Below are 55326 nucleotides of genomic sequence, written 5' to 3' on the forward strand. Positions count from 1 at the left end.
TGGGGATCGGCCAGGCGATCATGAAGAGCTATGTCGACGCCTCGCGCCTGGACGACGCCGACCTGACCGGCCGCATCGTCGACATGACCCAGCGCCTGGGCCGCGAGGTGTTCCTGCGCCAGAACAGCCTGGAGCGCGAGGACGGCGAGGCGGCGCTGAGGGCCCTGCGCGTGCCGCTGGTGGTCATCGTCGGCGAACACGACCAGATCACCCCGGCCGAGGGCCACCGCGCCATGGCCGCGGCGATCGGCTGTTCGCACCTGCTGGTCATTCCCAACGCCGGCCACATGACGCCGATGGAAGCCCCCGGACCGGTGAACGGGGCGCTGCGCCATTGGCTGCAGCGCCCCGCCGGCAAGCGCTAAGGACACCGTCCTCGTCCTTCGACAAGCTCAGGATGAGGACGACTGGAAGACCGGTTCGCGCAAAATCCTCATCCTGAGCCTGTCGAAGGACGAGGATTTCCCGGCCATTGAACCTAAACAAAAAACCTCCCCGGACGGACCGGGGAGGTTCTTGCAGGTCGGACCTAAATCCAGACCTTAGAAGTTGAAGCGCACCCCGCCGACATAGCGGCGGCCGAACCGCTCGAACTCGATCGGGTAGCGCGACTGGTCGCCGTAGCGGCGCGCGCCCTGGTTGGTCAGGTTGCTGGCGTCGAAGAACACTTCGAGGTGCTTGTTGACCTGATAGCGGGCCGAGAAGTCCATCTCCTCGTCGCTGTCCCAGAAGATGTCGCCGTTGTCGGTGGGATAGGTCCCGCCGTTGACGACGCGATAGGCGCCGACCGACTGGCCCCACGGCGTGCGGTACTGGTAGGCCAGACGCAGGGTCATGCCGTACTTCTCGTAGATGGCCTGGACGTTGTAGACGGCGTCCGAGGTGCCCAGCACCGAGATGGTGCGGGCCGGCACGCCGCCGACCGACGGCAGGGTGACCTTGGACGAGGTCCACGTGCCCGACAGGCGCGTGCCGAAGCCGCCCAGCCAGTCGGGCAGGCTGTGCTGCTCGACGAAGGTCTTGGCGGTGCCGCTGAAGAACAGCTCGACGCCCTGCAGGTGACCTTCGCCGGCGTTGGCGATGCTGCTGTAGGCATAGCCCGAGCGGTCGACGCCGTTGCTGTTCAGCGAGGTGTCGCCGAACGTGCGCGAGGTCTGGACCAGGACGTCCTTCAGGTCCTTGTAGAAGAAGCCCGCCGACACGAAGGTCTCCTGGCCGGCGTACCATTCCAGATAGGTGTCGAGGCCGACCTGGCGCTCGGGCTTGGCGTTGGGATTGCCGCCCGAGACCGTCTGGTTGCTGTCGCTGAAGGTGAAGTTCGGGCGCAGGTCGTCGAAGTCGGCGCGCGAGGCCGAGGTGGTGACGCCGACCCGCAGCTTCAGGTCTTCCTGCAGGTTCCAGTTCAGGTGGGCGCTGGGGTAGTACAGCGTGTCGTCGCTCTTGACCTTGACCAGGCGCACGCCGGCCGGAGTCGCGCCCGCGGCCGGGAAGCTGACATAGGCCTGGCCCTCGTTTTCGATGTGCTCGACACGGACGCCGTAGACGACGTTGCCCCAGTCGAAGCGGGTCGTGCCCATGGCGTAGCCGGCGGTGATCGTCTCGCCCACGCGCCAGTAGTTGGCCGTGGTGTCGGTCTTGGTCGCGGTGCCGGCGGTGACCAGGCCCTTCACGAAGTTGGTCGTGTAGTCCTTGTCGGTGTAGCGGAAGGTGTAGTTCAGGTTCTGGCTGCCCAGATAGCCGATATTGGTGGCGAACTGCGCCCAGGCCGGGGCGGTGGCGCCCGAGAAGGCCTGGCTGAAGGCGCTTTCACGCGACTTCTTGGTGCGGTCGGTCCACAGGCCGCCGAACTCGAACTTGGTCTCATGGCCGCCCAGCTCGGCCTCATAGTCGAAGTCGGCCTTGGCGGTCAGGGCGTTGGTGAAGTCGCCGCCCTTGAGGTTGCCGGCGCTGGTCAGCGGGAACTGGAAGTCCTCGATGTTGGTCACCTGGGCGCCGCGGGTGCGGGCGCCGGTCACACCGCCGGTCTGGAACAGCTTGACGGTGTTCACGTCGCCGTTGCGGAAGTCGTACTCGACGGTCGGACGAGCCAAGAAGCTGGACGGGCTCTGGAACGCCATGGTCACCGGGGTGTCGCGGCCGTCCTGGGTGTAGGTGTAGTTCAGCCGCCACGAGGCGCTGAGCTTGTTCCACCTGTGCTCGCCGCCCACCGTGTTGGTGGACATGGCTTCCTTGGTGTTGCGGTAGTCGATGCGGCCGTTGATGCGCGCGCCGTAGCTCGTGCCGAAGGTCGGGTTGTTGGCGTTGATATAGGCGGCGCTGGTGTAGCCGGCGCCCGCCGCGTCCGTGCCCTGGTCCAGGCGGAAGATGAAGTTATCGCGCAGTTCGTCGTCGTGATAATAGGTGTTGATCGTGCTGGCGAAGATCGAGTTGTTCTCGTCGAACTTGTAGTCCAGCCGGATCGAGGCCGACAGGTTCTTGCGGGTCAGGCGATAGTGCTTGTTCTCGTGCTCGCGGGCGAAGTGCTTTTCAGGCGCGACGGTGTTGCTGAGATACGGGTCGGTTTCCCAGTTGTCGGTCGCCATCTCGCGCGAATAGTACGAGCCTTGGGCCACGACGCCGAACTTGTCGCCGAAGACGTTCGAATAGACGAGGTTGCTGTCGACCTCGTCGCCGCCGCCCAGCTTGACGCGGCCCCAGCCCAGCTTGCCCGTGATCCGCTGGCCCTTGTAGTCGAAGGCGCGACGGGTGCGAATGTCGACATTGCCCGCGACGGTGTCGCCCGGCATCGACGGTACGATGGCCTTCTCGACCGTGATCTGGCTGGCGATGGCCGAGGGAATGTTGTCGAAGCGCGTGGCGCGGCCTTCGGGGCTGACCACGGACAGACCGTCGAACGACAGGGTCGTCCAGTAGACCGGCGCGCCGCGCAGGTTGATATAGCGGGCCTGGCCCTGGTCGCGCTCGACGCCCACGCCCGGCAGGCGGCCGACGGCGAAGGCGATGTTCTGGTCGGGCAGGGCGCCGACCGCGTCGGCCGACAGCACGCTGACCAGCGAGTCCGAGTTCTTCTGGATCTGCAAAGCCACGGCCTGGCTCTCCGCCAGCGGGCGGCGGCCGGTGATGATGATGTCGCTGACCGTGGTGTCGGCCTCATTGGCCTTGGCGACTTCGTCGGCGCGCGCCACGCCGGCCACGGCGACCAGCATGAGCGAAAGGATGCTTGCGCGGCGCAGCAGCGCCGCTCGGATGCGGATGGTCATGAGTACCCCCAGGGCCGCCGCGACTTCGCGCGACTTTCGAGCTTCTGTGGGGGGAGGCCTTAGCGGCCGGGCGTCTCGTCTCCGCGACGAAACAATGACGCCTTTATGACGACACAATTTGACAGGGTTCCGCCACAATCTGGAAAGCAACAAAGGCGGCGCCCGTCGGACGCCACCCTTGAATTGGAGGCTTACCCTGTCGAAGGGAAAAGGCCTCAGGCCGCTCGGACGGCGCTTTCGGCGGTCATGAAGCCCAGCAGGGCGTCGATACGCTTGACCAGTTCGCCGCGAGCCGCGCCGCGGGACAGATCCGCGCCCATGCAGGTCTCGAGCGCCGCGGCGGCCTCGATCAGGCGGCTATCCTTGATGAACTCGCCGACCTTTCGCAGTTCGACCGCCTGGGCGATCAGAGCGCGGCGGGCTTGGGCCGGATCGCTGTCCAGCGCGGTGGCGGCGGACTTGACGATGCGCAGGGCCTGGGACAGGCGCGCGGCGGGCGTGCCGGCCCCATCGGCCTTGCGCTTGCGCGGACCCTTGTAGTCGGCCGAGTTGAAGCGGCGGCGGTCGGGGCCGACATAGGCCACGGCCTCGATCCAGTCGCGCGGCTTCAAGGTCACCGCTTCGAGACGACGCTCAAGGTCGCCCAGATTGAACGGCTTGCGCATGAACTCGTGCACGCCGGCGTCGCGCGCGCCGAAGATCGCTTCGGCGGTGGCTTCGGCCGTGCAGATGATCACCGGGGCCTGGCGGCACATCAGGTCGCTGCGGCGGATCTTGCGGGTGAAGGCAAGGCCGTCGACGCCGGCCTGATTGTGCTCGACGAAGATCAGCTGGGGGTCGGTGGCGCGGGCCATGGCGTAGCCCTTCTCCGCCGACGGGGCGGCGAAGATCTGCACCCCGCCCAGGGGACGCAGATGTTCGGCCAGCAAGCGCGCCGTCGCCGGGTTCGGGTCGACGACCATCACGCGCTGCACCTTGGCCGCGACACGCTGGATTGTGCGGACGTTACCGTCGAACACGGACGACAGCCTCCTCGAAACTAGACATCGACGGTTAGACCCAGAATGTAAAAATCCGCTTAGGATTGATCACGATCAATCGCATCGGTTCGCCACGCCCCGCCGGCGGGCGCCCCTAGATGGCCAGCGGCACCGACAGGCCAGCCTCGAAGTCCACCAGGATATCGATGGCCTCCTCGACGTCGATCGTCAGCGGCTCACTCTGCGGGAAGCGGTAACGCCAGTAGCTCGAGATGTGGGAGATCACCCCCACCCGCTCGCCCAGCGACAGGAACATTTCCGGCGCCCGCAGCAGGAAGTCGCGGAAGGCGGTGGGCCGGCCATTCTCGATCAGGTCCTCGAACGCGTCGTCATAGACCTTCAGCGTGCGCATGATCGCCGAACGCTCGATCAGCACCGCGCCCTGCAGGCGGCGGCGGGAATCGTCGAGGAACTTGGCGGTCTCGGCGTCCCGGTTGCCGGTGACGATCAGGCGGCCGATCTCCTGGCCCACCGTGGTCAGCTGCGGCCACAGCTTGGTCAGCATCCACTTGTAGTAGAGAAAGCCCTTCCAGCTGAAGACGCCTTCCTTGAAGCTCTCGCCCTCCATGACGAGGGTGTCGCGCAGCGGCTCGAGGCGCTCGTCGACGTCGGTCGACAGCAGGGCCTCGACCAGGCGCGCGGCGTGGGCGCGACCGACGCCGGCGCCGCCGGATCCGCGATAGGCCAGCTCGATCAGCCGCGAGATTTCCATGGTCACGAAACCCTGCATGTTCTCGTAGTCGGCCATCGACAGGGCGAAATAGCAGTTGGCGACCAGCACGCCGTGGCGGCGCAGATGCTCGCGCAACAGGAACGGATCCAGCGACGGCAGCATGTCGATCAGGCGCAGGGTGGCCAGATCGCGGCTCATGTCGCCCGAGGCGTTGCAGGCCTCGACCACCAGGTCGGCCCAGCCGCGCTGACCCACGAACACCGACTGGCCGCCCAGGCCCAGGTCCTTGCGGTCGAACGGGATGATGATCTTGGTCGCCGTCGGCCGGGCTTCGTCGAACAGGTAGATGTCGTCGTTGCGCAGGCGGTGCTTCAGCACCATGGCGGTGTTCAGGGTCCGGTTCCGGAACAGCGGCGCCTGGGCGTATTCGGGCCGATGCGCGCTCTCGGCTTCGACGGCCAGCAGGTTCAGGACGCGGCTGGTCGAGGCCGTGCGCTCCAGGGCGCGCAGGCTGCGCATCATCCGATCGGACTTGTGGATCGGCTTCAGCTGGCGGCGACGCGCGAGTGCGGACACGGAAACCCCTTGTGTAGACAATCCGTCATAAGCCCGGGGTGGCTAACAAACGCTAACCAAACGTCGTTCGATCAACCGCACGCAACCGGAAGTGGGGACGAGGTTCCAGACCTCGCCCCACGTTCCACGCCCCCAATGTCGCGTCTAGAGGTCAGGTCGTGGCGGCGATACGAGCCGCGAAGTCACGATAGGCGTGCAGCGGGCGACCCAGGATGCGGGTCAGACGCTCGACGTCGCCAGTCTCGGGAATCATGCCGTCGCTGACAAAGCGTTCGGCCATCAGGCGCATCTCATAGGCCATCCACTTGGGCATGAAGGCCGACGCGGTCTGCTCGAACCCGCTGGGGTCATCGCCGCCATACACGACCGGGCGGCCCAGAACATCGGACCAGATCGCCGCCACGTCCGTCCCCGTCAGCGTGTCGGGGCCGACCAGGTTGAGGGTCTCGACCGGCAGCTTCTCCGGCGCCTGGTCGTGGCGGATGAGCTCGATCGCGGCGACCTCGGCGATGTCGCGCGCGTCGATCATGGCGACGCCCTTGCCGCCGACCGGCATCGGATAGACACCGTGGTTCAGGACCACGTCCTTGATCGTCAGGTCGTTGTCGATGAAGTAGGCCGGCCGCAGGATCGTGGCGGAAAAGCCCATCTGCTCGATCATCCGCTCCGCGCCGAACTTCACGGCGAAATGCGGCACGTTCACGAAGCGATCGGCGTGCAGCACCGACAGGTAGACGACCCGTTCGACGCCGCGCTCCCGGGCGATGTTCAGGGTGATCAGCGCCTGGGTGAATTCGTCGCCCGCGACGGCGTTGAGCAGGAACACCGTACGCACGCCCTTGAAGGCCGCGCGCAGGGAGTCGATGTCGAGCAGGTCCCCCTTGGCGATCTCGACCCCGTTCGGGACGTCGGCCTTGGCCGGATCGCGAACCAGGACGCGGACCTTGGCGCCGCGCTGGATCAGTTGCTGGACGACGTGGCGACCGACGCGGCCGGTGGCGCCGGTGACGAGGATGGTCATGGGAAAATCTCCAGGGTTGAAGTCGTTTGACGCCCACAGAAATGATCGATCCACAGGCGGACCAATAGTCGCTATATCTGAACATCCCGTCTCACTGGTGGAACAGATGGACCTGCTGGCCCTCGCCGATTTCAACCTGGTCGCTCGCCATGGCGGCTTCGGCCGCGCCGCCCGCGAGACCGGTCGGCCCAAGGCCACGCTGTCGCGGCGCGTGTCCGACCTGGAAGCCGGCCTCGACCTGCGCCTGTTCGAACGCGGCGGGCGCACGCTGAAGCTCACCGAGGAGGGGCGGGCCCTGTTCGCCCGCACGGGCGCCCTGCTCGCCGAACTGGACGAGGCCGCCGCCGCGATCGCCTCGGGCGGCGGGACGCCGCGCGGCCGCCTTCGGATCAGCGCGCCGCTGCTGTTTTCCCAGACCGCCATGGGCCGGCTGGCAGCCGAATTCGCAGGCGCCTTCCCCGATGTGCGGCTGGAGGTGACGACCGACGATCGTCCGGTCGACATGGTCGAGGAGGGCTATGACCTGGTCATCCGGGTGAACCCAAACCCCGACGCGGGGCTCATCGGCCGCATCATCCTGCGCGATCGGCTGGTGGTCGTGGCCCATCCCGACCTCGCTCGTCCCCAGAACGCCGCGCCGGTTCGCGCCGTCGTGCGCGGCGGCGGGGACGACGCCGAGACCTGGGACACGGCGACCTCGCAAGGCCCGCTCCGGATCGCGGTCGAGCCCGTCCTGCGGCTGTCGTCGCTGATCATGGTCCGCGACGCGGTCCGGGCGGGCGTGGGGATCGCGCGCCTGCCCATTTCCCTGGTCGGTCACGACCTTGACACCGGCCGGCTCACGACTTGGGGTGACGTCGCCGGACCGGAGATCGCGCTCTGGGCGCTGTACCCGTCCCGGCGGCTGCTCAGCGCCCGCGTCGCCGCCTTCCTGGAGCACCTGAAGACGGCCTTCCCCACCGGCGCGCCGGAAGAATTGGCCCGCTATGTCGGGGAATAGAGGCTAGAGCATTTTCCGATCCACCTGGATCGGTGAAATGCTCTAGCTCTTTGTTTTGACGCATTTTCTGACGACGAACCGGTATCCACTTCGTCGGAAAATGCTCTAGCTCGCGGCTTTCAGCGCTTCGTGCGCCGATGCCGCGCCGCGCAGCCTGGCCACCATCATCAGCAGGCCGGCGGGCTGGATGGGCTTGGGATGGGCGTCGTCGAAGCCTTGGGCCAGCAGGCGCTCGGCGTCGCCGACCATGGCGTCGGCGGTCAGAGCCACGACCGGCACGTCGACACGGCCGCCCTCGCCCCCCCGGATGCGGCGCACGGCCTCGACACCATCCATCAATGGCATGTGAACATCCATCAGCACGACGTCGAAGTCCTCGACCCGCAGGCGGGCCAGGGCCGTGTGGCCGTCGGCGGCGGTCGCCACCAGGGCCCCGGCGGCTTCCAGGATGGCGCGGGCCACGGTCCGGTTGACGGCGTTGTCGTCTACGACCAGCACACGCGCGCCGGTCAGGTCGGCGGCGGCGTCATTCGAGGCGTCCCCCGGCGCCGCGGCGGCGGGCAGCGGCAGGCGGGCGGTGAAGGTCGACCCCTCGCCCAGCGTGCTCTCCACGTCGATCTCGCCCCCCATCTGCTCGGCCAGACGTCGACAGATCGCCAGGCCCAGGCCGGTGCCGGCGAACCGGCGGGCGGTCGTGCGGTCGCCCTGGACGAACGGGGTGAAGAGCTTGGCGACCTGCTCGGCGTCCATGCCCACGCCGGTGTCGGACACGGACACGGCGATCCCGTCGCCCGCGCCATTCGGCGCGACGCGGATGACGACCCGGCCGGCGTCGGTGAACTTCAGGGCGTTGGAAATCAGATTGCGCAGGATCTGGCGTACGCGGATGTCGTCACCCGCCAACCAGGCCGGCGTCGCCGGATTGATCTCGACGGCCAGCTCGACGCCCTTCAACAGCGCGGTCTCGCGCCAGACCAGACGGATCTGGGAAACCGACTTGCGGATGTCGAAAGGCGCGACGACGAGGGTCAGCTTGCCGGCCTCGACCTTCGACAGATCGAGGATGTCGTTGAGAATGGTCATCAGGCCGTGGCTCGACTGCTCGATCGCGTCAAGATACTCCGCCTGGCGAGCGTCGAGGTCGGTGCCGCGCAAGGCGTGGGCCAGACCCAGCACCCCGTTCATCGGCGTGCGCAGCTCGTGACTCATCATGGCCAGGAAGGCCGACTTGGCGCGACTAGCGTCCAGCGCCTGGGCCTCGGCCCGTTCCCGAGCCTTGGCCGAGCTTCGCATGACGCGCACGGCGTCGAAGGCGTAGCCCAGCAGACCCGCGACGGTCGCCAGGGCCACGACCTTGTCCCAGACCGTGAATCGTGGGGCCAGCAACGGCGCCAGGATCAGGGCGAGGATCGGGGCCGGCAGAAAGGTCAGCATGGCGGACCAGCTGACCGTGGCGTACTTCAGGCCTTCGACGATGATCCCGAACAGAATGATCAGGGCCGCGAAGCGCATCGACATCGGTCCGTGGAGCGCGCTCCAGCAGGCCATGATCGACCAGACCGCGGTGAAGGCGGCTGGCGGTCCCACCCGCCTCAGCAAGGCGGTCCGACCGCGCTCACGCGGCTTGAACGTCCGCTGGATGTAGATCAGCCAGCTTTCCAGGAGAAGATGCGCCCCACCCCATAGAAGGACGGGGGTCAGGCCAAAATTGAACGCGAGCAGGCCGCCGACCAAGGCGACGACGGACAGGCGCGCGACCCGGCTGCGCTGGCTCATGACGAGCGTCGCGCCTTCCTGTCCGTCCTCAAGAAACTCGCGCAGCCCCACAGCCACCCTTTCGCGGTGATTCTCCGGGGGACTTTCGACGAACAAGGTTCACAAGCATTTACTGAGCGACGGGGCGCTACACCATTTCGGGCGCCGCGTTCCGGGTATGGAGCGGCGCCCTTGGGGTCGGCCCGGGAGAGCGATCAACCCAGGAAGGGGTCTCGCATCAGGATGGTGTCGTCGCGCTCGGGGCTAGTCGACAGCAGGGCCACGGGCGCGCCGATCAGTTCCTCGACGCGGCGCACATACTTGATGGCGTTGGCGTTGAGGTCCTTGAACGAGCGGGCGCCGGCGGTGCTTTCCGTCCAGCCGGCGATCTCCTCGTACACCGGCGTGGCGGCGGCCTGATCGCGCAGGCCGGCGGGCAGGTAGTCGAGAACCTTGTCGCCGATCCTGTAGCCGACGCAGATCTTCAGGGTCTCCAGGCCGTCCAGCACGTCCAGCTTGGTCAGGGCCACGCCGTGGATGCCGTTGATGGCCACCGACTGGCGCACCAGAACCGAGTCGAACCAGCCGCAGCGGCGGGCGCGGCCGGTGTTGACCCCGACCTCGCGGCCGACGGTCGACAGGTGCTTGCCAACGTCGTCGAACAGCTCGGCCGGGAACGGCCCTTCGCCCACGCGGGTGGTGTAGGCCTTGACGATGCCCAGCACGAAACCGGTCGCCGACGGACCCATGCCCGAGCCGGCCGAGGCCTGGCCGGCGGCGGTGTTGGACGAGGTGACGAACGGATAGGTGCCGTGGTCGACGTCCAGCAGCGAGCCTTGCGCGCCCTCGAACAGGATGCGGCGGCCGGCCTTGTGGGCCTGGTCCAGCACCCGCCACGCCGGCTGGGCGTAGGGCAGGATGCGCGGGGCCAGTTCCATCAGGGCGTCGAACAGCTCCTGGGCGGAGGCTTCGGGCAGGTTCAGCCCGCGACGCAGGGCGCCGTGGTGGCTGAGCAGACGCTCGATCTTCGGCTTCAGGGCTTCCGGATCGGCCAGGTCGGCGACACGGATGGCGCGGCGGCCGACCTTGTCCTCATAGGCGGGGCCGATGCCGCGGCCGGTGGTGCCGATCTTCTGGGTCGAGGCGGCCTCGCGGGCCTGGTCCAGGTCCCGGTGCAGCGGCAGGATCAGGCAAGCGTTGTCGGCCAGGATCAGCAGCTCGGGCGTGATGTTGACGCCCTGGTCGGCGATCTTGTCGATCTCGCCCAGCAGGTGCCAGGGATCGACGACGACGCCATTGCCGATCACCGACAGCTTGCCCTGCACGACGCCCGACGGCAGCAGGGCCAGCTTGTAGACCTTGCCGTCCACCACCAGCGTGTGGCCGGCGTTGTGGCCGCCCTGGAAGCGCACGACGACATCGGCCCGGTTGCTGAGCCAGTCGACGATCTTGCCCTTGCCTTCATCGCCCCACTGGGCGCCGACGACGGTCACATTGGCCATGATAGAGATATGCCTTGTCACCTGCCCGGTGACGTCACGCGGCCCTTCGACAGGACTCGGCCGCTGACGTTTATTCAATTCTGGGCGGCGCTAGCGGCGCCATCGCGCGAACCGTCAAATCGGCTCGGCGCGACGTCAGAAGGCGTAAACCAGCCGGACCCCCGCGTCGTCAAGCCCCTGGTTCTTGCCCTGGTGGAAGATCTGGCCGTTCGACAGGTGGGTGTAGGAAAGCTCCACCGACACCTTGTCGCTGACCTGGTAGCCCAGGGCCAGCTCCGGCTCGAACAGCACGTGCGAGCCGAAATCGATGCGGTGGTAGTAAAGATAGGTCCGGCGATCGCGCTCGGCCTGGGTCAGGCCTGGCGCGTTGGCGGGCGGCAGGCCAGCCTTGCCGTCGGTATAGGCCAGGCCGATCCCGGGCCGGAAATAGAAGCCCCCGGGTTGGCCCAGCTCGATCTTCCAGTCGAAGCCGGCGGCCACGAAGTTCGAGGTGTTCTTGGTGTTGATCGACACCATGGCGTGGACCTGAGGCTTGCCCAGCCAATGCAGGTTTTCCAGCTTGTCGGTGCGGTAGCCCAGATGGATGTCGGCGCCATCCTCGCGCCCGGCCGCGCCCAGGCCGACGACGTTGCCGATGAAGGTCACGTCGTGCTTGTAGACCCCGACGAAAGCCTCTTCGGCCATGGCGGGGGCGGCGCACCCCAGCGCGACAGCAGCCGCGGCGGCGAACATGGCGGTCTTCATCGAGTCGTCCTGAACAGTCAGCCCATCCCTATATGGATTGAACGGCGAAGGTCGCAAACTGTTTCAGCCCCCTCCTTGAACGGTTTTGCCCCCATGCGGCGGCGGTGCTTCAAAAGCGCCGCCGCAACCCCTAAACCTGGGGGCATGACCATCTCCCTCGCCGACATCCAAGCCGCCGCCCGACGCCTGAAGGGCCTGGCCGTCGAAACGCCGCTGATCGAGAGCCCCGCGCTGAACGCGCGCCTGGGCGGGCGGATCTTCCTGAAGCCCGAGACCCTGCAGCGGGCCGGGGCCTTCAAGTTCCGGGGCGCCTATAACCGACTCAGCCAGCTGAACGACGCCGAGAAGGCGCGGGGCGTCGTGGCCTTCTCGTCCGGCAACCACGCCCAGGGCGTCGCCCTGGCGGCCCAGCTGCTGGAGATCCCGGCCCTGATCGTCATGCCGTCGGACTCGCCGGCCGTGAAGATCGAGGGGACCCGGGGCTTCGGGGCCGAGATCCGCTTCTACGACCGCTTCACCGAGGACCGGGTCGCCATCGCCGACCAGATCGCCGCCGAACGCGGCTGCACGGTCGTGCCGTCCTACGACGATCCGCACATCATCGCCGGCCAGGGCACGCTGGGGCTCGAGATCGTCGAGCAGGCCGCCGCGCTGGGCGCCCGGCTCGATACGTTGGTCTGCTGCGTGGGCGGCGGCGGCCTGATCGCCGGAACCTCGACGGCGGTGAAGGCCCTCTCCCCCGCCACCGAGGTCTGGGGCGTCGAACCCGCCGGCTTCGACGAGACCCGCCGCTCGCTGGAAAGCGGCCGGCGCGAGACGATCGACAAGGACGCCCGCTCGATCTGCGACGCCCTGCTGACCCCGATCCCCGGCGAGCTGACCTGGCCGATCAACCAGCGAAACCTCTCCGGCATCGTCGCGGTCACCGACGCCGAGGTCGCCGAGGCGATGCGATATGCGTTCTCGACCCTGAAGCTGGTGGTCGAGCCGGGCGGCTGCGTGGCGCTGACGGCGGCCCTGACCGGCAAGGTGGACCTGAAGGGTCGGACAGCCGCGATCGTGCTGTCCGGCGGAAACGTCGATCCGGGGTTGTTCGCGAGCATCCTGCGGGGTGAGATTTAGCTCACAAAATCCTTGTCATCCCGGAAGCCTCGTAGAGGCTGTCCGGGACCCAGGGGGTGAAGGAGCGCTGTGCGCACCGCCCCTGGGTCCCGGCTCTCCGCTTCGCTCCGGCCGGGATGACAAGCCATGAAGTATGGGGGAAATGACATGAACCTGCCGGCCGCGACCGCCCTCCCCCAGACGCCCCTTCTCGTCGTCGACCGCGCGGCCCTGACCCGCAACCTCTCCCGCATGCAGGCCCTGTGCGACGCCGCCGGCGTGCGCCTGCGCGCCCACGGCAAGACCCACAAGTGCTCGACGCTCGGCCGACTGATCGTTGACGGCGGCGCCGTCGGCCTGTGCTGCCAGACGGTCGGCGAGGCCGAGGCCTATGTGGCCGGCGGGATCACCGACGTCCTCGTCACCGCCCCGGTCCCGCCCTGGGGCCCGGCGCGCCTGGCCGCCCTCGCCAAGACCGGCGCGACCGTCGGCGCGGTCGCCGATGACGAAGGCCAGATCGACCGGCTGTCCGACGCGGCCGTCGCGGCCGGCGTGACCCTCGACCTCGTCGTCGACCTCGACCTCGGCACCCACCGCGCCGGCGCCTATCCGAAGGACGCCCTGCATCTCGCCCGCGCCGCCGACGCCGCGCCCGGCCTGCGGTTCGCGGGCGTCCAGGCCTATCTCGGCCACCTGCAGCATATGGACGACCTGGCGCTGCGCCGCACCGCCGACGAAGCCGCCTTCGCCACGCTGAAGGCCCTGGTCGCCGAGCTGACCGCCGCCGGCCTGCCGCCGCCGGTGGTGACAGGCGGCGGCACCGGCACCCACGCCTTCGACCTAGCCTCGGGGGTCTATACCGAGTTGCAGGCCGGCTCCTACGCGGTGATGGACGTCGAGTACGACGCCTGCGGCGGACCGGACGGCCCGTGGGCGTTCGAACCGGCCTTGTTCATCGCCTCCACCGTCGTCTCGGCCAACCACAAGAGCCACGTCACCGTCGACGCCGGCTTCAAGGCCGTGTCGATGGACGGCCCGCCGGCCCGCGTGGTCGCCGGCGCGGCGCCGGGCTCGCTGTGGCGGCCGATGGGCGACGAGCACGGCATGATCGCCCATCCGGCCCTGATCGACGTGCTGAAGGCCGGCGGTCGCGATCCGCTGGGCTTCGACCGCGCCGTGGCCAGCGCCGACGCCGATCCCGACCGGGTCGCGCCGTTCGACGCGCCCAAGGTCGGCGCCCTCGTCTGGCTGCAGCCCGGCCACTGCGATCCGACCATCAATCTCTATGACGCCCTGCACGTCTGGGACGGCGAAAAGCTGGAACGCTGGCCGGTGGACGGCCGCCGGGTCTCCCTCTAGGGTCCGCGCCCAACGACAAGATTTGCTCCCGGAGGGGCTTGAGATGAAACGCCTGCTGCTCGCCACCGCCCTGATCGCCGCGCCCATGCTGGCGCACGCGGCCGACGCGCCGAAGATCGACCCCGCCAGGCTGTCGGCCCACATCAAGGTGCTGTCGTCGGACGAATTCGAGGGGCGCGGCCCCGCCACCGCCGGTGAGAAGAAGGCCGTCGGCTACATCGTCGACCAGATGAAGGCCATCGGCCTCTCCCCCGCCGGCGACCTCCAAAAAGACGGCAAGCGCGCCTGGACCCAGAACGTGCCGCTGGGCATGTTCGAGATCACCGGCCCGGTCGCGGCCAGCGTCTCGGTCGGCGGCGCCAAGCAGGCTCTGACCCAAGGCGAGCAAGTGGCCATCCGCGCGGCCATGACCAATGTCGACAGCGTCTCGATCAAGGACGCCCCGCTGGTCTTCGTCGGCTATGGCGTCAAGGCGCCGGAGCGCAATTGGGACGACTTCAAGGGGATGGACCTGAAGGGCAAGATCCTGGTCGTGCTGATCAACGATCCGGACTTCGAGACCGGTTCCGGTGACTTCGGCGGCAAGGCCATGACCTACTACGGCCGCTGGACCTACAAGTACGAAGAGGCCGCTCGCCAGGGCGCGGCCGGCATCCTCATCGTCCACGAGACGGCTCCCGCCTCGTACGGCTGGAACACGGTCAAGAACTCCAACACCAACACGATGTTCGACATCGTCCGCAAGGAGCCGGGCAAGTCGCACCCGTCGATGGAGGCCTGGATCCAGCGCGACACGGCCGTCGACCTGTTCAAGAAGTCCGGCCTCGACTTCGACGCCCTGAAGAAGCTGGCCCAGACCCGCGACTTCAAGCCGGTCGAACTGAAGGACGCGACCTTCTCGGCCGACTACAAGGTCAAGCACGAGGTGATCGTCTCCAAGAACGTCGCCGGCCGCATCGTCGGGACCAAGTTCCCGAACGAGACCGTCATCTACAGCGGCCACTGGGACCACCTGGGCGTCGGCGCTCCGGATGCGCGCGGCGACAAGATCTATAACGGCGCCATCGACAACGCCGACGGCATCGCCGCCCTGCTGGAGCTGGCCCGCGCCTTCAAGAGCCAGCCCGCCCCGCAACGCTCCATCCTGTTCCTGGCCGTGACCGCCGAGGAGAAGGGCCTGCTGGGCTCGGAATACTATAGCGCCAACCCGCTGTTCCCGCTGGCGACCACGGTCGGCGACATCAATATCGACGCCCTGTCGGCCGCTGGTCCGGCCAAGGACATCGGCACCTCCGGCGACGGCAAGGTCGACTTGCAGGACATGCTGGTCGCCAAGGCCAAGCTGCACGGCCGCTACTTCACGCCGGATCCCGTCCCGCAGGCTGGCCACTTCTACCGCTCGGACCACTTCCCCTTCGCCAAGCGCGGCGTGCCGGCCATCTCGATCGGCTCGGGCAACGACCTCTATAAGGGCGGCAAGGAAGCCGGCGAGAAGGCCGAGGCCGACTATACCGACAAGCGCTACCACCAGCCGGCGGACGAATGGTCGGCCGACTGGGACCTGTCGGGCCAGGCCATGGACCTGGGCCTGGTCTACGAAATGGGCCACGACTTGGCCAACAGCCGCGTCTGGCCGCAATGGCAGGCGGGCTCGGAGTTCAAGGCCCTGCGCGACAAGACCGCCGCGCAGCGGAAGTAACACCAGCGCTACGAGATCCTCGTCCTTCGACAAGCTCAGGATGAGGATCTCGACCGCACCGCGCCTAGTACCCCAAGAGCTTTCCAGTAGCCCTCATCCTGAGCTTGTCGAAGGAGGAGGGCGGACACACGATCATGACCGCCTCCGTCTTCGACCTCTTCAAACTCGGCGTCGGCCCGTCGAGCAGCCACACCATGGGGCCGATGACGGCCGCCGTACGGTTCGTCCAGCGCCTCCGCGAGGCGGGCAGGCTGCCGGACGTGGTGCGCGTCGAGACCAAGCTCTACGCCTCCCTGGCCCTGACCGGCCGAGGCCACGCCACCGACCGCGCGGTGATCCTGGGTCTGATGGGGTTCGTCCCCGCCACGCTCGATCCCGACGCCGGCGAGGCGGCTTTGCTGGAGACAAAGGCGACGCAATCGCTGAACCTGGCCGGCGACCACGCCATCGCCTTCGACGAGGCCAGGGACATCGTCTGGCTGGGCCACGAACGCTTGCCCCAGCATCCGAACGGCTTGACCTTCACCGCCTTCGACAAGGCCGGCGAAGTCCTGACCCAGCGCACCTATTTCTCGATCGGCGGCGGCTTCGTCCGCGACGAGCGGGAGATGGGCAGCAACGCGCCGCCCGAGGAAGGCCCCGCCGTCCCCTTCCCGTTCGAGAGCGGCGCCGACCTGCTGGACCGCGCCGCCGACGCGAGCCTGACCATCGCCCAGGTCATGGCCGCCAACGAGCTGGCCCGCATGGACGAGGGCGCGATGAACGCCGGCCTCGACCGCATCTTTGGGGCCATGGAAGCCTGTATTGATCGCGGGATGCGCCAGGACGGCGTCCTGCCGGGCGGCCTGGCCGTCAAGCGCCGCGCCCACCAGATCCACCAGACCATCCTCGGACGGATGGAGCGCCAGATGAGCGATCCCCTGGCGGCCATGGACTTCGTCAATCTGTGGGCCATGGCGGTCAACGAGGAGAACGCCGCTGGCGGCCGCGTCGTCACCGCGCCGACCAATGGCGCGGCGGGCCTGATCCCGGCCGTGCTGCGGTTCTTCGTCCGCTTCCACAAGGGCAGTCCCGAGCAGATCCGGGTGTTCCTGCTGACCGCCGCCGCGATCGGCGCGCTCTACAAGCGCAACGCCTCGATCAGCGGGGCCGAGGTCGGCTGCCAGGGCGAGGTGGGCGTTGCCTGCTCCATGGCCGCCGCCGGTCTCGCGGCGGCCCTGGGCGGGACCAACGCCCAGATCGAGAACGCCGCCGAGATCGGCATGGAGCACAATCTGGGCCTCACCTGCGACCCGATCGGCGGCCTGGTGCAGATCCCCTGCATCGAACGCAACGCCATGGGCGCCATCAAGGCCATCGACGCCGCCCGCCTGGCTTTGCTCGGCGACGGCCAGCACTCGGTGTCGCTCGACAAGGTCATCGCCACGATGAAGCGCACTGGCGAGGACATGAACGAGATCTACAAGGAAACCTCGATGGGCGGCCTCGCGGTGGGCTTGTCGGTGAACCGGGTGGAGTGCTGACGGCAGGAGTCAGCGGACTGTGCGCCCGCCCTTGCCCATCCGCGTTGCGATGCTAGGGTGCGCGCTGGGAACAGGAAGGGAACAAACATGGCCAAGGGCGTGATCCGGACGGGTATCGGCGGCTGGACGTTCGAGCCTTGGCGCGGGACCTTCTATGGCGATGACGTCAAGCAGAAGGACGAGCTGAAATACGCGGCGTCCAAGCTGACCAGCATCGAGATCAACGGCACCTACTATTCGACCTTCAAGCCCAACAGCTGGCAGAAGTGGCGCGACGAGACGCCCGACGACTTCGTGTTCGCGGTGAAAGCCAGCCGCTACTGCACCAACCGCAAGGTGCTGTCGGAGAACAACGATTCCCTCGAGAAGTTCCTGTCCCAGGGCCTGGAGGAACTGGGTCCGAAGCTGGGCCCCATCAACTGGCAGTTCATGGCGACCAAGAAGTTCGACGCAGCGGATTTCGAGGGCTTCCTTAAATTGCTGCCAAAAGAACAGAAGGGCGTCCAGCTGCGTCACGCGCTGGAGGTGCGCAGCCCGACCTTCGCCTGCCAGGAATTCTATGACCTGGCCGCCAGGTACGGCGCGGCCATCGTCTACGCCGCCGACGACGAGGAGCCGACCTGGCCCTGCATCGACCAGCCGACCGCCGACTTCACCTATGCGCGGCTGATGTCCAGCAAGCCGGACGAGCCGACAGGGATGACGTCGGAGGAGTTGGACGGGGTGGTGAAACAGGCGCGGAAATGGGCCGAACGCGGGGATGTGTTCGCCTACTTCATCGCCGGTGCGAAGGTGCGCAATCCGGCGGCGGCGATGGCGCTGATCGAGAAGCTGGGGGCGTGAAGGCTCCCTCTCCCTAAAGGAGAGGGTTCTCCTCAAGACTTCTTCGGAAACCACGGCACGAAGCCGCTGGTCCGCGCCACGTAGTCCTCATAGCCCGGCTTGCTCTTGCGCATCTTGCCCTCGGTGGTCGGGACGCCGCTCCAGCGGGTCAGCAGCGCGGTGATCAGGATCGGCCCCGGCAGGCTCCAGGCGCCCAGGCCGGTTTCGGCGGCGATCAGGTACAGCCCCCACCACACGCAGGCGTCGCCGAAATAGTTGGGATGCCGGGTGTAGCGCCACAGGCCCCGGTCCATGACCTTGCCGGCGTTGGCCGGATCGCCCTTGAACCGGGTCAACTGCCAATCGCCGATGGTCTCGAAGGCGATCCCGGTCACCGCCAGGACCGCGCCGACCAGGGCCAACGGCCCAAGCGGCCCGGCCTGCTGGCCCAGCTGCACCGGCAGCGCCACCGCGAACCCCAGCGCGAACTGGGTGGCGAAGACGAAGATCAGCGCGGTCTTGGCGAAGCTCCAGCCACGATGCTTTTCGGCATGGTCGATCATCGAGACATAGCGGCGGTCAGCGCCGTGCTTGCGCCAGCGCCAGAACAGGTAACCGCCCAGCCGCGCCGCCCACAGCGTGCACAGCCCCGTCAGCAGCAGGCCATGCGGCGTCGCCGGGGTCTGCGCCAAGGTGCTCCAGGCCAGCAGCGCCATGCCCGGTCCCCACCAGGCGTCGATGAAGCTGACGTCCTTGATCCGCAGGCTGACGAGCCAGAGCGCTAGGAAGGCGACCGCGGAGACGGCGGCGTTGACGGCGAGCAGGGTGAGGAGCGGCATGTCGGGACCTTGAACCTAGGTCACCAAGATACGCACCAGACCGCCGGACGGACGGGTCTTGCTACAGCCACAGCCCCTGGGCCGTCACCGCATCGCCCCAGAAGCCCGGTTTCGGCGGCGTTATCCGGCCGCGCTCGACCCGCAGGCCGCCGGGATGGTCGCTCGCCAGCCACCACGGCCCATCCAGGTCGGCGAAGTCGCTGGCCCCGCCAAGATGCAGCGCCGGCGCGACACCCAGGGACGAGGCGACCATGCAGCCGGTCATCACCTGGAAGCCCAGGGCCTTGGCGGCCTTCAAAATCGCCAAGGCCTCGGTCAGGCCCCCGGTCTTGTCGAGCTTGAGATTCACCGCCTGGTACCGGCCCTTCAGCGCGGCCAGGTCTCCGCCGACATGGACGGACTCGTCGGCGCACACGGTGAACGGCGGGTCCCAGCCTTCCAGCGCATGGTCGGCGTCGGCCGGGAGCGGCTGTTCGACCAAGGCGATCGGCAGCTCGGCCAGCAGGAGCTTCAGCCCGTCGAGAATCTCGAAGGTCCAGCCCTCGTTGGGGTCGACGATGAAGCGGGAATTGGGCGCGGCGGCCGCGACGGCGCGCAGGCGGGCGGCGGGGTCCTCGGCCGAGAGCTTGATCTTGATCAGCGGCGCATCGGCCACGGCGCGGGCGGCCGCGCCCATGGCCTCGGGCGTGTCGAGGCTGACGGTCACGGCGGTGACCAGGGCGGGCGGGACCGGCAGACCGGTGGCGGCCACGACGCTGACCCCGGTGCGCCTGGCCCGCAGGTCCCACAGCGCCAGGTCCAGCGCGTTGCGCGCCGCGCCCGGCGGCAGGGCGGCCCGGGCGGTCTCGACGTCGCTCGCGGCAAGGGCCGGCGCCAGTTGGGCCAGCACGCTGTCGACCGTCTCGCCGTAGCGGCCGTAGGGCACGCTCTCGCCGCGCCCGACATGGCCGTCGGCCGAGGCGATGACCTCGACCACGTCGGCGGCGGTCTTGACCCCGCGCGAGATGCGGAACGGGGCCTTCAGCAGGTGCGAAACCGGGCGGGCGGAGACGGCGATCGACATGCCCGAAGGGATGCCGCGTTTCGCGGTGTCCTACCAGCCCCAGCGACGGGGGATCGGCGAGTCCGCGCGGCGCTCGGCCATCACCTTCAGGGCCAACGGGCGGTCGACGACGAACACGGCCAGCCAGACCAGCAGCACGCCGGCATAGTTGATGGCGCCCAGCACCCCGCCGGGGCGGCCCGGACGCATGAAGCGGGGACGGCGGGCGAACGGCTGGGTCATGGCGAAGTCGGTCATGTCTTTTCCCCGGTCTGATGAGGGGCCTCATCTGATGCGGACGACCTTGGCCTGGCCTTGCGCCAGAATCGGACGTATGCAGCCAGGCCTCGGTTGACCGCGTTTCGCCGAAGGACTTCGAGAGGACCGACCATGGCCAAGACCGTCAGCATCAACATTCCCCACCAGCTGGGCGCGGCCGAGGCCAAGCGGCGGCTGGAACAGGGCCTGGCGCAGCTGGCCGGCCAGATCCCCGGCGGCGACGCCAAGGGCTTCACCCAAAGCTGGGCCGGCGATGTACTGAACTTCTCGGCCGTGGCCATGGGCTCGACCATCACCGGCGTTGTCCAGGTGCTGGAGGATCACGCCCGCCTCGACATCAGCCTGCCGGGCCTGCTGGGCATGGCCGCCGGCAAGATCAAGGACGAGCTGACCCGGCGCGGCCAGACGCTGCTGAAGTAGGCTAGACCATCGCCACTTCGACGGCGTCCAGCCGACCCGGATCGCCGGCGACGAAGATCTCGACGATCCGGCCGTCTTCGACACGGAAGTCGAGCAAGCGGGTCAGCCGGCCCAGCGGCGCCACCACCGCGCCGATGGCGCCGTCGATCAGGGCCGTGCGGGCGGTCTGGGCCAGGCCGTTGTAGAACTTGGCCACCTTCTCCGCGCCGCGCAGTTCGCGGACCTGACCGCCGCCGCCCAGGACGTCGGAGCGGACCACCACGTCCGGGTCCAGCACGGCCATCAGCCCCGCCAGGTCGCCGGTGCGCGAGGCGGTGAGGAAGGCGTCGACCACGCTTTTCCGCGCGGTCTGGGTCACGTCCAGCATCTCGCCGCCCCGAACCCGCCGCCGTGCGCGACTGGCCAGCTGGCGGGCGGCGTCGGGCGTGCGCTCGACGATCGGGGCGATCTGGTCGAACGGCATGTCGAACAGGTCGTGCAGCACGAAGGCGATGCGCTCGGCCGGGGCCAGGGTCCGCAGCACTACCAGCATGGCCAGACCGACGGAGTCGGCCAGGATCGTCTCGCGCTCGATCGCCTCCTCGGCGGTCACCGCCGGCTCGTGCGCGCCGTCCTGGAAGGCGTCCTCACGGCGGGATTTCCGCGACCGCAGCATGTCCAGGCACACGCGCGAGGTCACCGTGGTCAGCCAGGCCGACAGGTTGTCGACGCCGTCGGCGCCCGACCGCGATAATCGCAACCAGGCCTCCTGCACGGCGTCCTCGGCCTCGGGCAGTGAGCCCAGCATCCGATAGGCCACCGCGCGCAGACGCGCCCTATCGGCCTCGAAACGGTCCGCCAGGAAATCCTGCTCAGAATTCTCTTGGGGCATCGGTCACATCGCTCCGTCGGGCTTCGTCACCTCCTTGACGAACGCAAGCCGCCGGATGTGACCGGCGGCGTCGCCAAACCGCAAGGATAGACCGATGCAAGCCAGGATGACCCAACCCGCCTACCTGCTGCCCGACGCCATGAAGGCGATGATGGTGCTGTCCAAGTCCGCCCATGTCGAGGGCGTGCCCGATGCCCTGCATGAACTGCTGCACCTGCGGGTCAGCCAGATCAATGGCTGCGGCGTCTGCCTGGAGATGCACGCCCGCGGCGCCCTTAAGTCCGGCCAGAGCCCCGAACGGGTGGCCACCGTCGCCGGCTGGCGCGATACGCCCTATTTCACCGAGGCCGAACGCGCCGCCCTGGCCCTGGCCGAAGCCGTGACCCGCGTCGCCGACCAGGCCGACCCGGTGTCGGACGAGGTCTGGAACGAGGCCGCCCGTCACTATGACGAGAAGGCGCTGGCCGGCCTGCTGATCAGCATCTCGGCGATCAATGTCTGGAACCGCCTGAACGCCGCCACGCGCCAGGTTGCCGGGACGCTGGGGGTTTAACCCCCAGCCCCTCAGAGCCGCCGCGAGTCGAAGTCGTGGCGGCCCAGGCTCTCGAAGCGGCCTTCCTCCGCCTTGTTGATATATTGCGAGGCGACCAGCCAGCTCTTCACCGGGCGCAGGGTGGCCAGGCAGCCGATGATCAAGGCCGGGAACACCGTCACCAGGTGCACCCAGAGCGGCGGATGATAGGTCACCTCCACCCAGGCGAAGACGCCGATCACCACGATGCCGATGCCGCTCATGACGAAGAAGGCGGGGCCGTCGGCCGGGTCGGCGAAGCTATAGTCGAGGCCGCAGCGGTCGCACTTCGGCGCCAGCTTCAGGAAGCCGCCGAACAGCTTGCCCTCGCCGCAGCGCGGGCAGCAGCACTTGAAGCCGGCCTCGATCGGGGTCGGGGAGTCGTAGAGTTCATCGTTGGCCATCGGAGGCCCCTTCCTACAATCGCAGGATTGATCCATACATTGTGTAGGTAATGTATGGAAATCGTCCCATGTCCGCAACTAAGGGATCACCGAATCCCGCCGCCGCGTGGTTGCGTCGCATCGAGGCCCTGGAAGGCCCCGCCTATCGCCGCCTCGCCACCGCCCTGGAGCAGGCCGTGGCCGAGGGCGAGCTGCAGGCCGGCGACCAGATCCCCGCACAGCGCGAGGTCGCCCGTCTTGTCGGAATCGACTTTACGACCGTGACCCGCGCCTACGCCCTGGCCCGCGAGCGGGGCCTGATCGAGGGGACCGCCGGGCGCGGCACCTTCATCCGCGCGCGGACCCACGAGCACGAGGCCGGGCTGGTCGACCTGTCGATGAACCTGCCGCCGCCGCCCGCGGGCCTGAACCTGGCGGCCCTGCTGCGCGAGACGACCGGCGCGATCCTGGCCCGCACCGACCCGGCGACCCTGATGGCCTATCACCCCGGCGCCGGCTCCCTGGCCCAGCGCACGGCCGGCGCGGCCTGGCTGGTCGCCAACCTCGGCGAGGTCGATCCCGCGCGCGTGATCGTCGCCAGCGGCGCCCAGACGGCGCTGTCGTCGCTGCTGGATCACCTGACGCGGCCGGGCGAGGCGATCCTGGCCGAGGCCTTCGCCTACCCGGGACTGCTAGCCACCGCCGCCCGGCGCGGCCTGAGCGTCGTGGCCTGCCCGATGGACGCCGAGGGGCTGGAGTCGGAGGCCCTGGCGCGGCTGATCGCCCAGCATCGTCCGCGCCTCCTGTGCTGCACACCCACCTTCCAGAACCCGACGGCGGCGACGATGAGCCTGGCGCGACGGGAGGCGGTCGTGGCCATCGCCCGCGCCGCCGGCGTGACGATCATCGAGGACGACGCCTACGGCCTGTTGCCCGCCGCGCCTCACCCCGCCCTGGCCGCCCTGTGGCCCGAAGGCGTGTTCCATGTCGCCACCACCGCCAAGACCCTGTCGCCCGGCCTGCGCCTGGCCTATGTCGTCGCGCCGCCGGGAGAGGCTGAGAGCGCGGCCCAGGCCTTGCACGCCATCGCCCAGATGCCCGCGCCGCTGATGGCGGCCGTGGTCACCAGCTGGATCCGCGACGGCGTCGCGACCCGTATCCTGGAGGGCGTGCGCGAGGAAGCGATCGCCCGCCGCGCCCTGGCGGCCGAGCTGCTGCCGGCGGCGGTGGGCGGGACCGAAAGCCTGCACGTCTGGCTTCCCGGCGCGACGGCGACACCAGCCGCCAGGGACCGAGGCCTGGCTTTGGTCGGGGCGGAGGCCTTCCGCGCGCCGGGCGCGGTCGGCGAAGGTCTGCGGGTGTCGTTGGGGGCGGCGACCAAGCGCGCGACCTTGAGCCAGGCCCTGACGGCGCTGCGGTCGCTGGTCCTTTAGCGCCCTACTCCGTCACCCCGCCCCGCCGGAACGCGTCCGCCAACTGGTCGATCAGCGACCGCACCGCCGGCGGCAGGCCGCGCCGGGTGGTGAAGACCACGTGGACGATGCCGGCTCGGCTGCTCCAGTCCGGGAACACGCGCACCAGCCGTCCGACCTCCAGCAGGTCGCGGCAGGCGTGGTCGGGCAGGAAGGCCACGCCCAGGCCGGCGGCGGCCGCGTCGCGCAGGGCCCCGAAGTCGCCGCAGGTCATGCGCGGCGTATGCTTGACCGTCCGCGCCTCGCCCGCGGTATCGAGCAGCTCCCATTCCAGCTCGCCGATCTGGTCGGTCGGGCTGAGGGTCGGCAGGTCCGCCAAGGCCGCCAGCGGCTGGCCGGCGCACCGCATGGCCAGCTTCGGGTCGGCCACAAGGATCCGGGTCGAGCGTCCCAGGGTCCGCAAGGTCAGGGCCGCGTCGGTGTCCAGCGCCAGGCGCACGCGGATGGCCACGTCGATCCGCTCGCTGATCAGGTCCACCGGCCGGTCGACGGCCACGACCTGCAGGCTCACCTTCGGATAGCGGGCCATATAGGCCTGGAAGGTCGGCGACAGCGCCTCGACCAGCCCGACCGGACAGCTGCAGCGCACCAGGCCATGCGGTTCGCTCAGCGCTTCGGCCACCACGGCGTCGGCCTGCTGGGCGTCGAGCATCAAGAGGCGGCAACGCTCGTGAAAGGCCTGGCCGACCTCCGTCACCCGGAAGCGGCGGGTGGAGCGCTCGATCAACCGCACGCCCAGCCGGGCCTCCAGGGCGGCGACCCGGCGGCTCAAGGTCGACTTCGGCTGGCGCAGCGCCCGCCCCGCCGCCGCGAAGCCGCCATGCGCCACCACCTCGGCGAACAGGACGTAGTCATTGAGGTCGACGGCCATGGATTGTCTCACTGATGGAACGCTGAGAGCCGATTTACCCCTCTACTCCGATCTTCGTTGCGGATGCATCTACTTTGTCACCGACGGACGAGCCGCCGGGCCAATCCAAGGAGACAGACGATGAGCAAGACTTTCGACGGCAAGGTGGTGGTGGTGACCGGCGGCGCCAGCGGGATCGGCCTGGCCACGGCCAAGCGCTTTTCGCAGCTGGGCGCCTCGGTCTACGTGACCGGTCGCCGCGAAGCCGAGCTGGCCGCCGCCGTGAAGGCGATCGGCGGCGACGTGACCGGCGTGCGGGGCGACGCCTCCAAGCTGGCCGATCTGGACACGCTGTACGACACTATCCAGCAGCGCCACGCCCATATCGACGTGCTGGTCCCCAACGCCGGCGGCGGCGAGATGCTGCCCCTGGGCGCGATCACCGAGGCGCACTACGAGGACATTTTCGGCCGCAATGTGAAGGGCGTGATCTTCACCGTGCAGAAGGCCCTGCCCCTGCTGCGCGACGGCGGCGCCATCGTGCTGATCGGCTCGACCGCGGGCGTCCAGGGCACGCCGGCCTTCAGCGTCTACAGCGCCAGCAAGGCGGCGGTGCGCAACCTGGCGCGCGGCTGGACCACCGACCTGAAGGCGCGCCAGATCCGCGTCAATGTCGTCTCGCCCGGGCCGATCAAGACGCCGGGCCTAGTCGAACTGGCGGGCGACGACGCCGCCGCCCAGCAGGGCCTGCTCGACGCCATGGCCAGCCAGATCCCCCTGGGCCGCGTCGGCGACCCGGCCGAGATCGCCAAGGCCGTGACCTTCCTGGCGTCCAGCGACGCCTCGTTCATCGCCGGCGCCGAGCTGTTCGTCGACGGCGGCATGACTCAAGTCTGAGGAGAGGCGAGATGACCATCGAACAACTGCTGATCCGCAACCTGCACGAGGTGTTCGGCGAGGGCGATCAGGCCCGACGCCGCGCCGCGATCGACGAACTCTACGCCGAGGACGCGGTGTTCTACGGCCCCAATGGCGAAGGCCATCATGGGCGCGAAGCGATCGACCGGATCGCCGGGATCATCCGGGCCGGCCATCCGACCTTCGCCTATACCGAGACCTCGCCGGCCCAGGCCAGCCACGACGCTGGCCGCCTGTCGTGGGTCTCGGGGCCGGCCGGCGAGCCGCCGCGCTATGCCGGCCACGACTTCATCCTGGTCCGTGACGGCCAGATCGCGGCGATCTACGTCTTCCTGGATGGCGAGGACAAATAGCCGACAGAGGGCGGCGTCGAGCCTCAGAACTCGGCGTCGTCCTCGGCGTCTTCGCCTTCGCCCTCGCCGCCCATGGCGTTCTCAAGGCTGTCGATGATGTCGTCCATCTGGTCGGGGGTGATCGAGACGTAGAGCGACTCGCCGCCGATGGCCGAGACCAGCAGACGGTAGCCGTCGTCCGTCTCCTGCAGACTGAACGACTGGAGCGGCAGGAGCTGGGCCATGGGGGATCCTTCCCGAAAGAGCGAGGCGCTCACTTAGAGGCCCCGGCCCTCGACTTCAACGCCCCGCTATTTGAGCGCGCCTCGGCGCAGCATGGCCACATGGGTGGCGATCAGCGCCTCGCGCTCGACCCATGGGAACTCCGGCCGGGCGATCAGCAGCGACACCAGGCCGTGCAGTCCGGCCCACAGCGACTGGGCCGCGGCCATCACGTCGTCGCCGGCCATCAGCCCGCCGGCGTGCAGCTCGCCGATCATCTCGACGAACACCTGGAAGACTTCCTTGCCGGCGGCCATCGGCTTGCCGCCGGTCTTCTCGAGAAACGAGCCATCGACGCTCTTTTCAAGCATGAAGGCCACCCGGTACGCATCGGGATGGTCGAGGCCGAAGTCGATATAGACCCGCAGGCAACGATCGAAATTCTCGGTGGTCGGGGTGTAGCCCACGCGGGCGTCGGCCATCCGCTGGCCCAGGATCGCGAAGGCCCGCACGCACAGCTCGGCGGCGATGTCGTCCTTGGTGGTGAAATAGGCGTAGAGGGCCGGCTGCGAGATGCCGGCGATCTCGGCGATCTGGCGGGTCGAGACCGCGTGGACGCCCTTCTGAGCGAACAGGCTCTGGGCGGCGTCGAGGATCTCCTCGCGGCGCTCGGCGCCCTGGCCCTTGGGTTTACGCGGCGAACGCGTCTGCGGAGACTTCATCTCAAGTCGTTGACCACTGCTATCCAAGCTTGACAAGCAAACGCTATCAATCACTGATAACTTATCATTGATCGATTTGGAACAGCTTATGTGGCGGACCCCGCTCCCTCCCCTGGCGGCGCTGCTGATGACGACGGCGCTCGCGGCCTGTGGCGGCAAGCCCGCGACCGAGGCGGCGACGCCGCCGACGCCGGTCGAGGCCGCCCGCGTCGCCGCGCCCGGCGCGGCCGGCGCGGTGACCGGCGCCGGGACGCTGGAGCGCCGCCGCGAGATGGCGTTGTCGTTCCGCATCCCCGGCGTGCTGACCGCCATGAAGGTCGAGGCCGGTGACCGCGTCTCGGCCGGCCAGTTGGTCGCCGCCATCGATCCGGCCGGGGTCGACGCTCGCCAGCAGCAGACCTCCGCCGACCTCGAGCGCGCCCGTCGAGACGTCGAACGTGACAAGACCCTGTTCGAGAAGGGCTATGTCAGCCGCCAGCGCATCGACGATCGGACGAGCGCCCTGAAGGCCGCCCAGGCCGCCTATGACGCCGCCCGTTTCGACCGCCGCTGGGCCAGCCTGGTCTCGCCGGCCTCGGGGGTCGTGCTGGAGCGCCGCGCCCAGGCGGGCGAGGTGGTGGCCGCCGGCCAGGTGGTGGCGCGGATCGCCGACCTCTCCAGCCCTCTCGTCTTGCGGCTGCCGCTCTCGGCGCGGGAAGCCGCGCGGGTCCGAGTCGGCGATGTAGCGCAGGTTCGGGTCGAGGACTTCGGAGACCAAGTACTCAACGGCCGCGTCACGCGCGTCGGCGAGGCCGCCGACACCCGCACCGGCGCGATCAGCGTCGAGATCGAGCTCTCCGCCCCGCCCGCCGCCCTGCGCAGCGGCCAGGTCGCCCACGCCAGCCTGTCGGTTCGCACCGCGCCGGGCGCCACGACGGCCTATGCCCGCATCCCCGCCGAGGCGGTGCTGGAGGCCACCGGCCAGCGGGCCTTCGTCTATCGGTTCGACCAGGGCAAGGCCCGGCGCATGGCCGTCGGCTTCGGCGGCTTCGACGGCGACGACGCCCTGGTCTCGGGCCTGCCCGACGGCGCCCAGGTGATCACGGCGGGGGCCGGCTTCGTGGCCGACGGCGAGGCCGTGCGGGTCATCGATCCGAAACGTCTCGACGCTTCCAAGGGACAGTAGGGCCGTGAAGTTCGATCTCGCGACCTTCGCCGTCCGTCGCTGGCAGTTCACCCTCGTCGCCTTCGGCCTGCTGATCATGCTGGGCATCAACGCCTTCAACACCGTGCCGCGCTCGGAAGACCCGCACTTCCCGACGCCGATCGTCGTGGTCCGCGCGGTGCTGCCCGGGGCCGAGCCGTCGGAGATCGAGCAGTTGATCGTCGACCCGATCGAGGACGCCGTCGACGGCCTGGACGACATCGACAAGGTCGAGTCGACCGCCGTGGACGGCGCGGCGGTCATCCGCGTCCACTTCACCTGGGACGTCGACACCGAGCGCAAGTTCGACCAGGTGGTGCGCGAGGTGAACGCCATCCGCGGCAACCTGCCGGCCGGCGTTCAGCGGCTGGAGATCGAACGGATCCGCACCACCGAGGTGTCGATCGTCCAGGTCGCCCTGACCTCCGACATCCTGCCGATGCGCCGCCTGGAGAAGACCGCCGACCGCCTGCGCGAACGGCTGGACCGGGTGGCGGGCGTGCGCGAGGCGAAGTACTGGGGCGCGCCGCCGTCCGAGGTGCAGGTCACGCTGGACCTGGCCCGCCTGTCGGCCCTGAAGCTGCCGCCCACCGCCGTCGTCGACGCCCTGAAAGCGGCCGGGGCCGAGGCGCCGATCGGCGCGGTCCAGGCCGGGGAGCGGCGCTTCAACGTCAAGTCCGGCGGGGCTTTCCACGACCTGGCCACGATCGGCGACACGCCGGTCCGCTCGCTGGGCGGCCAGGTGACCCGCGTGCGCGACGTCGCCCAGGTGGCCTGGGCCCAGGCCGAGCCGACCCACCTGACCCGCTTCAACGGCAAACGCGCCATCTTCCTGACCGTCAACCAGAAGGACGGCCAGGACGTCGCCAAGATCACCAAGGGCGTGCAGCGGGTGCTGGACGACTACGAGAAGACCCTGCCCGCCGGGGTGAAGATGGAGCGCGGCTTCGTCCAGGCCGAGAACGTCAAGCACCGGCTGAACAACCTTTTCCGCGACTTCGGCATCGCCCTGTGCCTGGTGCTGATCACCCTGCTGCCGCTGGGTCCGCGCGCCGGGCTGGTGGTGATGGTCTCGATCCCGCTGTCCCTGCTGATCGGACTGACGATGCTGCAGGCTCTGGGCTTCACCCTGAACCAGTTGTCGATCGCCGGCTTCGTGCTCGCGCTCGGCCTGCTGGTCGACGACAGCATCGTCATCACCGAGAACATCGCCCGCCGGGTGCGCGAGGGCGAGGACCGGGTCGACGCGGCCATCAACGGCACGCGCCAGATCAGCCTGGCGGTGCTGGGCTGCACGGCGACCCTGATGCTGGCCTTCCTGCCGCTGATGGCCCTGCCGGCCGGCTCGGGGGCCTATATCAAGTCGCTGCCGGTCACCGTGCTGTGCACCATCGCCGCCTCGCTGCTGGTCTCGATGACCATCATCCCCTTCCTGGCCAGCCGCCTGCTGGACAAGCACTCCGATCCCGAAGGCAATGCGCTGCTGCGGGCGGTCAATGACGGCATCCACCGCTTCTATCGACCGGTGCTGCATCGCGCCCTCGCCAGGCCGTGGGTCGCCATGGCCATCCTGCTGGCCATCTGCGTGACCACCGTTCCGCTGGTGAAGCTTGTAGGCTCGTCGCTGTTCCCGGCCGCCGAGACGCCGCAGTTCCTGATCCGCATCGAGACGCCCGACGGCGCGTCCCTGGCCCGCACCGACCAGGTGCTGCGCTACGTCGAGGAACGCGTCAGGGCCGAACCCGACGTTATCTGGGAAGCCGCCAACCTCGGCCGCGGCAATCCGCAGATCTTCTACAACAAGACCCAGCGCGAGAGCGCCACGACCTTCGCCGAAGTCTTCGTCAGCCTCAAGCGCTGGGAGCCGGGCCGTAGCGAGCAGGTGCTGGACCGCCTGCGCAAGGCCTTCGCCGACTATCCCGGCGCGCGGATCAGCGTGCAGACCTTCGAGAACGGCCCGCCGATCGATGCGCCGGTGGCCGTCCGCCTCACGGGGCAGAACCTCGACGTGCTCAAGGCCCTGGCGGCCCGCGCCGAGGCGATCCTGAAGGCCACGCCCGGTACGCGCGACGTCACCAACCCCGTGCGCCTGGACCGCACAGACCTCGACCTGGGCGTCGACGAGGCCAAGGCCGCGGCGCTCGGCGTGCAGGCCGGCGCGACGCGGCGCATCGCCCGCCTGGCTTTGTCCGGCGAGGAGACCGCCCGTTTCCGCGATCCGGACGGCGACGACTACGCGGTCAAGGTGCGGCTACCGATGGCCCAGGCCGACGGCGCGGCGCGCAATCCGCTCTCGGCCCTGAAGGGGGTCTATGTCCCGACCGCCGACGGCCTGGCCGCCCCACTGGACGCCATCGCCACCCCGCGCCTGAAATCCAGCCCCTCGCGCATCGACCGCTTCGACCGCGAGCGGACCGTGACCGTCAGCTCGTGGGTCCGCACCGGCTTTCTCGCGTCGGGCGTCACCCAGGACGCCCTGGCGCGGCTGAACAAGGAGCTGCCGCTGCCGCCGGGCTACCGCCTGTCGCTGGGCGGCGAGGCCGAGGCCGCGTCCGAGAGCTTCGCGGGCCTCGGCGCGGCGGTGCTGGTGGCGGTGTTCGGGATCCTGGCCGTGCTGGTTCTGGAATTCCAGAAGTTCAAGACCGCCCTGGTCGTGGCCGGCATCATCCCGTTCGGGGTGTTCGGCGCGGTGCTGGCCCTGGCCCTGACCGGCTATTCCCTGTCGTTCACCGCCACGATCGGCGTGATCGCGTTGATCGGCATCGAGATCAAGAACTCGATCCTGCTGGTCGACTTCACCGAACAGCTGCGCCGCGAAGGCATGAACCTGCACGACGCCATCGAAAAGGCCGGCGAAGTGCGCTTCCTGCCGGTGCTGCTGACCTCGGTGACGGCGATCGGCGGGCTGCTGCCGCTGGCCCTGGAGCGCTCCGGCCTCTACTCGCCCCTGGCCATCGCGATCATCGGCGGGTTGATCACCTCGACGCTTCTGAGCCGGGTCGCGACGCCGGTGATGTACTGGCTGACGGCGCGGGGAAAGGCGGAGGGGGCTTAGGAGCTCTATCCCAAGAGCAAAACCCTAAAGCCGCGATCCGCTTGACGGGAGGGCTGCGAACGCCCGCTTTACCCGCTGTCGCCATAGTTGCCACCGAGGGACTTCTATTCCCACGGAGGCATCGGCGGAAGATGATTAAAACGCCAAGCACTCAGCCCTTATGGGTGCGCGCCTTCCGCTACGGCTTGGCGTGCGCCGCAATGGGGTTGTTTGTCGCCATAGCGCTATTTTGCTTAAATCCCTCGATCGGCTTCCCTGAATGGGGATTGGTTTTCTGGCCCTCGGCCATTTTCATGATGAGCCTTTCGGGCATCAGCAAAAACGCTGTCGGCTTTTGGATGGTCGCTATCGTCGCGTCGAACTCAGTTTTGTATTTTCTGGTTGGTGCAGTCCTGGCGCCGTTGCTCATCTTGACCAAGAGAGCGCTCATCCAGAACCGCTGAATTCGAGGATGTAGCCTTCACGATGGATAAGCCCCGCATCACCATGACCATCTCGGACAATGGTTCGTTCTTTGAGCTCTACGTCAATGAGGCTGGTCGTTCGAAGCTGATCAATGCGCTCCAGGCGCTCGACGAAGACAACGAGCATCTTCATCTCGATCGGGACGGGATAGGCGATCTGCTCATGTCCACAAAGGCCTACAACGATGGTCAAACGGTTATCGCTTACGGGAAAATCTATCTCCGCAAGGACGAGTGGGATGCGCAATACCATCCGCACGTCCTAGCGCCCGAGGAAACTCAAAGCGATCACCCCACCGGATGAGGGAACCGATGCGATCGAAAGGTCTGCGGAGGGGCTCAAGCCCCGCATACACCGAGCGGTCGTTCGACCAGATCGCGGCGGCGTATGAGCTTCCGGATGGCACGTTATTCGCCTCCATCGACAGCCGCGACGTCGACGACGATACCGTTCTTCATCGCGCAGCCTATCGAGGCCGCCTTGAAGACGTTTGGGACCTGTTGCGGCTAGGCTGTGACGTCAACGCGAAAGGGGATCTCGGCCATACGCCTCTCCACTATGCCGCGATGGCAGGAAATCGATCCGTAGTGATGGCTCTACTCGCGGCAGGCGCATCTCATAAGCTGCACAATGAGTGGAAACAGCCCCCTTCCGAGACAGCGGATGTTGGCGGCCATTACGAAATCGCGTCTCTCATTCGTGACCACGAAAAATGGAATGGCGGCTAGCCGATGGCGTGGTGGGATAGGCTGTTCAGGCGAGCGGCAAAATCAGAACTCTACGGGCGGAACTTCCGAACGGCCTGCACCCTCTACAGCAAGGACGGTAAGCGCGCCGCCGAGGTTCGCGAGTTCTCCAACGGCGAGACCTATCTCCTGGAGCGCGAATGCCTTGAAGGGACGACCTTCGTAGATCGCCACTCAGGCTCGCTGGTGGGTCCGTTCGCATCTCCGGAGCACGCCGAGCGCTTCATTGTTGCGACGGCGTGGTTTCTGGGGCGCCCAATCTAGGCCTGTTCTCGCTCGCCACTTGCCTATTGTACGATCGTATAGCAACCTCCCCGCCTACTCTGGGGAGCATCACCATGGCCGAGACCACCACCCGCGACGCCGTGATCATCGGCGGGGGACACAACGGCCTGGTCTGCGCCTTCTACCTGGCCAAGGCCGGGCTGAAGGTCACGGTGTGCGAGGCGCGCGGGGTGGTCGGCGGGGCGGCGGTGACCGAGGAGTTCCACCCCGGTTTCCGCAACTCGGTCGCCAGCTACACGGTCAGCCTGCTGAACCCCCGGGTGATCGCCGACATGGGCCTGCACGACTATGGCCTGACGTTTCTAGAGAGGCCGATCTCCAACTTCCTGCCAATCAGCGACGAGCGCTATCTGAAGCTGGGCGGCGGGCTGGAGCGTACTCAGGAAGCGTTCCGCGCGTTCAGCTATCGCGACGCCGAGGTGCTGCCGGCCTACTACGCCATGCTGGACGAGATCGGCGACGTCCTGCGCGACTTCGCCCAGGAAACGCCGCCGAACCTGGGCGATGGCCTGCCGGGTCTGCTGCGCGGCCTTCGCCAGGGCGGACGGCTGGCCATGCTCTCCCGGCAGAGAAAGCGCGACCTCTTGGACCTGTTCACCAAGAGCGCCCGCGACGTGCTGGACGGCTGGTTCGAGAGCGACGCGGTCAAGGCCGCCTTCGGCTTCGACGCCGTGGTCGGCAACTTCGCCAGCCCGGACTCGCCGGGGTCGGCCTATGTGCTGCTGCACCACACCTTCGGCGAGGTGAACGGCAAGAAGGGCGCCTGGGGCCATGCGGTCGGCGGCATGGGCTCGATCACCCAGGCCATGGCCAAGGCCTGCGAGGCGGCCGGGGTCGAGATCCTGCTGAACGCGCCCGTCGAGGCTGTCCATGTCGATGGAGCCAAGGCCGTCGGCGTGCAGTTGGTCGACGGCCGCCAGGTGATGGCGCCGATCGTCAGCGCCAACGTCAATCCGGCCCTGCTCTACAAGAAGCTGGTCGCGCCCTCGGCCCTGACCGCCGACTTCCGCAAGACCGTCGACGGCTACAAGAACGGCTCGGGCACCTTCCGCATGAACGTGGCGCTGTCGGAGCTGCCCAGCTTCACCTGCCTGCCGGGTCGCGAGACCGCCGAGCACCACCAGTCGGGCATCGTGATCGCCCCCAGCCTGGACTACATGGACGCCGCCTATCGCGACGCGAAAGGGGACGGGATCAGCAAGTCCCCGATCGTCGAGATGCTGATCCCCTCGACCATCGACACCTCCCTGGCGCCTCCGGGCCAGCACGTGGCCAGCCTGTTCTGCCAGCAGTTCGCTCCGACCCTGCCGAACGGCCGCGATTGGGACGACGAGCGCGAAGCCGCCGCCGACCTGATCATCGACACCGTCGAGCGGTGGGCGCCGGGCTTCAAGGCCTCGGTGCTGGGCCGCACGATCCTGTCGCCGCTGGACCTGGAGCGGAAGTTCGGCCTGATCGGCGGTGACATCATGCACGGCCACATGTCGCTGGATCAGCTGTGGGCGACCCGTCCGTTCCTGGGCCACGCCAGCCACCGGGCGCCGATCGCCGGGCTCTACATGTGCGGCGCGGGCACGCACCCCGGCGGCGGGGTGTCGGGCAATCCGGGGCGAAACGCGGCGCGCGAGATCCTGAGGGACAAGGACTTCGTCACGGCCTTGAAGCTGTCGGTGGTGGGGCGGTGAGCGTGTTCATGCCCCCTTCCCCCTGGATGGGGGAAGGGTTGGGGATGGGGGTGGCTGCTGAGCTGGCCGCGCCCTCTCCTGAAACCGGGTCACCCCCACCCCTGCCCCTCCCCCATCCAAGGGGGAGGGAGAGCGTTTTCATCGGAGGCTCTCCGCGATGACCGCCCTCTCCAACGAAGACCCCCTCTGCGACTGGGGCCTGCCCGGCTGGATCTACGGCTCCGAGCGGTTCTTCCGCGAGGAGCAGGACAAGATCTTCCGGCCCTCGTGGCAGATCGTTTGCCACCTGAACGACATCCCCAAGGCGGGCGACTTCCACACCTTCGACTTCGTCGGCGAGAGCCTGGTCGTGCTGCGTGGCAAGGACGGCGGCGTGCGCGCCTTCGCCAATGTCTGCCGCCACCGGGGCGCGCGGCTGCTGGACGGTCCGGTCGGTCGCTGCGGCGGGCGGATCGTCTGCCCTTACCACGCCTGGACCTACGACCTCGATGGCCGGCTGATCGGCGTGCCGATGCGCGACGACTATCCGGCGCTGGAGATGGACAAGCAGGGCCTGGCGAGCATCGAGACCGAGGTCTGGCGCGGCTTCGTCTTCGTGCGGATCGAGGGAGATGGCCCCAGAGTCGCCACCATGATGGCCCCCTACGAGGACGAGGTCGCTCCCTACCGCTTCGAGGACCTGCAACCGTTCGGCCGCGTCACCCTGCGGCCGCGCGACGTGAACTGGAAGAACATCAGCGACAACTATTCGGACGGCCTGCACATCCCGGTCGCCCATCCCGGCCTGACCCGGCTGTTCGGCAAGGGCTATGGCGTCGAGGCCAGGACCTTCGTCGACAAGATGTGGGGCCATCTGATCGACGAACCGTCGGAGAGCCCGTCCGAGCGGCTCTATCAGGACCTGCTGCCCGACGTCCCGCACCTGCCGGACGATCGCAAGCGGCTGTGGACCTATTTCAAGCTGTGGCCGAACTTCGCCTTCGACATCTATCCGGACCAGGTGGACTTCATGCAGTTCATCCCGGTCTCGGCCACCCAGACCATGATCCGCGAGATCGCCTACGCCCTGCCCGACGACCGGCGCGAGATGAAGGCCGCGCGGTATCTGAACTGGCGCATCAACCGCCAGGTCAATGCCGAGGACACCGAACTGGTCGCCCGCGTCCAGCAGGGCATGGCCTCGCGGACCTTCACGGCGGGACCGCTGGCGACCAGCGAGGTGAGCTTGCGGAGTTTCGGCCGCAAGATGCGCGCGCTGATCCCCGAGAGCCGGCTGGCAAGGCCGCCGGAGGGGTGGTGAGGGAGGGCTAGATCTTGCGCGCCGCCTTCACCCGCGAGACCGCCGACGTCCGCCGCCAGGCCCTGGTCGCCGCCGCCGAGACCGTCCTGGCCCGCGAGGGGGTCGGCGGAACCTCGGTGCGAACCATCTGCGCCGAGGCCGGGGTCTCGCCGGGCCTGCTGCGCCACTATTTCGAGGGTGTCGACGACCTGATCGCCGCGGCCTACGAGGCCGTCAGCCAGCGGATCGATGCAGCGCTCGACGCCGCGCTGGAGGCGGCCGGCCCGACGCCGCGCGAGCGGCTGCTGGCCTATCTGGGCGCCAGCTTCGCAGCCCCGGTGCTGGACCCGCGACTGCTGGCCGCATGGATCGGGTTCTGGAGCCTGGTGAAGACCAAGCCGCGCATCGCCGCGATCCACGCGGCGTCCTACGCGGACTTCCGGGCGCGACTGGAGAAACTGCTGAGCGAAGCGGACGTCGCCGACACCCGCCTGGCCGCCATCGCCCTGACGGCGACTGTCGACGGCCTGTGGCTGGAGCTGTGCCTCGATCCAGCGACCTTCAGCCCGGACGACGCGCGCGCGATCGTGACGCGCGCGCTGGAGAGCTGGCTAACTTAAGCCGCCGCCGCCTGGTGCGCCGCGCGGTTGCGGCCCCACGAGGGCGTGCGGACTTCCGGCTCGTCGACGTGAACCTGACCCTTGCGGCCCTGCTCGCGCATGTGGCGGGCCAGCAGTTGAGCCAGGGACTCGGCTTCATGTTGCGAGGAGTAGCAGCCGATCAGTTCGGCCGAGTCGTTCCAGGTCACATGCCACACACCGGCGACCGGGCGGACGTAATAGTGATTCTCGGTCATGGAGACCTCCTTGGACCTACTCAACGTGTGACTAACAACGTTGGCATGACAGTTGTTTCGCTATCGCACAATCAAATTGCGTTGCGATGCACAATGCATGGTCCGGACCACGACGCGCTGTGCGCTTTTTCACCGACTTTGAGGCAAGATCACGGCTCGTTTTTCACCACGACGCCGCCCTTCATCACTTTTGGCACGCGCGTCAGGGTCGAAATGTCCGCCAGCGGATCGCCGGGCACGGCGATCAGGTCGGCGTAGCAGCCGGGCGCGTCGCAGCCAACCTTGCCAGTCTTGCTCATCAGCTCGGCCGCCACGGTCGTGGCCGACTGGATCGCCTGCATCGGCGTCATGCCGTACTTGACCATGTAGGACAGCTGGCGGGCGTTGAGGCCGTGGGGATAGACGCCGGCGTCGGTGCCGAAGGCGATCTTGACCCCGACCTTCACCGCCTTGCGGAAGCCCTCGCGCTGGGCCTCGGTGGTCTCGAAGTTCTTGCGCAGGGTCTCGGCGGGCCAGCCGTGGGCCTTGCCGTATTCGTCTATCCAGTCGCCGTCATAGATGTCGGCGACCAGATAGACGCCCTTGGCCTTCATCATGGCGATGGCCTCGTCGTCCATCAGCGAGCCGTGCTCGATCGAGCGGACCCCGGCCCGCATGGCGACCTTCATGCCCTCGGCCCCGTGGGCGTGGGCGGTGGCGTAGGTCCCCCGCTTGGCGGCCTCCTCGACAGCGGCGCGCATCTCATCCTCGGAAAGCTCCAACTGGCCGGGCTCGGTGCCGACGGTGAGCACCGCGCCCGTGGCGATCAGCTTCAGGAAGTCGGCCTTGTGAGCCAGGATGTTGGCCGCCTTGCGATGCGTGTCGGCGGCGTCCTCGACCACGCCCACCCGCATCTCGGCCGGGATGCCGACGTCGGCGGCGATGCCGGTGACCTCCCCGCCCCCGCCGGGAACGGTGATATAGGCGCCGGCCACCGACATGCGCGGACCGGGCGTCAGGCCGTTGTTGATCGCGTCGCGCAGGGCCACGTCGCCGAACGCCCGCCAGGTGCCAACGTCGCGCACGCTGGTGAAGCCGGCCATCAGGGTCTTGCGGGCGTGGTCGGCGGCGATGAACGACTGATAGGCGGCCGTGGTCAGCAGCGGCTCGGCGATGTTCTCGGTCTGCTCCTGGTCGACCAAGTGGGTGTGCATGTCGATCAGGCCGGGCAGGACAGTCAGCTTGGACCAGTCGGTCAGAGGACCGTCGTTCGGCGCCGTCTTCCACGGCGTGACGGCGGTGATCGTCTCGCCCTCGATGCGGATCAGCTGGTCGGTCAGCACCTTGCCGGCCCGCGGGTCGACCAGCTTGCCGGCGCGAACGTAGGAGACCTGGGCGCTGGCGATCGTGGGGACCAGGGCCGCCAGCAGGGCGAGGGACTTAAGCTTCACGAGACAGTCTCCGGCGGAACAGGACGCGCCGCGCGGGCGGTCAGGAAGCGGACGGGCAGGCCGGCCAGCAGCAGCACCACGCCCCACAGGGTCGCCGAGGTCCCGGCGCCGTAGAGCGTCCAGATCGAATAGACCGCCGCCAGAATGGCCAGGACGGTCAGCAGCATCGAGGCGTCCATCCGATGCTTCTGCTGCAGGCGCAGGGCCGCGCAGGCGCTGAACAGGTAGGTGAACAGGCTGGCCGAGGTGGCCAGCAGGGCGATGAAAGTGAACAGGTCGGCCATCGACTTGGCGTAGTTCATCAGCACCAGGACGGTCAGCAGGGCGCTGGACAACACGTGGGCCCGCACCGGCGTCCCGCGCTTGCCGACCTTGCCCAGCCAGGCCGGGAACACGCCGTCGCGGGCCATGGCGTAGGGCATCTCGCCTTGCAGCAGCACCCAGCCGTTCAGGGCGCCGAAGGCGCTGATCGCCGCGAAGGCGGCCAGCACCAGCCGCAGGTCGCCGCCGCCGTGATAGCCGACAAAGTCCGCGAACGGGGCGTTGGAGTGCTTCAACAGGTCGGCGGGCGACAGCAGCACCACCGCCGAGCAGACGACCAGATAGATCAGGCCCGTGAACGCCGTGCCGTAGAGGGTGGCGCGGGGGATGGTCCGGGTCGGCTCGTACACCTTGTCGGCGGGCACGGTGGCCGACTCCAGGCCGAGCAAAGCCCAAAGGGTCAGGGTCGCGGCGGCGGTGATGCCGCCGGCCGACAGCTGCGAGGGCTCGAACGGCGTCACCGCCGCCCCGCCCTTGCGCGCCAGGATGACCACCGCCAGGCCGGCCACGGCGATCAGCGGCAAGAGCTTCAGGATGGTGGCGACTACCTGAAGGCGCCCCGCGGACTTGGAGCCCCAGCAGTTGACCGCCGTCAGCGCCCAGACCACGGCGACGGTGACCAGCGCGGCCAGCCCCGGGACCTTGCCGAGGGCCGGGAAGAACACCGACAGATAGCTGACCCCGCCGGTGGCGATGGCGGCGTTGCCGACCCACATCGAGATCCAGTAGGCCCAAGCGACCATGAAGCCGGCCGTCGGTCCGAACGCTTCCTGGGTATAGGCCAGCGGGCCGCCGGCGCGGGGAAAGGCCTCGGCCAGCCGCGCGAAGACGAAGGCCAGGCACAGGGCCCCGCCGATGGTCAGCATCCACGCGATGACGGCGTTCCAGCCGTAGGGCGCCAGCGAGGCCGGCAGCATGAAGACGCCCGAGCCGATCATGTTGCCCACGACCAGGGCCGTGCACATCCACAGGCCGAGGGGTCTTGGATCCGAGGTCTTCACTCTGAACTCACTCCCAATCCCGCCCCGCCTATTTTTTCGTCATTCCCGCCCTCGTGGCGGGAACCCCTCTATCCGCCGCAGGTGCGGGAGGGGCGGACTGCTGAGCAGTCCGCTTGCGTCTCACGTGTCAGCTGAACCAGGGGTTCCCGCCACAAGGGCGGGAATGACGGGGGGAAGGGGAATGATGGGCCTCCCCTTCCCGCTCCCTAGAACGTCTTCCCGAGCTTGACCCCGAAGGTGCGGGGCTGGTTCGGGACGATGTAGTACTGGGCGCCGCAGACGCTTTCGGCGCACTCGGCATAGCGGTTCAGGCTGGCCCGCTTGTCGAAGGCGTTCTTCAGATAGAGCGAGATCGACAGGCCATCCTTGTCGACTCCGGCCGAGAAGTCGGCGGTCGTGTAGCCCTTCTGCCGGCCGATGATGGCGCGCTCCTTCAGGCGCAGATCGGTCCAGTTGCCGGACTGGCCGACGACCGCGCCCTGGGCGAAGGCGTCCCAGTCGGCGAGGCTGAACGCGTAGCGCGCCGTCAGGTTGGCCTTGTACTTCGGCGTGACCGGCAGGACCGTGCCGTCCGGCGCCTGCGGCGAGGCGCAGGTGCTGACCGGATTGCCCGAGGCGTCGGTGAAGCCGCAGTAGTTCGCCGTCAGCTTGGCGTCGGTATAGGCGGCCGAGGCGTTGATCGTCAGGCCGTGGACCGGGACCCAGGTGATGTCGCTTTCCACGCCCTTGATGCGGGCCTGGTTGGCGTTCTTGATCTCGGTCAGGCCGTTGGCGCCCAGGATCGAGAACTGGAAGTTCTTCCAGTCCTCCATGAACACCGCGCCGTTCCAGCGGAAGCTGTTGTTGAGCCAGGTGGTCTTCCAGCCCGCCTCGTAATTCTCCAGATAGTCGGCGCGGTAGGGCGGCAGGGTCGAGCGGCGGTTGATGCCGCCCGGCCGGAAGCCCTTGGAATAGGTGGCGTAGACCAGTTTCGAACTGTCGAACTTGTAGGTCAGCGTCACCTTAGGCGAGTTGCCGCTCTCCTGGGTGCCCTTGTCCAGGTTGATGCAGGGGGCGTCGTCGACCTTGACCGTCGAGGCGAAGCAAGCCCGCTCGCCGGTCGAGCCATAGCCGGCCCCGTACCCGAAGAAGCCGGCCAAGGTGTTGTGCGACTTGAAGAACCGGATGCCGGCGGTCAGCATCAGCTTCTCGGTGATGTCGTACTCGGCCTGGCCGAACACGGCCTTGTCTCGATCGATCCGTTGCTGCGCCGTCAGCCAGATGGTGCCCGTATGTCCCGGCGCCGACAGCGTGCTGCCCAGGCCGTCGATCTTGTAGTTCTGGAAGATGTGGTGCTGCTGCTTCTGGTAGAAGCCGCCGACCACGAACCGCAGCTTCTGGTCCTGCGGCGAGGCGATGCGGATTTCGTGGCTTTCCTTGCGGTAGCGGTCCTTGCCCTGGATGTACTGCGAGGGATTGACCAGGTTGCCGGCGTTGTCCGTCCAGTAGAAGCCGTAGCCGACCTGATCGTAGAAGTACGAGTAGTCGGTGTAGTCCGAGTTGGTGACGTCGTTACGCTTCAGGTACGAGCCGGCATAGGTGACGTCGAGATTGGCGATCTGACCCTCGATGGTCAGGGCCGCCTGGACCCACTTGTCCTTGCTGCTTTCCGGGTAGAAGTGCGAGACCTTCAGGTCGCCGACCTTGGGATCGAAGGCGAACAGGCCGCCCACCTTCTGCACCTGACCCATGACCGTGGGCGTGATCACCCAGTTGTCGTCGACCTCGATGCGCAGGGCCGCGCGGCCGCCTTGGGTGTACACGCTATTGTAGTTGTCGCGGACCCGGGCCTTGTTGTTGATCGTCACGTCGTTGGTCGGATCGGTGTCGCCGCGCGTATAGGTGCGCGTGCCCGCCACGTTGTCGATATAGCCCGCGTCGCGGACGTCCCAGCCGACCACCCGCACGGCCATCTTGTCCGACAGCGGAATGTTGACGAAGCCTTCGACCGTGTGGCCCGTGCCGCCGTGGTCGACCTTGTTGGCCTCGACGTCGACGCCAGCCTTGAAGCCGCTGGTCGTCGGCTTGTTGGTGATGATCCGCAGCGTGCCGGCCTGGGAGCTGGCGCCATACAGCGTGCCCTGCGGACCGGCCAGGGCCTCGACCCGGGCGATGTCGTAGACGTGGATATCCAGGGCGCCCTGGATGGTGGTGACCGGCTGTTCGTCCAGATAGACGCCGACGCTGGGCAACGAGCCGGAGTGGTTGCCGTCCCCGCCGCTGGCCACGCCGCGCATATAGACCTGGCCAAAGCCCGGGCCCGAGGTCGTGAACGACACGCTGGGCAGGTACTTCACATAGTCGACGAAGGACGCGACCTGCAGTTGCTCCAGCTTCTCGCCGCCGATCGCCTGAATGCTGACAGGCACGTCCTGCAGGTTTTCCGATCGTTTCTGCGCGGTGACGACCACTTCTTCCAGAGCGGTCGACGATTGCGGCGCCTGCGCTTGAGCGTAGGCGACGGTGGTGAACATTGTAGATGCGAACAAGGCGGCGGAACACATGCCGACCTTCTTCAAACGGACCGAACCCGACGACATATAGTCGCTCCCCTTGAGGTCTTGATCGAACGAGGTTCGACCTGCCTCAAGCGTCCGGCAAGATTGGAAATTTCAGTTTGATGTCAATTCCTTGAAGTGTTGCAGAAATGGCAGGCGCGGCTGAGGACGCCGGGCGGATGGTCAAATAGCGGGCGCATCCGGATAGGCGTCGAGGACAGGTCCCAATGCCTGCTTCAGCGGGTCCAGGTGTGATTCGAATTTCTGCCAGTGCTCGACCGCGTCCTTGAAGATCGGGCGGCGGACCTGCTCTGAACTGGCGGTGCGGACGGCGCGGTCGTTCTCGTGCGGCGACAGGCAGGCGGCCTCGAACGGCAGGCCGCAATGGTCCAGCAGAGCCCGGATCTCGGCTTCCGGATCCTCGATCATGCGCTCGTAGATCACCCGGTGGACGCGCCCCGGCAGCACCGCGTCGAAGTGGGCCATCAGCGCCACATAGTCGGCGTAGTAGCGGCCGATGTCGGTCAGGTCGTAGCTGAACGCCTGCCCCCGGGCGAAGTGCTGCTTGAAGCCCGAGAAGCAGCAGCCCAGTGGATGGCGGCGGGCGTCGATGATCCTGGCGTTCGGCAGGATCAGGTGGATCAACCCGGCGTGCGCGAAGTTGTTGGGCATCTTGTCGATGAAGAACGGCCGGCCGGTTTTCCGCTGGACGCGGGTGCGCTCCAGGAACTCCTCGCCCAGGGCCTTCAGGTCGGAGGGCGACAGGTCGGCCAGGCTTTCCGGATAGGAGGACTCGGCGCGGGTGGCGGTCTTTCCCCCTAGGCGCCGGGCCATGACGATCAGGTCGGGCAGCTCCATCGTGCCCTCGACCATCGAGTGGCTGGCCAGGATCTGCTCCACCAGGGTCGAGCCCGAGCGCGGCAGGCCGACGATGAAGATCGGGTCGGGCGCGGCGCAGCCCTGCCCCGCCCGCGCGGCCAGGAAGGCGGGGGTGAACACCGCCTTGGTCCGGGCGGTGTCGGCGGTGTTCTCCGCGGCGTCATAGCCCAGCTGGGTCCGGCGGATCGCCGCGCCTTCGGCGTAGCGCGCGAACGACTCGTCCCAGCGGCCGGCGTCCTCCAAGGCCTTGCCCAGGGCGTAGTGCAGGTGCAGGCGATCCTCATCCGACAGGTCCGGGCTATCCAGGGCCTCGGTCATCGCGGCGAGGTCGGCGTCGGTGAACTTGACGGTCTTGAGATTGGCCAGGCTCCACCAGGCCTCGCCCAGGGTCGGCTGAAGGTCCAGGGCCTTGCGATAGGCGGCGACGCAGTCGGCCTGACGCCCCACCGTCTTCAGCGCGTGGCCATAGCTCATCCAACCCTTCGGTTGGTTGGGATAGTCGGCCAGCACCCGGTCATAGACGGCGATGGCGCGGTCATATTCGCCCAGGCGCGCCAGGATCGCCGCGCGCAGGTTGGCGTAGCCCGGATGGCGGTCGTCCTTGGCCGTCAGGGTCTCGATCTCGGCGAGGGCCTCGAGGTTCTTGTTCTGGCGATAGAGCATGGTCGCCAGGTTGTGCCGCGCGGCGGCGAAGTTGGGCGCCAGCTCGACGCAGCGGGTCAGCAGGCCCTCGGCGTCGGCATAGCGGCCCAGCCGCGCGCCGGTCTCGGCCAGCATTCGGATGGCGGCCACGTCGCCGGCGTCTTGCTTAAGCCGTTCGCGCAGCAGCCGCTCGGCCTCGCCCAGGCGATTGTCGGACAGCGCCGTCGCCGCCTCGACCAGGAGCGGGTCGCGGGTGGAGGCGCGCAGTTGCCGGGCCAGGGCCTTCTCGGCGCCGGCGCTGTCGCCCAGCAGTTCCAGGTTCTCGGACAGCCCCCGCCAGGCTTCCGACAGGCGCGGCTCCAGGGCGCTGGCCCGGTCAAAGGCGCGGACGGCCTCGGCGGTGCGGCCCAGTTGCTCCAGGCTCAACGCCAGCTCCAGCTGGGCCAGCGGCAGGTTCGGCAGGGCCTGGGCCAGCGGCCCGACCGTCGCGGCGGCGGCCTCGGGATCCCCCGACAGCCGCAAGGCGGCGGCCAGGACGCGGGTGGTGTCGGCGTGGCGCGGCACGACCTCCAGGATCGCCCGCGCCTGCTCGGCCGCCAGGCGCGGATCGACCTCCAGCAACCGCTCGGCATGTTCGAGCGCCTCGGCGAGACTCATGGCGGGCTGGGCGGTCGTGGTGGTCATGCGGCAAGGAGAGCGGAGCGCCGGGGAGCGTGTCAATGCGGCTCGCGACGCGCGCGCTACAGCCGATCCCGCAACGCGTACCAACTCAGCCCCGCCACGGTCAGCGGCCAGCGCAGCAGGCGCCCGCCCGGAAACGGCGGGGTGGGGAGGCGCGAGAGCAGGTCGACGCCCTCCGTCTCGCCCAACACCGCCTCGGCCAGCAGCTTGCCGACATACGGCGCCAGCATGACCCCCTGCCCGGAATAGCCCGAGGCGACCCGCACGCCCGGCGCGACCTCGCCGACGAACGGCATTCGGCTCAGGGTGATGCCCAGGGTCCCGCCCCAGGCGTGGGTCAGCGGGACGGCGGCCAGTCGAGGATAGACCTTGGCGAGGTTCTCGCGGACCAGCCGGGCGATGTCGCGCGGAAACCCCGGCCGATAGTTTTCCCCGCCGCCGAACAGCAGCCGGCCATCGGGCGTCTTGCGGAAGTAGTTCACCACGAAGCGGCTGTCCGACACCGCCGCGTTCGAGCGGATGATGTCATCGGCCAAGTCGCCCAGCGGCGCGGTGACGGCGATGAAGTTGTTGATCGGCATGACCCGGTCGGGCGCCTTGCCGGCCATGGCGTTCAACAGGCCATCGCCGCTGAGGATCAGCTGGTCGCAGGTCACCCGGCCGGTCGCGGTCTCGACGACGATCCGGCCGCTCTGGCGTGTCCAGCTTTCGGCGCGGGTGCTCTCGTGGATCACCGCGCCCGCCGCCATCGCCGCGCGCGCCAGGCCCAGGGCCAGCTTCAGCGGATGCACGTGGCCGCCGCCGCGATCGATCAGGCCGCCGTGATAGACATCGGTTCCCAGCTCGGCGGCCAGATCGGCCTCGTCGATCAGCGCCAACTGGTCGTAGCCGTAGCGGTCGGCCATCAGCGCCGCATACGCCGCGTCCTCGGCCTCGCCGTCCGGCTTGTGGCGCGCGTGGATCATGCCCGGCCGCCAGTCGCAGGCGATCGCATCGGTCAGGGTGGCGAAATGCGCCCGCGCGTCCTCGGCCAGCCGCCACAGGGCCATGGCGTCATCTCGGCCGACGGTCTTCTCCAGCCAGGCCTGGTCGCGCCGCTGACCGGTATGGACCTGCCCGCCGTTACGCCCCGTCGCGGCGCAGCCCACGCGGCCGGCTTCCAGCACAATGGCCTTGCCGCCCAGCGCCAGGGCGGCCCCGAGACCGGTGAAGCCCGCGCCGACGATGCAGACATCGACCTCGGCGTCGCCGTCGAGCGGCGGCAAATCGAGGAAACCGGACGCCGTGTCGGCGTACCAGTTCCCAGCGCCGTAGACGTCAGACATTCAGCAGCAGGAACTCCCGCTCCCACGGGCTGATCGTGCGCATGAAGGTCTCGTACTCGGCCTGCTTCACGTGGTCATAGGCCTGGCAGAAGATCGGACCCAGGATCTCGACCAGCGGCTCGCACTGCTCGAACAGCTTCAGCGATTCCGACAGGCTGCGCGGCAGCTGGATTCCGGCCGCGCCGGCGTCGGTGGCGACCGGGGCGCTGGGCGTCAGGCCTTGCGTCATGCCCAGATAGCCGGCCGCCAACGAGGCCGCGATGGCCAGGTACGGATTGGCGTCGGACGAGGGGATGCGGTTTTCCAGCCGGCGGTTGGCCGGGTCGGACGGCGGCACCCGCAGGCCGCAGGTGCGGTTGTCATAGCCCCACTGGGTGTTGACCGGCGCGCCCGAGTCCTTGGCGATCCGGCGATACGAATTCACGTACGGCGCCAGTATGGCCATGATCGCCGGCAGATAGGTCTGCTGCCCGGCGATGAAGCCGTGGAACAGCGCCGTCTCCTCGCCCTTCTTGTCCGAGAACAGGTTCTTGCCGTCCTTGTCGACGATCGACTGGTGGATGTGCATGGCGCTGCCGGGCTCGCTGGCCATCGGCTTGGCCATGAAGGTGGCGTAGATCTCATGCTCCAGCGCCACCTCGCGGATGGTGCGCTTGAACATGAACACCTGGTCGGCCAGCTCCAGCGGCGGACCGTGGCGCAGGTTGATCTCCATCTGGGCCACGCCGCTCTCGTGGATCAGGGTGTCGATCTCCAGGCCCTGGCGCTCGGAATATTCGTACATGTCCTCGAACAGCGCATCGAACTCGTTGACCGCGCTGATCGAATAGCCCTGCCGCCCGGTCTCCGGCCGGCCCGAGCGGCCGATGGGGGGCTTGAGCGGGTAGTCGGGGTCGGTGTTCTTGTCGACGAGGTAGAACTCGATCTCCGGCGCCACGATCGGGACCCAGCCCTTCTCGGCGTACAGCGCCAGCACCCGCCGCAGCACTTGGCGCGGCGCCTCCTCGACCGGACGGCCGTCGGGGTGGAAGGCGTCATGGATCACCTGGGCCGTCGGGTCCTGCGCCCACGGCACGGCGGCCAGGGTGGCGAAGTCCGGGGTGAGGAAGATGTCGGTGTCGGACTGCACGGCGCTGACCGCGCCCTCGAACTCGGGGAAGTCGCCGGTGATGGTCTGGTAGAACACCGCCAGCGGCAGGTTCATCGACGGCGTGCCCAGGAACTTGCGCACCGGCATGATCTTGCCGCGCGCCACGCCGGCCAAGTCAGGCACCACGCACTCGATCTCCTCGATGCTCTGGCGCGCGAACCAGGCCTGGGCCTCCTCCAGCGACGCGACGCCCCGATTGAGCGTGGTCTCGCGCTTGGCCTTGTTGTGCTTGGGCTTCATGACGCGCTCCAAAAGCTCGGTTTTTCCCGATTTGTTCTCGGAAAGTTTCTGCTATCGTAGGGCATGGCCGAGCGTGAACCCGACATCTTCGACGCGCTGGAAGACGAAGCCGACCGCCAAGCGATGGCTGAAGCAGACGCCGATATCGCGGCTGGTCGGGTCGTGCCGCATGAGCGTGTGGTTGAGTGGCTGAAATCCCTTGGGACGCCTAACCAGCTGCCCACGCCATATTCGTGGCGGAAGTAGTTTGGACCGACCGCGCTTTCGCCGACATTGAGGTGATCGTCGCCTATATCGCTAGCCAATCGAAACCCCTCGCTGCTCAGCGCCTGGGTCAGAGGCTTTTGGCCATCGGCGAAAGCCTCCGAGATCAACCCGATCGTGGCCGCCCGATCTCTCACGGTCGTCGAGAGATCGCATTCGTCACGCCCTACCTTCTGCGTTACCGGGTCAAAGGCGACCGTGTGTTCATCATGGAAGTCCGCCACGGCGCACGGCGTCGTTCCTAGCGTCATGACACCGCCTCCGGCTTAAGCGCCCGCAGCACCGGCTCGGCGTCGTCCAACGATTTCCGGATGATCCCGACCAGCTCGTCGATCTGGGCGTGGGTGATGATCAGCGGCGGGCAGCAGACGATGCTGTCGCGGATGGCGCGGACCATCAGGCCGTTCTTGATGCAGAGGTCCCGCACGATCGGACCGGCTTCGCCTTCCTTGTCGAGGAAGCGATGGTTGGTGCCCTTCTCGCGGACGATCTCGACCGCGCCGATCAGACCCAGCGAGCGGGTTTCGCCGACCAGAGCATGGTCGTTCAGGGTCGCCAGGGCCTTGGCCAGATAGGGGCCGCTGTCGTCGCGGGTGCGCTCGATCAGGTTCTCGCGCTCGAGGATCTCGATGTTCTTCAGCGCCACCGCCGCGCAGGTCGGGTGGCCCGAGTACGTGAAGCCGTGGATGAAGTCGCCGCCCTTCTCGCGCAGCTCGGCCACGATGTGGTCGGCCACGCCGACGGCCGAGATCGGCAGGTAGCCGGACGACAGCCCCTTGGCCATGGCGATCAGGTCGGGCTTGATCCCGTAATGCTGGTGGCCGAACCATTGGCCCAGCCGCCCGAAGCCGCAGATCACCTCGTCGCAGACCAGGAGGATCCCGTACTTGCGGCACAGGGCCTCGACCGCCGGCCAGTAGCCGTCCGGCGGGATGATCACCCCGCCCGCCCCCTGCACCGGCTCGCCGATGAAGGCGGCGACATTCTCGGGGCCGACCTCGAGGATCTTGTCCTCGATCTCCTTCACCGCGCGATCGCGGAAGGCGGCGGGATCCTCGCCGAAGCCGTCGCCGAATGGATACGGCTGCATGACGTGATGGACGCCCGGGATCGGCAGGTCGCCCTGCACATGCATGTGCTTCATGCCGCCCAGCGACACCCCGGCCACGGTCGAGCCGTGATAGGCGTTCCAGCGGCTGATGAAGACCGTCCGGTTCGGCTCGCCCTTGAGCTTCCAGTAGTGGCGGACCAGCCGGAAGACCGTGTCATTGGCCTCTGACCCCGACGAGTTGAAGAACACATGGCTCAGATGGTCGCCCATCTTGCTGGCGATCTTGGCCGCCAGGGTCACGGTCGGCGGCGTCGCGGTCTTGAAGAAGGTGTTGTAGTACGGCAGCTCCAGCATCTGCTCGTAGGCGGCTTCGGCCAGCTCCTCGCGGCCATAGCCGACATTGACGCACCACAGACCGGCCATGCCGTCCAGGATCTGATGGCCGTCGCCGTCGTGGATATAGACGCCGTCGGCGCGGGTGATGATCCGGCTGCCGCCCAGTTCGGCGATCACCTTGTGGTCGGCCTGGGCCGGCAGGTGGTGGGCCACGTCCAGGCGTCGGAGTTCGGCGATGTCGTGGTTGCGGATCGGGACGGTCATCGGTGGCTCCTGACGATATTTTCTTTTCGTTTTACGGTCCCCTTCCCCCTTGGATGGGGGAAGGGTCGGGGATGGGGGTGACAGCGCGTCCGACCTCAGCTCGGCCGAACCGCCGCATCACCCCCCCCCTGCCCCTCCCCCATCGAGGGGGAGGGGAAATAGCTAGCTCAACAACACCGCCGGCGAGCAGGCGTGCCAGCACAGCCAAACGGTCTCGCCCAGCTTGAAGTCCTCCTGGTCCCAGCGGGTCAGGTTCGAGCGCTGGACCTTGATCCGGCGCCCACCTTCGATCTCCACCTCGTAGGTGGATTGGCCGCCCAGATAGGCCTCGTGCTTGATGACGCCCGCGATGGCGTTGGTCCCTTGCGGGCAGTCGCCAAGGTTGGGCGGCGTATCCCCTTCCTTCTTGTGCAGCTCGATCTTCTCGGGACGGATCGCCGCCCAGACCGTGCCGCCGCGCGCGCCGGTGACGCCGTGGTCCAGGAAAATGTCCACCGGCAGGTCCGGCGAGCGGATCACCGCGTGGCTGGGCTCGTCGACCGCCAGCACGCCTTCGAACAGGTTCACCTGGCCGATGAAGTCGGCGACGAGCCGACTGTTGGGGAACTCGTAGAGGTCGTTTGGCGAGGCCACCTGCTGCAGCAGACCCTTGCTCATCACCGCGCAGCGGGTGGCCAGGGCCAGGGCCTCGTCCTGGTCGTGAGTGACCATGATGAAGGTGATGCCGACCTTCTCCTGCAGGGTGCACAGCTCGGTGCGCATCTGCTCGCGCAGCTTGGCGTCCAGGGCCGACAGGGGCTCGTCCAGCAGCAGCACGCGCGGACGCTTGATCAGCGCCCGGGCCAAGGCCACGCGCTGGCGCTGACCGCCGGAGAGCTGGTCGGGCTTGCGGCCGCCATAGCCGCCCAGTTGCACCAGCTCCAGCGCCTCCTCGACGCGGCGGTCGCGCTCGGCCTTGCCGACCTTGTCGACGACCAGGCCATAGGCGACGTTGTCGGCGACGGTCATGTGCGGGAACACGGCGTAGGACTGGAACACCATGTTCACTGGCCGCTTGTTGGGCGGCACGTTGGAGATGTCCTGGCCGTCGATCAGGATCCGGCCCTCGGTGGGCGTCTCGAAGCCGGCCAGCATCCGCAGCAGGGTGGTCTTGCCGCAGCCGGACGGTCCCAGCAGGGCGAAGAACTCGCCCTCGTTCACGGTCAGGGAGACGTTGTCGACCGCCGCCAGCTTGCCGAAGCGCTTGGTGACGTTCTCGAAGGTGATGATGGGTTTGGTCATTTAGCGTCCCCCGCCCCGTGGCCAGCCCCATGATTGGCTGCGGCCGCCGGGTCCCCCTGCAGTTTCAGCGCCGCCGCGGTCAGCAGCACGGTCAGCACGATCAGCACCGTCGAGGCCGCGTTGACCTCCGGCGTCACCGAGAAGCGGACCATCGAATAGACCTTCACCGGGAAGGTCACCGTGTCCGGCCCGGCGGTGAAGAAGGTGATGACGAAGTCGTCCAGGCTCAACGTGAAGGCCAGCAGCGCGCCGGCCACCAGCGACGGGGCCATGTGCGGCAGGATCACGTCCTTGATGGTGCGGAACTCGCCGGCGCCCAGGTCGCGGGCGGCCTCCTCCATCTCGCGGTTGAAGCTGGCCATGCGGGCGCGCACCACCACCGCCACGAACGGGAACGAGAACGAGACGTGGGCGATGATGATCGCCCCCAGGTTCAGCGGCCAGGCCAGGCCCTGCGGCCACGGCATGACCCGGGCGAAGAACACCAGCATGGCCACGCCCATGCAGATCTCGGGGACCACGATCGGCAGGGCCAGGGCCCCGTCCAGGGCCGTCTTGCCGGGGAAGCGGAAGCGCCACAGCAGCAGGGCCGCCGAGGCGCCCAGGATCAGGCTGATCACCGTCGAGGCGGCCGCGATCGTCAGACTGTTGCCGAACGCCTCCAGCAGGGCGGAGTCGTTGAACAGCTTGTCGTAATATTTGAGCGTGAAGCCCTTCCAGACGATGTTGCGCCGGCTGTCGTTGAAGCTGAACGCCATCAGGGCGACCAGCGGCGCGTAGAGGAAGATCCCCACCATCGCCAGCCAGGCCCGCATCGGCCAGCGGCGGAGGTACTCCAGGGGGCCGGGGGGTGATTTCTTGGTCATCCCTTGGCCTCCGGCGTGCGCTTGGCCAGCACCGCCTGGATCGCTATGGCGATGAAGGTCAGGTACATCAGCACGAACGACATGGCCGCGCCGAAGGGCCAGTCGTTGGCGCGCTTGAACTGGCGCTCGATGATGTTGGCGATCATCTGGCTGTCGGGGCCGCCCAACAGGTCCGGCGTGAGGTAGGCGCCCAGCGCCGGGATGAAGGTGATCAGGATTCCCGAGGCGATGCCCGGAAGGGCAAGCGGCACGACCACCTTGAACAGGGTCCGCATGTGCCCGGCGCCCAGGTCGAGACTGGCCTCCAGCAGAGACTTGTCGAGGCGATCCAGGGCCGAATAGAGTGGCAGCACCATGAACGGCAGATGCACGTAGACGAGGCCCAGGATCACCGCGAAATTGTTGTGCAGCAGCCCCAGCGGCTGGAAGTCGCCCAGCGGTTGTAGACCCACCAGCGCCGCGAACCCGCTGCCGCCTTTCCACAGCCATTCCAGGCCCTGGTTGACGTAGCCTTCGGTGCGCAGCACCGCGATCAGGGCGTAGGTGCGGATCAGGAGGTTCGTCCAGAACGGCAGCATGATCATCAGCAAGAGCCAGGTCTTGGCCTTGTCCGACGCGAAGGTGATGGCCAGCGCCACCGGGAAGCCCAGCACCAGGCACAGCCCCGTGGTCAGCCCCGCCACCCAGGCCGACTTCAGGAAGATCTTCAGGTACAGCGGCTCGATCGCCCGGGCGTAATTGTGGAACGTGCCGGTGATGGCGATCTCGGTCAGGCCCTCGTTGTGGCCGAAGCTGTAGGCCCAGACGATCGCCATCGGCGCCAGGAAGAAAACCACCAGCCACACCAGCGGCGGTCCCAACGCGGCGGCGAAGACGGCCTTGGCCTGTTTCCAGCTCTGCTCCATGAGCGGCGCCTCTTCTCCCTTCCCCCTTGATGGGGGAAGGGCGGGGTTGGGGGTGAAAGCGGTTCAGGATTGAGTGAGGCCGAGGTGACGTCCGCCGTGGGTGTCACCCCCATCCCCAACCCTTTCCCCCATCAAGGGGGAAGGGGGCTATGCCTAAGCCGCCCGCACCCGCGTGATGATTTCCTCGTACAGGCTGGCCTTCTCGGCCCCCTCGAACGCCCCGTATTCGCACTTGGCCATGATGTCGGCGGGGGGGAAGATGACCGGATTGTCGCGATAGGTGTCCGGCATCAGCGCCTTCGCGGCCGCGTTCGGGGTCGGGTAGAGGATCGTCTTCGTGATCTCGGCCCCGGCCTGGGCGTCCAGCAGGTAGTTGATGAAGGCGTGAGCGTTGTTGGGCCGCGGCGCGCCCTTGGGGATGCACAGGGTGTCGCTGTTGATCAGCGAACCTTCCTTGGGCACCACGAAGTCGAGGTCCGGGTCGTCCTTCATCACCTGGGCGATGTCGCCGTTATATTCCAGCACCAGGTCGACCTCGCCCGAGACCAGCAGGTCCTGGCCGTTGTCGTCATGGAACGCCTTCACGAACGGCTTCTGCTTGATCAGCATCCGCTCGATCTTCGGCAGCATGTCGGCCGGGATGTCGTTGACGCTGTGGCCCAGATACTTGGCCGACAGGCGCACCAGGTCGGCGCTTTCCGACAGCAGGGCGATGCGGCCCTTGTACTTGTCGCTGTCGAACAGCCACTTCCAGCTGTCGGGCACGCCCTGAACCTTGCTCTTGCGATAGCCGATGCCCAGCAGCAGCCAGGTGTAGGGCATCGAATATTTCCGACCCGGATCGAAGTCCGGATTGAGGAACGACGGGTCCAGGTTCTTCATGTTCGGGATCTTGGCGTGATCCAGCACCTCGAGCATGCCGGCCTGGCCCATGCGCGTGACGAACTCGTTCGACGGCACGATCACGTCGAAGCCCGGATTGCCCGCCTTGAGCTTGGCGAACAGCTCGTCGTTGGTCGCGAACAGGCTCATGTTCACGTCGACGCCGGTCGCCTTCTTGAAGTCGCCCAGCGTGGTCTCGCCGATATAGGTGTCCCAGTTGTAGAAGTTCAGCTTGGGCTCTTCGCCGTTCGCGCCGGCCGCCTTGGGTTTCTCGCCGCAGGCCGTGAACGACAGGCCGATGGCCGCCGCCCCGAAGGCCGTCAGAAGCGAGCGCCGCGAAGCCCCGCCGTTCCTGTATCCGCTCATCTGAAACTCCCTCTTGTTTCGATGTTTATGCGTTCATTCCGCCACTACGCGTTGCGGAGGTACCAGTCGAAATCGAGCTCGGTGACGACCTCGAAGAAGCGCGCCTGTTCCGTGCGCTTGACCGAGACGAACATGTCCACGAAGCGGTCGCCGAGATAGTCGCGCAGGACCTCGGACTTTTCGAACAGGTCGACGGCCGCGAACCAGTTGGACGGCAGCCGGATGTTCTCCTTGGCCGCCGCCGCGTAGCCGTCGCCGATCACCGCCGGGCCGGGATCGAGCTTGTTGGCGATGCCGTGGTGGGCGCTGGCCAGCAGCACGGCCATCACCAGGTACGGATTGCCATCGGCCCCGGCCACCCGATGCTCGACGTGACGGGTCTTGGGCGGGCCGGCGGGGACGCGCAAGGATACGGTGCGGTTGTTGACGCCCCAGGTCGGAGCGACAGGCGCGTAGCTGTTGGCCTTGAACCGGCGATAGCTGTTGGCGTTCGGGGCCAGGATGGCCATGCCCTCGCCCAGCAGCACCTTCATGCCAGCGATAGCCTGCTTCAGCAGCGGCGAGCCTTCCAGGTCCTCGGCGGCGCACAGGTTGTTGCCCTCGGCGTCGTTGACGCTGAGATGGACGTGGAAGCCGTTGCCGGCCCGGTCCGCCCACGGCTTGGCCATGAAGGTCGCCTCGCAGCCATGGCGCAGGGCCACGCCCTTGGCGGCGCGCTTGTAGAGCACCGCGTCGTCGGCCGCGCGCAGGGCGTCGGGCTTGTGCTTCAGGGTCAGCTCGACCTGGCCCGGGGCGAACTCCGAGATCGCGCCTTCCAGCGGCACGCCCAGCACGTCGGCGGTGTCCCACAGCTCGCGCAGGAACGGGGCGTGGGCCTCCAGCTCGGGCAGGCCGTAGACCTGGACGCCCGTGGGGCGCAGGCCGGTCTGCATCGACTTGGCCGGCTGCAGCTCGCCGTTCGGGCCGCGTTGCAGGTCGACCAGATAATATTCCAGCTCGCACGCGGCGACCGGCGTCAGGCCATCGGCGGCGTAGCGATCCAGCACCCTTTGCAGCACGTGGCGCGGATCCAGGGCGTTGGGCGTCCCGTCCAGCTCGTACATGGACAGCATGACCTGGGCGACGTCGGGACCCAGCCAGGGCGCCAGGGTCAGCGTGCCGGGCACGGGCCGCGCGCGGCGGTCGGCGTCGCCGTCCTCCCAGACGAGGCCTGTGTCCTCGCAGTCGGCCCCGTTGGTGTCGACCACCAGCACCGAGCCCGGCAGGAAGCGGCCGTACTCGTAGATCGCCTCCAGCTCATGCACCCGCAGCCGCTTGCCGCGCGGCACGCCGGTCATGCTGGTGAAGAACACCTCGACGAACTTGACCCGCGGGTTGGCGGCGAGGAAATCGCGGCATTCCTGGATATCGGCTACGGCGCTCATGCGTCCCCCATCGCGGTCGCGAAGCCATCCACGGCCGCGACCAGCCGGTCGATCGCCGCGTCGTCGGTGACGGGCGAGACCAGCATCATGTTGTGGAAGGGCGCGATCAGGACGCCCCGGTTGATCAGCCACAAGTGCAGCGCTTCCACCGCCTCATGGTCCAGCACTTTCCGCATCGCGGCGGCGTTCTTCGGTGGAGGATCGGCGAAGACCAGCTCCACGCGGGCGCCGACATGGGCGACGGACCACGCCAGCTTGCGCGCGGAGATCACGGCCTCCAGGCCGGCGACCAGGCGCTCGGCCCCGGCCAGCATCTTCGCATAGGCGGCGTCGGTCATCACCTCGGACAGCATGGCGCGCATGGCGGCCATGGCGAGCGCATTGCCCGACAGCGTGGTGCCGATGCCGGACTGGCCCGGACCGACCCGCGCCTGGGCCTCGTCCATGCGCGCCGAGAGTTCGGCGGTGACGCCCCAGACGGCGGCCGGCACGCCTCCGGCGACGGCCTTGCCCAAGACGAAAACGTCGGGCTCCAGCCCGTATTCGCGCGTATAGCCGCCGGGGCCGGTCGAGATCGTGTGGGTCTCATCGATGATCAGCAGCGTCCCCGCCTCACGGGTCAGCGTGCGCAGGGCGTCGTGGAAGCCTGGCTCCGGCAGGATCATGCCGCAGTTGGTCATCACCGGCTCGGCCAGCACGGCGGCGACGTCGCCGGGCGCGAGCGCGGTCCGCAGGGCTTCTAGATCGTTGAAGGGCGCGACGCGGGTGGTGGCCGTGAGGTCGTGGACCTGGCCCAGCAGGCCGGGTTTCATCGCCGAAGCGCCGTCCTTCAGCACCACGAAGGCGTCATCGACCATGCCATGGTAGCAGCCGTCGAACACCAGCACGACCGATCGCTGCGTCACCGCCCGCGCCCAGCGGATCGCCGCGC

Annotated in this window: 51 protein-coding genes and 3 pseudogenes (2 of these 54 cut by a window edge); 23 read left to right on the forward strand and 31 right to left on the reverse strand. The window is 68.0% G+C overall.

The annotated features are described in order from the left end of the window. On the forward strand, nucleotides 1-365 hold the end of the coding sequence (locus ACW175_RS19765) for an alpha/beta fold hydrolase (protein ID WP_492101676.1). Its footprint begins 367 nt before the window's first position; the window shows 365 of its 732 coding nt (coding positions 368-732); its start codon lies off the left edge, out of view; its stop codon occupies nucleotides 363-365. 5 nt (nucleotides 366-370) lie between these two features. Here ACW175_RS19765 and ACW175_RS19770 read toward each other — a convergent pair. The 5 genes and pseudogenes from ACW175_RS19770 to ACW175_RS19790 all read right to left on the reverse strand — a co-directional run. Beyond that, nucleotides 371-486, reverse strand: a pseudogene (locus tag ACW175_RS19770) (hypothetical protein); the annotation flags it as partial. 56 nt (nucleotides 487-542) lie between these two features. After that, complete coding sequence (locus ACW175_RS19775) at nucleotides 543-3260, reverse strand: TonB-dependent receptor (protein WP_492101677.1); 2718 nt, start codon at nucleotides 3258-3260, stop codon at nucleotides 543-545. Between the two features lie 215 nt (nucleotides 3261-3475). Then, entirely contained in the window at nucleotides 3476-4222 is a 747-nt protein-coding gene (locus tag ACW175_RS19780; protein WP_492105010.1) for a response regulator, read from the reverse strand. 172 nt (nucleotides 4223-4394) lie between these two features. Continuing rightward, a complete protein-coding gene (locus tag ACW175_RS19785; protein ID WP_492105011.1) occupies nucleotides 4395-5495 on the reverse strand; it encodes a hypothetical protein in 1101 nt (366 codons plus the stop codon). Between the two features lie 205 nt (nucleotides 5496-5700). Continuing rightward, nucleotides 5701-6570, reverse strand: a complete 870-nt coding sequence (locus ACW175_RS19790) for an SDR family oxidoreductase (RefSeq protein WP_492101678.1) — start codon at nucleotides 6568-6570, stop codon at nucleotides 5701-5703. A 106-nt stretch (nucleotides 6571-6676) separates the two neighbouring features. On the opposite strand from ACW175_RS19790, the gene ACW175_RS19795 reads away from it, so the two are divergent. Next, a complete protein-coding gene (locus ACW175_RS19795) occupies nucleotides 6677-7570 on the forward strand; it encodes a LysR family transcriptional regulator (RefSeq protein ID WP_492101679.1) in 894 nt (297 codons plus the stop codon). 105 nt (nucleotides 7571-7675) lie between these two features. On the opposite strand, the gene ACW175_RS19800 is transcribed toward ACW175_RS19795, so the two are convergent. The 3 genes from ACW175_RS19800 to ACW175_RS19810 form a co-directional block, all read right to left on the reverse strand. Then, nucleotides 7676-9346 carry an ATP-binding protein gene (locus ACW175_RS19800; RefSeq protein WP_492101680.1) on the reverse strand — a complete coding sequence of 557 codons (1671 nt, stop codon included), beginning with the start codon at nucleotides 9344-9346 and terminating at the stop codon, nucleotides 7676-7678. Nucleotides 9347-9540: 194 nt separating this feature from the next. Beyond that, a complete protein-coding gene (locus ACW175_RS19805) occupies nucleotides 9541-10827 on the reverse strand; it encodes an adenylosuccinate synthase (protein WP_492101681.1) in 1287 nt (428 codons plus the stop codon). Nucleotides 10828-10962: 135 nt separating this feature from the next. Beyond that, nucleotides 10963-11571, reverse strand: coding sequence for an acyloxyacyl hydrolase (locus ACW175_RS19810; protein WP_492101682.1), 609 nt, complete (start codon nucleotides 11569-11571; stop codon nucleotides 10963-10965). 144 nt (nucleotides 11572-11715) lie between these two features. On the opposite strand from ACW175_RS19810, the gene ACW175_RS19815 reads away from it, so the two are divergent. The 5 genes and pseudogenes from ACW175_RS19815 (at nucleotide 11716) to ACW175_RS19835 (ending at nucleotide 18096) form a co-directional block, all read left to right on the forward strand. After that, complete coding sequence (locus ACW175_RS19815) at nucleotides 11716-12693, forward strand: threonine ammonia-lyase (protein ID WP_492101683.1); 978 nt, start codon at nucleotides 11716-11718, stop codon at nucleotides 12691-12693. A 126-nt stretch (nucleotides 12694-12819) separates the two neighbouring features. Further along, entirely contained in the window at nucleotides 12820-14031 is a 1212-nt protein-coding gene (locus ACW175_RS19820; protein WP_492101684.1) for a DSD1 family PLP-dependent enzyme, read from the forward strand. 43 nt (nucleotides 14032-14074) lie between these two features. After that, complete coding sequence (locus ACW175_RS19825) at nucleotides 14075-15730, forward strand: M28 family metallopeptidase (protein WP_492101685.1); 1656 nt, start codon at nucleotides 14075-14077, stop codon at nucleotides 15728-15730. Nucleotides 15731-15864: 134 nt separating this feature from the next. After that, nucleotides 15865-17253, forward strand: coding sequence for an L-serine ammonia-lyase (locus ACW175_RS19830; RefSeq protein ID WP_492101686.1), 1389 nt, complete (start codon nucleotides 15865-15867; stop codon nucleotides 17251-17253). Between the two features lie 49 nt (nucleotides 17254-17302). Then, a pseudogene (locus ACW175_RS19835) lies at nucleotides 17303-18096 on the forward strand (DUF72 domain-containing protein). Between the two features lie 32 nt (nucleotides 18097-18128). Here ACW175_RS19835 and ACW175_RS19840 read toward each other — a convergent pair. The 3 genes from ACW175_RS19840 to didA form a co-directional block, all read right to left on the reverse strand. Continuing rightward, complete coding sequence (locus tag ACW175_RS19840; protein ID WP_492101687.1) at nucleotides 18129-18914, reverse strand: DUF1295 domain-containing protein; 786 nt, start codon at nucleotides 18912-18914, stop codon at nucleotides 18129-18131. Nucleotides 18915-18975: 61 nt separating this feature from the next. Beyond that, nucleotides 18976-19977 carry a dipeptide epimerase gene (locus tag ACW175_RS19845; protein ID WP_492101688.1) on the reverse strand — a complete coding sequence of 334 codons (1002 nt, stop codon included), beginning with the start codon at nucleotides 19975-19977 and terminating at the stop codon, nucleotides 18976-18978. A 30-nt stretch (nucleotides 19978-20007) separates the two neighbouring features. Beyond that, nucleotides 20008-20214, reverse strand: a complete 207-nt coding sequence (didA, locus tag ACW175_RS19850) for a DNA damage-induced SOS-independent cell division inhibitor A (protein ID WP_492101689.1) — start codon at nucleotides 20212-20214, stop codon at nucleotides 20008-20010. Nucleotides 20215-20346: 132 nt separating this feature from the next. Between didA and ACW175_RS19855 the strand changes: the two genes are divergently transcribed. Continuing rightward, entirely contained in the window at nucleotides 20347-20655 is a 309-nt protein-coding gene (locus tag ACW175_RS19855) for a polyhydroxyalkanoic acid system family protein (RefSeq protein ID WP_099575880.1), read from the forward strand. Nucleotide 20656: 1 nt separating this feature from the next. Here ACW175_RS19855 and ACW175_RS19860 read toward each other — a convergent pair whose 3' ends face one another. Then, nucleotides 20657-21526: a sigma-70 family RNA polymerase sigma factor gene (locus tag ACW175_RS19860; RefSeq protein ID WP_492101690.1), complete on the reverse strand. Its 870-nt coding sequence runs from the start codon at nucleotides 21524-21526 to the stop codon at nucleotides 20657-20659. Between the two features lie 94 nt (nucleotides 21527-21620). On the opposite strand from ACW175_RS19860, the gene ACW175_RS19865 reads away from it, so the two are divergent. After that, the gene (locus ACW175_RS19865) at nucleotides 21621-22079 is read left to right on the forward strand and encodes a carboxymuconolactone decarboxylase family protein (RefSeq protein ID WP_492101691.1); all 459 of its coding nucleotides are present in this window, start codon (nucleotides 21621-21623) and stop codon (nucleotides 22077-22079) included. Nucleotides 22080-22090: 11 nt separating this feature from the next. Here ACW175_RS19865 and ACW175_RS19870 read toward each other — a convergent pair whose 3' ends face one another. After that, nucleotides 22091-22501, reverse strand: a complete 411-nt coding sequence (locus ACW175_RS19870; RefSeq protein WP_492101692.1) for a DUF983 domain-containing protein — start codon at nucleotides 22499-22501, stop codon at nucleotides 22091-22093. Nucleotides 22502-22551: 50 nt separating this feature from the next. Here ACW175_RS19870 and ACW175_RS19875 point away from each other — a divergent pair, with 50 nt between their 5' ends. After that, complete coding sequence (locus ACW175_RS19875) at nucleotides 22552-23913, forward strand: aminotransferase-like domain-containing protein (protein ID WP_492101693.1); 1362 nt, start codon at nucleotides 22552-22554, stop codon at nucleotides 23911-23913. A 4-nt stretch (nucleotides 23914-23917) separates the two neighbouring features. Here ACW175_RS19875 and ACW175_RS19880 read toward each other — a convergent pair whose 3' ends face one another. Further along, entirely contained in the window at nucleotides 23918-24823 is a 906-nt protein-coding gene (locus tag ACW175_RS19880) for a LysR substrate-binding domain-containing protein (RefSeq protein WP_492101694.1), read from the reverse strand. A gap of 120 nt (nucleotides 24824-24943) precedes the next feature. Here ACW175_RS19880 and ACW175_RS19885 point away from each other — a divergent pair, with 120 nt between their 5' ends. Both ACW175_RS19885 and ACW175_RS19890 read left to right on the forward strand, forming a co-directional pair. Next, entirely contained in the window at nucleotides 24944-25699 is a 756-nt protein-coding gene (locus tag ACW175_RS19885; RefSeq protein ID WP_492101695.1) for an SDR family NAD(P)-dependent oxidoreductase, read from the forward strand. Nucleotides 25700-25710: 11 nt separating this feature from the next. After that, entirely contained in the window at nucleotides 25711-26073 is a 363-nt protein-coding gene (locus ACW175_RS19890) for a nuclear transport factor 2 family protein (RefSeq protein WP_492101696.1), read from the forward strand. A gap of 23 nt (nucleotides 26074-26096) precedes the next feature. Here the strand turns inward: ACW175_RS19890 and ACW175_RS19895 are convergent, their stop codons facing one another. Together ACW175_RS19895 and ACW175_RS19900 are read right to left on the reverse strand one after the other, a co-directional pair. Further along, nucleotides 26097-26297, reverse strand: coding sequence for a hypothetical protein (locus ACW175_RS19895; protein ID WP_395445736.1), 201 nt, complete (start codon nucleotides 26295-26297; stop codon nucleotides 26097-26099). A 66-nt stretch (nucleotides 26298-26363) separates the two neighbouring features. Further along, on the reverse strand, nucleotides 26364-26996 hold the full coding sequence (locus tag ACW175_RS19900) for a TetR/AcrR family transcriptional regulator (protein ID WP_492101697.1): 633 nt from the start codon (nucleotides 26994-26996) through the stop codon (nucleotides 26364-26366). 76 nt (nucleotides 26997-27072) lie between these two features. Here ACW175_RS19900 and ACW175_RS19905 point away from each other — a divergent pair, with 76 nt between their 5' ends. Together ACW175_RS19905 and ACW175_RS19910 are read left to right on the forward strand one after the other, a co-directional pair. After that, nucleotides 27073-28161 carry an efflux RND transporter periplasmic adaptor subunit gene (locus tag ACW175_RS19905; protein WP_492105012.1) on the forward strand — a complete coding sequence of 363 codons (1089 nt, stop codon included), beginning with the start codon at nucleotides 27073-27075 and terminating at the stop codon, nucleotides 28159-28161. Nucleotides 28162-28165: 4 nt separating this feature from the next. Further along, nucleotides 28166-31234, forward strand: a complete 3069-nt coding sequence (locus ACW175_RS19910) for an efflux RND transporter permease subunit (RefSeq protein WP_492101698.1) — start codon at nucleotides 28166-28168, stop codon at nucleotides 31232-31234. 178 nt (nucleotides 31235-31412) lie between these two features. On the opposite strand, the gene ACW175_RS19915 is transcribed toward ACW175_RS19910, so the two are convergent. Then, on the reverse strand, nucleotides 31413-31664 hold the full coding sequence (locus ACW175_RS19915; RefSeq protein ID WP_492101699.1) for a hypothetical protein: 252 nt from the start codon (nucleotides 31662-31664) through the stop codon (nucleotides 31413-31415). A gap of 56 nt (nucleotides 31665-31720) precedes the next feature. Here ACW175_RS19915 and ACW175_RS19920 point away from each other — a divergent pair, with 56 nt between their 5' ends. From ACW175_RS19920 to ACW175_RS19945, 6 genes are all read left to right on the forward strand, one after another. Then, on the forward strand, nucleotides 31721-32002 hold the full coding sequence (locus ACW175_RS19920) for a hypothetical protein (RefSeq protein ID WP_492101700.1): 282 nt from the start codon (nucleotides 31721-31723) through the stop codon (nucleotides 32000-32002). An 8-nt stretch (nucleotides 32003-32010) separates the two neighbouring features. Further along, nucleotides 32011-32427, forward strand: coding sequence for an ankyrin repeat domain-containing protein (locus ACW175_RS19925; RefSeq protein WP_492101701.1), 417 nt, complete (start codon nucleotides 32011-32013; stop codon nucleotides 32425-32427). A 3-nt stretch (nucleotides 32428-32430) separates the two neighbouring features. Further along, nucleotides 32431-32709, forward strand: a complete 279-nt coding sequence (locus ACW175_RS19930; RefSeq protein ID WP_492101702.1) for a hypothetical protein — start codon at nucleotides 32431-32433, stop codon at nucleotides 32707-32709. 74 nt (nucleotides 32710-32783) lie between these two features. Beyond that, nucleotides 32784-34415 (forward strand): phytoene desaturase family protein, encoded by a 1632-nt coding sequence (locus ACW175_RS19935; RefSeq protein ID WP_492101703.1) that lies wholly within the window; start codon nucleotides 32784-32786, stop codon nucleotides 34413-34415. Nucleotides 34416-34572: 157 nt separating this feature from the next. Beyond that, the gene (locus ACW175_RS19940) at nucleotides 34573-35715 is read left to right on the forward strand and encodes an aromatic ring-hydroxylating oxygenase subunit alpha (protein ID WP_492101704.1); all 1143 of its coding nucleotides are present in this window, start codon (nucleotides 34573-34575) and stop codon (nucleotides 35713-35715) included. A gap of 11 nt (nucleotides 35716-35726) precedes the next feature. Next, nucleotides 35727-36314 carry a TetR/AcrR family transcriptional regulator gene (locus ACW175_RS19945; protein ID WP_492105013.1) on the forward strand — a complete coding sequence of 196 codons (588 nt, stop codon included), beginning with the start codon at nucleotides 35727-35729 and terminating at the stop codon, nucleotides 36312-36314. Here ACW175_RS19945 and ACW175_RS19950 read toward each other — a convergent pair. The 3 genes from ACW175_RS19950 to ACW175_RS19960 form a co-directional block, all read right to left on the reverse strand. Next, a complete protein-coding gene (locus ACW175_RS19950; protein WP_099575868.1) occupies nucleotides 36311-36550 on the reverse strand; it encodes a hypothetical protein in 240 nt (79 codons plus the stop codon). The two genes, ACW175_RS19945 and ACW175_RS19950, sit on opposite strands and share 4 nt — an antisense overlap. A gap of 149 nt (nucleotides 36551-36699) precedes the next feature. Continuing rightward, a complete protein-coding gene (locus tag ACW175_RS19955; protein WP_492101705.1) occupies nucleotides 36700-37980 on the reverse strand; it encodes a Xaa-Pro dipeptidase in 1281 nt (426 codons plus the stop codon). Continuing rightward, nucleotides 37977-39266, reverse strand: coding sequence for an amino acid permease (locus ACW175_RS19960; protein WP_492105014.1), 1290 nt, complete (start codon nucleotides 39264-39266; stop codon nucleotides 37977-37979). The genes ACW175_RS19955 and ACW175_RS19960 overlap by 4 nt, the downstream gene beginning before the upstream one ends. Nucleotides 39267-39287: 21 nt before the next feature. On the opposite strand from ACW175_RS19960, the pseudogene ACW175_RS19965 reads away from it, so the two are divergent. After that, nucleotides 39288-39477: pseudogene (locus tag ACW175_RS19965) on the forward strand (hypothetical protein); the annotation flags it as partial. Nucleotides 39478-39508: 31 nt separating this feature from the next. Here ACW175_RS19965 and ACW175_RS19970 read toward each other — a convergent pair. The 4 genes from ACW175_RS19970 to ACW175_RS19985 all read right to left on the reverse strand — a co-directional run bounded on the left by ACW175_RS19970 (nucleotide 39509) and on the right by ACW175_RS19985 (nucleotide 46756). After that, complete coding sequence (locus ACW175_RS19970; RefSeq protein WP_492101706.1) at nucleotides 39509-41881, reverse strand: TonB-dependent receptor; 2373 nt, start codon at nucleotides 41879-41881, stop codon at nucleotides 39509-39511. Nucleotides 41882-42022: 141 nt separating this feature from the next. Then, complete coding sequence (locus tag ACW175_RS19975; protein ID WP_492101707.1) at nucleotides 42023-44044, reverse strand: tetratricopeptide repeat-containing sulfotransferase family protein; 2022 nt, start codon at nucleotides 44042-44044, stop codon at nucleotides 42023-42025. Nucleotides 44045-44100: 56 nt separating this feature from the next. Further along, a complete protein-coding gene (locus ACW175_RS19980) occupies nucleotides 44101-45366 on the reverse strand; it encodes an NAD(P)/FAD-dependent oxidoreductase (RefSeq protein ID WP_492101708.1) in 1266 nt (421 codons plus the stop codon). Next, nucleotides 45359-46756, reverse strand: coding sequence for a glutamine synthetase family protein (locus ACW175_RS19985; protein WP_492101709.1), 1398 nt, complete (start codon nucleotides 46754-46756; stop codon nucleotides 45359-45361). The genes ACW175_RS19980 and ACW175_RS19985 overlap by 8 nt, the downstream gene beginning before the upstream one ends. 63 nt (nucleotides 46757-46819) lie before the next feature. Here ACW175_RS19985 and ACW175_RS19990 point away from each other — a divergent pair, with 63 nt between their 5' ends. Together ACW175_RS19990 and ACW175_RS19995 are read left to right on the forward strand one after the other, a co-directional pair. Next, a complete protein-coding gene (locus tag ACW175_RS19990) occupies nucleotides 46820-47002 on the forward strand; it encodes an antitoxin (RefSeq protein ID WP_492101710.1) in 183 nt (60 codons plus the stop codon). Between the two features lie 32 nt (nucleotides 47003-47034). Further along, nucleotides 47035-47265 carry a type II toxin-antitoxin system RelE/ParE family toxin gene (locus tag ACW175_RS19995; RefSeq protein ID WP_492105015.1) on the forward strand — a complete coding sequence of 77 codons (231 nt, stop codon included), beginning with the start codon at nucleotides 47035-47037 and terminating at the stop codon, nucleotides 47263-47265. Nucleotides 47266-47267: 2 nt separating this feature from the next. On the opposite strand, the gene ACW175_RS20000 is transcribed toward ACW175_RS19995, so the two are convergent. The 7 genes from ACW175_RS20000 to ACW175_RS20030 all read right to left on the reverse strand — a co-directional run. Next, on the reverse strand, nucleotides 47268-48671 hold the full coding sequence (locus tag ACW175_RS20000) for an aspartate aminotransferase family protein (RefSeq protein ID WP_492101711.1): 1404 nt from the start codon (nucleotides 48669-48671) through the stop codon (nucleotides 47268-47270). A gap of 162 nt (nucleotides 48672-48833) precedes the next feature. Next, nucleotides 48834-49952, reverse strand: coding sequence for an ABC transporter ATP-binding protein (locus ACW175_RS20005; protein ID WP_492101712.1), 1119 nt, complete (start codon nucleotides 49950-49952; stop codon nucleotides 48834-48836). Continuing rightward, nucleotides 49949-50818, reverse strand: a complete 870-nt coding sequence (locus ACW175_RS20010; RefSeq protein WP_492101713.1) for an ABC transporter permease — start codon at nucleotides 50816-50818, stop codon at nucleotides 49949-49951. The genes ACW175_RS20005 and ACW175_RS20010 overlap by 4 nt, the downstream gene beginning before the upstream one ends. Further along, nucleotides 50815-51723, reverse strand: a complete 909-nt coding sequence (locus ACW175_RS20015) for an ABC transporter permease (RefSeq protein WP_492101714.1) — start codon at nucleotides 51721-51723, stop codon at nucleotides 50815-50817. Before ACW175_RS20015 ends, ACW175_RS20010 begins: the two co-directional genes overlap by 4 nt. 153 nt (nucleotides 51724-51876) lie before the next feature. After that, a complete protein-coding gene (locus ACW175_RS20020) occupies nucleotides 51877-52971 on the reverse strand; it encodes an ABC transporter substrate-binding protein (protein ID WP_492101715.1) in 1095 nt (364 codons plus the stop codon). A gap of 44 nt (nucleotides 52972-53015) precedes the next feature. Beyond that, nucleotides 53016-54395, reverse strand: coding sequence for a glutamine synthetase family protein (locus ACW175_RS20025; RefSeq protein WP_492101716.1), 1380 nt, complete (start codon nucleotides 54393-54395; stop codon nucleotides 53016-53018). Then, a protein-coding gene (locus ACW175_RS20030) for an aspartate aminotransferase family protein (RefSeq protein WP_492101717.1) crosses the window boundary here: on the reverse strand, nucleotides 54392-55326 show its 3' portion. The gene runs 421 nt beyond the window's last position; 935 of the gene's 1356 nt are visible here — the last part of the coding sequence; its start codon lies beyond the right edge, outside the window; its stop codon occupies nucleotides 54392-54394. The genes ACW175_RS20025 and ACW175_RS20030 overlap by 4 nt, the downstream gene beginning before the upstream one ends.

It is taken from the genome of Caulobacter sp. FV1ye6ST, from assembly GCF_058681225.1.

Excerpts from the sequence above, each read along its gene's own strand:
- ACW175_RS19825 (WP_492101685.1), top strand. The coding sequence starts at position 14,075 with ATGAAACGCCTGCTGCTCGCCACCGCCCTGATCGCCGCGCCCATGCTG.
- ACW175_RS19925 (WP_492101701.1), top strand. The coding sequence starts at position 32,011 with ATGCGATCGAAAGGTCTGCGGAGGGGCTCAAGCCCCGCATACACCGAG.
- ACW175_RS19895 (WP_395445736.1), bottom strand. The coding sequence starts at position 26,297 with ATGGCCCAGCTCCTGCCGCTCCAGTCGTTCAGTCTGCAGGAGACGGAC.
- ACW175_RS19940 (WP_492101704.1), top strand. The coding sequence starts at position 34,573 with ATGACCGCCCTCTCCAACGAAGACCCCCTCTGCGACTGGGGCCTGCCC.
- ACW175_RS20020 (WP_492101715.1), bottom strand. The coding sequence starts at position 52,971 with ATGAGCGGATACAGGAACGGCGGGGCTTCGCGGCGCTCGCTTCTGACG.
- ACW175_RS19970 (WP_492101706.1), bottom strand. The coding sequence starts at position 41,881 with ATGTCGTCGGGTTCGGTCCGTTTGAAGAAGGTCGGCATGTGTTCCGCC.
- ACW175_RS19855 (WP_099575880.1), top strand. The coding sequence starts at position 20,347 with ATGGCCAAGACCGTCAGCATCAACATTCCCCACCAGCTGGGCGCGGCC.
- ACW175_RS19950 (WP_099575868.1), bottom strand. The coding sequence starts at position 36,550 with ATGACCGAGAATCACTATTACGTCCGCCCGGTCGCCGGTGTGTGGCAT.
- ACW175_RS20010 (WP_492101713.1), bottom strand. The coding sequence starts at position 50,818 with ATGACCAAGAAATCACCCCCCGGCCCCCTGGAGTACCTCCGCCGCTGG.
- ACW175_RS19935 (WP_492101703.1), top strand. The coding sequence starts at position 32,784 with ATGGCCGAGACCACCACCCGCGACGCCGTGATCATCGGCGGGGGACAC.
- ACW175_RS19980 (WP_492101708.1), bottom strand. The coding sequence starts at position 45,366 with ATGTCTGACGTCTACGGCGCTGGGAACTGGTACGCCGACACGGCGTCC.
- ACW175_RS19840 (WP_492101687.1), bottom strand. The coding sequence starts at position 18,914 with ATGCCGCTCCTCACCCTGCTCGCCGTCAACGCCGCCGTCTCCGCGGTC.
- ACW175_RS19860 (WP_492101690.1), bottom strand. The coding sequence starts at position 21,526 with ATGCCCCAAGAGAATTCTGAGCAGGATTTCCTGGCGGACCGTTTCGAG.
- ACW175_RS19930 (WP_492101702.1), top strand. The coding sequence starts at position 32,431 with ATGGCGTGGTGGGATAGGCTGTTCAGGCGAGCGGCAAAATCAGAACTC.
- ACW175_RS19880 (WP_492101694.1), bottom strand. The coding sequence starts at position 24,823 with ATGGCCGTCGACCTCAATGACTACGTCCTGTTCGCCGAGGTGGTGGCG.
- ACW175_RS19865 (WP_492101691.1), top strand. The coding sequence starts at position 21,621 with ATGCAAGCCAGGATGACCCAACCCGCCTACCTGCTGCCCGACGCCATG.
- ACW175_RS19870 (WP_492101692.1), bottom strand. The coding sequence starts at position 22,501 with ATGGCCAACGATGAACTCTACGACTCCCCGACCCCGATCGAGGCCGGC.
- ACW175_RS19785 (WP_492105011.1), bottom strand. The coding sequence starts at position 5,495 with ATGATGCGCAGCCTGCGCGCCCTGGAGCGCACGGCCTCGACCAGCCGC.
- ACW175_RS19805 (WP_492101681.1), bottom strand. The coding sequence starts at position 10,827 with ATGGCCAATGTGACCGTCGTCGGCGCCCAGTGGGGCGATGAAGGCAAG.
- ACW175_RS19885 (WP_492101695.1), top strand. The coding sequence starts at position 24,944 with ATGAGCAAGACTTTCGACGGCAAGGTGGTGGTGGTGACCGGCGGCGCC.
- ACW175_RS19975 (WP_492101707.1), bottom strand. The coding sequence starts at position 44,044 with ATGACCACCACGACCGCCCAGCCCGCCATGAGTCTCGCCGAGGCGCTC.
- ACW175_RS20000 (WP_492101711.1), bottom strand. The coding sequence starts at position 48,671 with ATGACCGTCCCGATCCGCAACCACGACATCGCCGAACTCCGACGCCTG.
- ACW175_RS19960 (WP_492105014.1), bottom strand. The coding sequence starts at position 39,266 with ATGTGCACGGCCCTGGTCGTGGGCAACATGATCGGCTCGGGCGTCTTC.
- ACW175_RS19900 (WP_492101697.1), bottom strand. The coding sequence starts at position 26,996 with ATGAAGTCTCCGCAGACGCGTTCGCCGCGTAAACCCAAGGGCCAGGGC.
- ACW175_RS19815 (WP_492101683.1), top strand. The coding sequence starts at position 11,716 with ATGACCATCTCCCTCGCCGACATCCAAGCCGCCGCCCGACGCCTGAAG.
- ACW175_RS19920 (WP_492101700.1), top strand. The coding sequence starts at position 31,721 with ATGACCATCTCGGACAATGGTTCGTTCTTTGAGCTCTACGTCAATGAG.
- ACW175_RS19820 (WP_492101684.1), top strand. The coding sequence starts at position 12,820 with ATGAAGTATGGGGGAAATGACATGAACCTGCCGGCCGCGACCGCCCTC.
- ACW175_RS19775 (WP_492101677.1), bottom strand. The coding sequence starts at position 3,260 with ATGACCATCCGCATCCGAGCGGCGCTGCTGCGCCGCGCAAGCATCCTT.
- ACW175_RS19890 (WP_492101696.1), top strand. The coding sequence starts at position 25,711 with ATGACCATCGAACAACTGCTGATCCGCAACCTGCACGAGGTGTTCGGC.
- ACW175_RS19790 (WP_492101678.1), bottom strand. The coding sequence starts at position 6,570 with ATGACCATCCTCGTCACCGGCGCCACCGGCCGCGTCGGTCGCCACGTC.
- ACW175_RS19810 (WP_492101682.1), bottom strand. The coding sequence starts at position 11,571 with ATGAAGACCGCCATGTTCGCCGCCGCGGCTGCTGTCGCGCTGGGGTGC.
- ACW175_RS19990 (WP_492101710.1), top strand. The coding sequence starts at position 46,820 with ATGGCCGAGCGTGAACCCGACATCTTCGACGCGCTGGAAGACGAAGCC.
- ACW175_RS19875 (WP_492101693.1), top strand. The coding sequence starts at position 22,552 with ATGTATGGAAATCGTCCCATGTCCGCAACTAAGGGATCACCGAATCCC.
- didA (WP_492101689.1), bottom strand. The coding sequence starts at position 20,214 with ATGACCGACTTCGCCATGACCCAGCCGTTCGCCCGCCGTCCCCGCTTC.
- ACW175_RS19780 (WP_492105010.1), bottom strand. The coding sequence starts at position 4,222 with ATGGTCGTCGACCCGAACCCGGCGACGGCGCGCTTGCTGGCCGAACAT.
- ACW175_RS19800 (WP_492101680.1), bottom strand. The coding sequence starts at position 9,346 with ATGAGCCAGCGCAGCCGGGTCGCGCGCCTGTCCGTCGTCGCCTTGGTC.
- ACW175_RS19985 (WP_492101709.1), bottom strand. The coding sequence starts at position 46,756 with ATGAAGCCCAAGCACAACAAGGCCAAGCGCGAGACCACGCTCAATCGG.
- ACW175_RS20005 (WP_492101712.1), bottom strand. The coding sequence starts at position 49,952 with ATGACCAAACCCATCATCACCTTCGAGAACGTCACCAAGCGCTTCGGC.
- ACW175_RS19915 (WP_492101699.1), bottom strand. The coding sequence starts at position 31,664 with ATGAGCGCTCTCTTGGTCAAGATGAGCAACGGCGCCAGGACTGCACCA.
- ACW175_RS19795 (WP_492101679.1), top strand. The coding sequence starts at position 6,677 with ATGGACCTGCTGGCCCTCGCCGATTTCAACCTGGTCGCTCGCCATGGC.
- ACW175_RS20025 (WP_492101716.1), bottom strand. The coding sequence starts at position 54,395 with ATGAGCGCCGTAGCCGATATCCAGGAATGCCGCGATTTCCTCGCCGCC.
- ACW175_RS20015 (WP_492101714.1), bottom strand. The coding sequence starts at position 51,723 with ATGGAGCAGAGCTGGAAACAGGCCAAGGCCGTCTTCGCCGCCGCGTTG.
- ACW175_RS19845 (WP_492101688.1), bottom strand. The coding sequence starts at position 19,977 with ATGTCGATCGCCGTCTCCGCCCGCCCGGTTTCGCACCTGCTGAAGGCC.
- ACW175_RS19830 (WP_492101686.1), top strand. The coding sequence starts at position 15,865 with ATGACCGCCTCCGTCTTCGACCTCTTCAAACTCGGCGTCGGCCCGTCG.